Annotated in this window: 50 protein-coding genes, 1 tRNA gene, 3 pseudogenes and 2 riboswitches (2 of these 56 cut by a window edge); of the genes and pseudogenes, 20 read left to right on the top strand and 34 right to left on the bottom strand. The window is 62.3% G+C overall.

What is annotated here, in order from left to right; genetic code table 11:
• Both ACP59X_RS17770 and ACP59X_RS17765 read right to left on the bottom strand, forming a co-directional pair.
• Positions 1-335, bottom strand: partial view of an ABC transporter permease gene (locus tag ACP59X_RS17770; RefSeq protein ID WP_428560943.1) — the beginning only. The gene continues 478 nt to the left of window position 1, outside the view; only the first 335 of its 813 coding nucleotides appear in the window; the start codon lies at positions 333-335; its stop codon lies beyond the left edge, outside the window.
• Positions 332-1,369 carry a radical SAM protein gene (locus ACP59X_RS17765; protein ID WP_428560941.1) on the bottom strand — a complete coding sequence of 346 codons (1,038 nt, stop codon included), beginning with the start codon at positions 1,367-1,369 and terminating at the stop codon, positions 332-334. Before ACP59X_RS17765 ends, ACP59X_RS17770 begins: the two co-directional genes overlap by 4 nt.
• Positions 1,370-1,722: 353 nt before the next feature.
• On the opposite strand from ACP59X_RS17765, the gene ACP59X_RS17760 reads away from it, so the two are divergent.
• Positions 1,723-2,142, top strand: a complete 420-nt coding sequence (locus ACP59X_RS17760) for a PadR family transcriptional regulator (RefSeq protein ID WP_428560939.1) — start codon at positions 1,723-1,725, stop codon at positions 2,140-2,142.
• Positions 2,143-2,233: 91 nt separating this feature from the next.
• Here ACP59X_RS17760 and ACP59X_RS17755 read toward each other — a convergent pair whose 3' ends face one another.
• The 12 genes from ACP59X_RS17755 to ACP59X_RS17700 all read right to left on the bottom strand — a co-directional run bounded on the left by ACP59X_RS17755 (position 2,234) and on the right by ACP59X_RS17700 (position 13,058).
• Positions 2,234-2,542, bottom strand: coding sequence for an energy transducer TonB (locus ACP59X_RS17755; protein WP_428560937.1), 309 nt, complete (start codon positions 2,540-2,542; stop codon positions 2,234-2,236).
• Positions 2,543-2,766: 224 nt separating this feature from the next.
• A complete protein-coding gene (locus ACP59X_RS17750) occupies positions 2,767-3,591 on the bottom strand; it encodes a metal ABC transporter permease (RefSeq protein ID WP_428560934.1) in 825 nt (274 codons plus the stop codon).
• An 8-nt stretch (positions 3,592-3,599) separates the two neighbouring features.
• The gene (locus tag ACP59X_RS17745; protein WP_428560932.1) at positions 3,600-4,397 is read right to left on the bottom strand and encodes a metal ABC transporter ATP-binding protein; all 798 of its coding nucleotides are present in this window, start codon (positions 4,395-4,397) and stop codon (positions 3,600-3,602) included.
• Positions 4,369-5,223, bottom strand: a complete 855-nt coding sequence (locus tag ACP59X_RS17740) for a metal ABC transporter substrate-binding protein (RefSeq protein WP_428560929.1) — start codon at positions 5,221-5,223, stop codon at positions 4,369-4,371. The genes ACP59X_RS17745 and ACP59X_RS17740 overlap by 29 nt, the downstream gene beginning before the upstream one ends.
• A complete protein-coding gene (locus ACP59X_RS17735) occupies positions 5,220-5,858 on the bottom strand; it encodes a class I SAM-dependent methyltransferase (RefSeq protein WP_428560927.1) in 639 nt (212 codons plus the stop codon). Before ACP59X_RS17735 ends, ACP59X_RS17740 begins: the two co-directional genes overlap by 4 nt.
• Before the next feature lie 26 nt (positions 5,859-5,884).
• Entirely contained in the window at positions 5,885-6,580 is a 696-nt protein-coding gene (locus ACP59X_RS17730) for a class I SAM-dependent methyltransferase (RefSeq protein WP_428560925.1), read from the bottom strand.
• A 14-nt stretch (positions 6,581-6,594) separates the two neighbouring features.
• Positions 6,595-7,113, bottom strand: coding sequence for a TonB-dependent receptor domain-containing protein (locus ACP59X_RS17725; protein WP_428560923.1), 519 nt, complete (start codon positions 7,111-7,113; stop codon positions 6,595-6,597).
• A gap of 387 nt (positions 7,114-7,500) precedes the next feature.
• The gene (locus ACP59X_RS17720) at positions 7,501-9,258 is read right to left on the bottom strand and encodes an NADH-dependent [FeFe] hydrogenase, group A6 (RefSeq protein ID WP_428560920.1); all 1,758 of its coding nucleotides are present in this window, start codon (positions 9,256-9,258) and stop codon (positions 7,501-7,503) included.
• A 19-nt stretch (positions 9,259-9,277) separates the two neighbouring features.
• On the bottom strand, positions 9,278-10,750 hold the full coding sequence (locus tag ACP59X_RS17715; protein ID WP_428560918.1) for an NADH-ubiquinone oxidoreductase-F iron-sulfur binding region domain-containing protein: 1,473 nt from the start codon (positions 10,748-10,750) through the stop codon (positions 9,278-9,280).
• A 20-nt stretch (positions 10,751-10,770) separates the two neighbouring features.
• Positions 10,771-11,151: a (2Fe-2S) ferredoxin domain-containing protein gene (locus ACP59X_RS17710; RefSeq protein ID WP_428560916.1), complete on the bottom strand. Its 381-nt coding sequence runs from the start codon at positions 11,149-11,151 to the stop codon at positions 10,771-10,773.
• 18 nt (positions 11,152-11,169) lie between these two features.
• Complete coding sequence (locus ACP59X_RS17705; RefSeq protein WP_428560913.1) at positions 11,170-11,685, bottom strand: NADH-quinone oxidoreductase subunit NuoE family protein; 516 nt, start codon at positions 11,683-11,685, stop codon at positions 11,170-11,172.
• 619 nt (positions 11,686-12,304) lie between these two features.
• Positions 12,305-13,058, bottom strand: a protein-coding gene (locus tag ACP59X_RS17700) for an IS5 family transposase (RefSeq protein ID WP_428560910.1) whose coding sequence is annotated in 2 segments (ribosomal slippage) — positions 12,305-12,731 and positions 12,730-13,058 — 756 coding nt in all. Because the reading frame shifts where the segments join, the coding sequence is not laid out codon by codon here.
• 214 nt (positions 13,059-13,272) lie between these two features.
• Between ACP59X_RS17700 and ACP59X_RS17695 the strand changes: the two genes are divergently transcribed.
• On the top strand, positions 13,273-13,722 hold the full coding sequence (locus ACP59X_RS17695) for a TetR/AcrR family transcriptional regulator (protein ID WP_428560908.1): 450 nt from the start codon (positions 13,273-13,275) through the stop codon (positions 13,720-13,722).
• Complete coding sequence (locus ACP59X_RS17690; protein WP_428560906.1) at positions 13,634-14,665, top strand: IS5 family transposase; 1,032 nt, start codon at positions 13,634-13,636, stop codon at positions 14,663-14,665. Before ACP59X_RS17695 ends, ACP59X_RS17690 begins: the two co-directional genes overlap by 89 nt.
• 233 nt (positions 14,666-14,898) lie before the next feature.
• On the opposite strand, the gene ACP59X_RS17685 is transcribed toward ACP59X_RS17690, so the two are convergent.
• A protein-coding gene (locus ACP59X_RS17685; protein WP_428558424.1) for an IS5 family transposase occupies positions 14,899-15,652 on the bottom strand; the annotation gives its coding sequence in 2 pieces (ribosomal slippage) (positions 14,899-15,325 and positions 15,324-15,652; 756 coding nt in all).
• A 702-nt stretch (positions 15,653-16,354) separates the two neighbouring features.
• On the opposite strand from ACP59X_RS17685, the gene larC reads away from it, so the two are divergent.
• Positions 16,355-17,236 carry a nickel pincer cofactor biosynthesis protein LarC gene (larC, locus tag ACP59X_RS17680; RefSeq protein WP_428560904.1) on the top strand — a complete coding sequence of 294 codons (882 nt, stop codon included), beginning with the start codon at positions 16,355-16,357 and terminating at the stop codon, positions 17,234-17,236.
• A 26-nt stretch (positions 17,237-17,262) separates the two neighbouring features.
• On the opposite strand, the gene ACP59X_RS17675 is transcribed toward larC, so the two are convergent.
• The 5 genes and pseudogenes from ACP59X_RS17675 to ACP59X_RS17655 all read right to left on the bottom strand — a co-directional run bounded on the left by ACP59X_RS17675 (position 17,263) and on the right by ACP59X_RS17655 (position 20,244).
• Positions 17,263-17,604 (bottom strand): hypothetical protein, encoded by a 342-nt coding sequence (locus ACP59X_RS17675; RefSeq protein ID WP_428560901.1) that lies wholly within the window; start codon positions 17,602-17,604, stop codon positions 17,263-17,265.
• A 124-nt stretch (positions 17,605-17,728) separates the two neighbouring features.
• Entirely contained in the window at positions 17,729-18,142 is a 414-nt protein-coding gene (locus tag ACP59X_RS17670) for a DsrE family protein (protein ID WP_428560898.1), read from the bottom strand.
• Positions 18,143-18,307: 165 nt separating this feature from the next.
• Positions 18,308-18,448 (bottom strand): annotated as a pseudogene (locus ACP59X_RS17665) (transposase); the annotation flags it as partial.
• Between the two features lie 145 nt (positions 18,449-18,593).
• A complete protein-coding gene (locus tag ACP59X_RS17660) occupies positions 18,594-18,968 on the bottom strand; it encodes an iron hydrogenase small subunit (RefSeq protein ID WP_428560896.1) in 375 nt (124 codons plus the stop codon).
• A gap of 10 nt (positions 18,969-18,978) precedes the next feature.
• Entirely contained in the window at positions 18,979-20,244 is a 1,266-nt protein-coding gene (locus tag ACP59X_RS17655) for a [FeFe] hydrogenase, group A (protein WP_428560894.1), read from the bottom strand.
• Positions 20,245-20,562: 318 nt separating this feature from the next.
• Positions 20,563-20,769: riboswitch (cobalamin riboswitch) on the top strand.
• A gap of 96 nt (positions 20,770-20,865) precedes the next feature.
• Here ACP59X_RS17655 and ACP59X_RS17650 point away from each other — a divergent pair.
• From ACP59X_RS17650 to ACP59X_RS17640, 3 genes are read left to right on the top strand one after another with little or no spacing between them, the layout of a single operon-like run.
• Positions 20,866-21,183, top strand: coding sequence for a hypothetical protein (locus ACP59X_RS17650; protein ID WP_428560892.1), 318 nt, complete (start codon positions 20,866-20,868; stop codon positions 21,181-21,183).
• Positions 21,180-21,533 (top strand): hypothetical protein, encoded by a 354-nt coding sequence (locus ACP59X_RS17645; RefSeq protein ID WP_428560889.1) that lies wholly within the window; start codon positions 21,180-21,182, stop codon positions 21,531-21,533. Before ACP59X_RS17650 ends, ACP59X_RS17645 begins: the two co-directional genes overlap by 4 nt.
• Positions 21,520-22,434, top strand: coding sequence for a methylenetetrahydrofolate reductase (locus tag ACP59X_RS17640; protein WP_428560887.1), 915 nt, complete (start codon positions 21,520-21,522; stop codon positions 22,432-22,434). The genes ACP59X_RS17645 and ACP59X_RS17640 overlap by 14 nt, the downstream gene beginning before the upstream one ends.
• A gap of 147 nt (positions 22,435-22,581) precedes the next feature.
• Here ACP59X_RS17640 and ACP59X_RS17635 read toward each other — a convergent pair whose 3' ends face one another.
• The 3 genes and pseudogenes from ACP59X_RS17635 to ACP59X_RS17625 form a co-directional block, all read right to left on the bottom strand.
• Positions 22,582-23,349 (bottom strand): FecCD family ABC transporter permease, encoded by a 768-nt coding sequence (locus ACP59X_RS17635; protein ID WP_428560885.1) that lies wholly within the window; start codon positions 23,347-23,349, stop codon positions 22,582-22,584.
• A gap of 43 nt (positions 23,350-23,392) precedes the next feature.
• Positions 23,393-23,728 (bottom strand): annotated as a pseudogene (locus ACP59X_RS17630) (TonB-dependent receptor plug domain-containing protein); the annotation flags it as partial.
• Positions 23,729-23,933: 205 nt separating this feature from the next.
• A riboswitch (cobalamin riboswitch) is annotated at positions 23,934-24,129 on the bottom strand.
• 139 nt (positions 24,130-24,268) lie between these two features.
• Positions 24,269-25,159: a LysR family transcriptional regulator gene (locus tag ACP59X_RS17625; RefSeq protein WP_428560883.1), complete on the bottom strand. Its 891-nt coding sequence runs from the start codon at positions 25,157-25,159 to the stop codon at positions 24,269-24,271.
• Between the two features lie 123 nt (positions 25,160-25,282).
• Here ACP59X_RS17625 and metE point away from each other — a divergent pair, with 123 nt between their 5' ends.
• Both metE and glyA read left to right on the top strand, forming a co-directional pair.
• Positions 25,283-27,577, top strand: coding sequence for a 5-methyltetrahydropteroyltriglutamate--homocysteine S-methyltransferase (gene metE / locus ACP59X_RS17620; RefSeq protein WP_428560881.1), 2,295 nt, complete (start codon positions 25,283-25,285; stop codon positions 27,575-27,577).
• A gap of 104 nt (positions 27,578-27,681) precedes the next feature.
• Positions 27,682-28,969, top strand: a pseudogene (gene glyA / locus ACP59X_RS17615) (serine hydroxymethyltransferase).
• A gap of 135 nt (positions 28,970-29,104) precedes the next feature.
• Here glyA and ACP59X_RS17610 read toward each other — a convergent pair.
• Positions 29,105-29,180, bottom strand: a tRNA-Lys gene (locus ACP59X_RS17610).
• A 194-nt stretch (positions 29,181-29,374) separates the two neighbouring features.
• Here ACP59X_RS17610 and ACP59X_RS17605 point away from each other — a divergent pair.
• From ACP59X_RS17605 to ACP59X_RS17590, 4 genes are all read left to right on the top strand, one after another.
• A complete protein-coding gene (locus tag ACP59X_RS17605) occupies positions 29,375-30,583 on the top strand; it encodes a PSP1 domain-containing protein (protein ID WP_428560879.1) in 1,209 nt (402 codons plus the stop codon).
• Positions 30,580-32,520 carry a methionine--tRNA ligase gene (gene metG, locus ACP59X_RS17600; protein ID WP_428560876.1) on the top strand — a complete coding sequence of 647 codons (1,941 nt, stop codon included), beginning with the start codon at positions 30,580-30,582 and terminating at the stop codon, positions 32,518-32,520. The genes ACP59X_RS17605 and metG overlap by 4 nt, the downstream gene beginning before the upstream one ends.
• Before the next feature lie 170 nt (positions 32,521-32,690).
• Positions 32,691-34,499, top strand: a complete 1,809-nt coding sequence (locus tag ACP59X_RS17595; RefSeq protein ID WP_428560874.1) for a methyl-accepting chemotaxis protein — start codon at positions 32,691-32,693, stop codon at positions 34,497-34,499.
• A 648-nt stretch (positions 34,500-35,147) separates the two neighbouring features.
• Positions 35,148-35,444, top strand: a complete 297-nt coding sequence (locus tag ACP59X_RS17590) for a hypothetical protein (protein WP_428560871.1) — start codon at positions 35,148-35,150, stop codon at positions 35,442-35,444.
• A gap of 92 nt (positions 35,445-35,536) precedes the next feature.
• Here the strand turns inward: ACP59X_RS17590 and ACP59X_RS17585 are convergent, their stop codons facing one another.
• From ACP59X_RS17585 to ACP59X_RS17565, 5 genes are all read right to left on the bottom strand, one after another.
• The gene (locus ACP59X_RS17585) at positions 35,537-35,938 is read right to left on the bottom strand and encodes a bacteriohemerythrin (protein WP_428560869.1); all 402 of its coding nucleotides are present in this window, start codon (positions 35,936-35,938) and stop codon (positions 35,537-35,539) included.
• Positions 35,939-35,953: 15 nt separating this feature from the next.
• Positions 35,954-36,556 carry a hypothetical protein gene (locus ACP59X_RS17580; protein ID WP_428560867.1) on the bottom strand — a complete coding sequence of 201 codons (603 nt, stop codon included), beginning with the start codon at positions 36,554-36,556 and terminating at the stop codon, positions 35,954-35,956.
• 264 nt (positions 36,557-36,820) lie between these two features.
• Entirely contained in the window at positions 36,821-37,015 is a 195-nt protein-coding gene (locus tag ACP59X_RS17575) for a hypothetical protein (RefSeq protein WP_428560865.1), read from the bottom strand.
• A 31-nt stretch (positions 37,016-37,046) separates the two neighbouring features.
• Entirely contained in the window at positions 37,047-38,588 is a 1,542-nt protein-coding gene (locus ACP59X_RS17570) for a methyl-accepting chemotaxis protein (protein WP_428560863.1), read from the bottom strand.
• Positions 38,589-38,795: 207 nt separating this feature from the next.
• The gene (locus ACP59X_RS17565) at positions 38,796-39,212 is read right to left on the bottom strand and encodes a hypothetical protein (RefSeq protein WP_428560861.1); all 417 of its coding nucleotides are present in this window, start codon (positions 39,210-39,212) and stop codon (positions 38,796-38,798) included.
• 151 nt (positions 39,213-39,363) lie between these two features.
• Between ACP59X_RS17565 and ACP59X_RS17560 the strand changes: the two genes are divergently transcribed.
• From ACP59X_RS17560 to ACP59X_RS17545, 4 genes are all read left to right on the top strand, one after another.
• Positions 39,364-41,262 carry an esterase/lipase family protein gene (locus ACP59X_RS17560; RefSeq protein ID WP_428560858.1) on the top strand — a complete coding sequence of 633 codons (1,899 nt, stop codon included), beginning with the start codon at positions 39,364-39,366 and terminating at the stop codon, positions 41,260-41,262.
• Positions 41,263-41,403: 141 nt separating this feature from the next.
• On the top strand, positions 41,404-43,125 hold the full coding sequence (locus tag ACP59X_RS17555) for a PAS domain-containing protein (RefSeq protein WP_428560856.1): 1,722 nt from the start codon (positions 41,404-41,406) through the stop codon (positions 43,123-43,125).
• Positions 43,126-43,266: 141 nt separating this feature from the next.
• Positions 43,267-43,902 carry a DUF47 domain-containing protein gene (locus ACP59X_RS17550; protein WP_428560853.1) on the top strand — a complete coding sequence of 212 codons (636 nt, stop codon included), beginning with the start codon at positions 43,267-43,269 and terminating at the stop codon, positions 43,900-43,902.
• A complete protein-coding gene (locus tag ACP59X_RS17545; RefSeq protein ID WP_428560851.1) occupies positions 43,895-44,905 on the top strand; it encodes an inorganic phosphate transporter in 1,011 nt (336 codons plus the stop codon). The genes ACP59X_RS17550 and ACP59X_RS17545 overlap by 8 nt, the downstream gene beginning before the upstream one ends.
• 116 nt (positions 44,906-45,021) lie before the next feature.
• On the opposite strand, the gene ACP59X_RS17540 is transcribed toward ACP59X_RS17545, so the two are convergent.
• The 4 genes from ACP59X_RS17540 to ACP59X_RS17525 form a co-directional block, all read right to left on the bottom strand.
• Positions 45,022-46,530, bottom strand: coding sequence for a catalase (locus ACP59X_RS17540; RefSeq protein WP_428560848.1), 1,509 nt, complete (start codon positions 46,528-46,530; stop codon positions 45,022-45,024).
• Positions 46,531-46,699: 169 nt separating this feature from the next.
• Complete coding sequence (locus ACP59X_RS17535; RefSeq protein WP_428560846.1) at positions 46,700-47,146, bottom strand: Fur family transcriptional regulator; 447 nt, start codon at positions 47,144-47,146, stop codon at positions 46,700-46,702.
• 69 nt (positions 47,147-47,215) lie between these two features.
• On the bottom strand, positions 47,216-47,890 hold the full coding sequence (locus ACP59X_RS17530) for a DUF47 domain-containing protein (protein ID WP_428560844.1): 675 nt from the start codon (positions 47,888-47,890) through the stop codon (positions 47,216-47,218).
• A 107-nt stretch (positions 47,891-47,997) separates the two neighbouring features.
• On the bottom strand, positions 47,998-48,861 hold the full coding sequence (locus ACP59X_RS17525; protein WP_428560842.1) for a HAMP domain-containing protein: 864 nt from the start codon (positions 48,859-48,861) through the stop codon (positions 47,998-48,000).
• Between the two features lie 255 nt (positions 48,862-49,116).
• On the opposite strand from ACP59X_RS17525, the gene ACP59X_RS17520 reads away from it, so the two are divergent.
• The 3 genes from ACP59X_RS17520 to ACP59X_RS17510 all read left to right on the top strand — a co-directional run bounded on the left by ACP59X_RS17520 (position 49,117) and on the right by ACP59X_RS17510 (position 56,358).
• Positions 49,117-51,441, top strand: coding sequence for a delta-60 repeat domain-containing protein (locus ACP59X_RS17520; protein WP_428560841.1), 2,325 nt, complete (start codon positions 49,117-49,119; stop codon positions 51,439-51,441).
• 474 nt (positions 51,442-51,915) lie between these two features.
• A complete protein-coding gene (locus ACP59X_RS17515; RefSeq protein ID WP_428560838.1) occupies positions 51,916-53,238 on the top strand; it encodes an efflux RND transporter periplasmic adaptor subunit in 1,323 nt (440 codons plus the stop codon).
• 9 nt (positions 53,239-53,247) lie between these two features.
• On the top strand, positions 53,248-56,358 hold the full coding sequence (locus tag ACP59X_RS17510; RefSeq protein WP_428560836.1) for an efflux RND transporter permease subunit: 3,111 nt from the start codon (positions 53,248-53,250) through the stop codon (positions 56,356-56,358).
• Between the two features lie 144 nt (positions 56,359-56,502).
• Here ACP59X_RS17510 and ACP59X_RS17505 read toward each other — a convergent pair whose 3' ends face one another.
• Positions 56,503-56,637: the 3' portion of a hypothetical protein gene (locus ACP59X_RS17505; protein WP_428560834.1), read on the bottom strand. 300 nt of this gene lie beyond the right edge of the window; only the last 135 of its 435 coding nucleotides appear in the window; its start codon lies off the right edge, out of view; its stop codon occupies positions 56,503-56,505.

The raw sequence follows: 56,637 nt of genomic DNA, 5'->3' as shown, positions 1-56,637 counted from the left end.
ACTTCCACGGTCGGCATCGTCAGGTGACGCATGGGTGCGGACCAGCCGGCAAGAAGTGCGTAGGCCAGACCGCTAAAAAGGCCGAGGCCGAACCCTTCCCCCCAGCGCAGGAGACTGACCCCGGCATGGTGGTAAATGGTGTGCTCCAAAAATACCGTGCCCTGGAGCATTTCCCACAAGACGCTCGCGCATTCCCAAGGGGTCGGAAAAGGCACCCCCCGTACGGCGGTGACGATCCAGGCGACCACCTGCCACAGGCCGAGGCCGAAAATCCAAGCGCCAAGGGAATACCCGATCCATGTACGCTTGTTTCTCTCCTTTGCAGCCGGACTCAATGCGCTTCCGTGGTGGGGCGGACGGTGAAACCCGCCGCCTGGAGAGTGGCCCGGGCCGTAGGAAGATCAAAGCCGCGCCAAGGGGTTGCGCTCGATTTCGTGTCTCGGGGATTGGCGGCCTGTTCGACAATGATGGTGTTGCTGCCGCAGCGAAGGACGCTGGGAGTAGGCGGATGCACGCACAAATGCTCGCCGCCGTCCGGGTATTCCAGGCGGGCCACCGCCGCGACGCGACGCAGGTAGGCTTCAGAGACCTGTCCCAGATGTGCCAGCGGTGTGCCCATGACGGAAACCCGGGCCATGACGCCGGTTCCCGACGCGCCGATGGACCTGGCCCGACGCGCTTCGGTCAGGATTTCCGCAGGTGAATGCTCCGGCCCCAGGGGTTCGATGAGATATTGCACTTCCAGACCGCCGGCCAGGGCGGTTTCGATGGTGCGCACGCGCATCTCCACGGTGTGCCCGGTATCGACGCCTTCGCGCAGGCGAACGACGTGATAGACCATGGAAAAACCGGCATCCTTGAGCGCCTTGACCGTCTCGGCGTCCATTTCGCCGGTATTGACGACGAGGTGGATGTCGGTCCCGATGCGGTCCCGGACCCGCCTTCCCAGCATGAGCAATCGGTTCAAATCGTAGAATTGGGTCGTGCGCAAAACGACGAAGTCGGACCCGCCGTCCGCCAATTCTCCGGCCTTGGCGACAATCGCTTCGGCATCAAGCGGGGGCGAGTTCTGATACGCGTCCCACTTGGCGGCATGACTGCAAAAGGAACACCCCATTTCACAGGGGGTGCTGTCGATGCCGATGGCCGTCCAGATGTACCCCCGGCCACCGGAAATTTGGCGCGTCATGGCATCGGCGCGTTCCAGAAGATGGTTAACCCGTTTGTCGCTCACCCGCGTATCGAGGAGCAATTCGGAGGCATCGCAAGACGGGATGACATTGCTGCTTGGGGAATCATTCATGGCCGTTCTCGCTGGTTGCGCTGTTTGTCGCGTTTTAAGGGATAAAATGGCATCCACGATGTCCATGCCGAAACATTGCCAATGCCGCCGCACATACTCCCGCAGTTTACAAGATATTTCTTCGTGTTGCTCCGCGCATCATCTTCTCCTGGAGTGGGTATCCGTCTTCTGTGAATTCCCTGCCCATCTTCCCACGCGGCGAATTTCCCAGGACCGCAAGCGACGACGGGCGGGTGAGATCGAGCCCCGATTCGGGGAGAAAAAATGACTAGATCATCTACTCGACTTGGTCAACTAGATGCGATTTGCGTATCCTGGCGGTCAAGGGCAAAGGCATGGTGAAATGCACCGCTAATAAGTTGAAAATATAGTTAATTGTGTCGCCGCTTGAGCCTGGGCCACGTTACGGGGGATTCATTATGATCGATTTGGCGGGATGTCCTTGCACAGGGAAGAATTTGGCGAGGCTCGTCCATCCGGCGATCCTGGCCGTTTTGGCGCAGGAGTCTTTGCATGGCTATCTGATTCTGGAACGATTGGCGGATGCGGCGATGTTTCGTGATCAACCCCCGGACCCGGCAGGCGTATACCGCATTCTCAAGACGATGGAACAGGAAGGGTTGGTGACATGTGCCTGGGATTTGCAAAGCAGCGGACCAGCTCGTAGACAGTACACGATCACTAGTAAGGGTGTGGCATGTTTGCATACTTGGCTAGAAACGTTGGTTAATTACAGAAAATCAGTGGACATCCTTGTAAAAACCGTTCAGTCGAGCCTGGATATACAAAAAAAACTTTTCAACTCCATTCAGATTAAGTCTATATCCCCAGATAAATAGTGCCAAATCTTGATAAGATATCCGACTATCTCACTCTATGCTTGCATTGAAACAATGTCGCATTTCGAAAAATCTGTCACCTTGCAACACATCAGTCCTTCAAATTCAAACAGATAGGCAGCATAACCCAGGTTGCCACCTCATGCCCTTTGTGCCGGGCAGGATGAAATCTCCATTTTTCAAGAGCCGCAATAACGGCTTGCTCAAATATTTGCGGCGGCTTTGCGGAAACGATACTGATTATATTTACCCCACCGTCAGCGGTGACCACAAGCCGTGCGACAACCCGTCCCTCGATTCCATGCCGTCGGGCATCCGCAGGATAAGCGGGCTCCACTTGTCGCATGATCCTCGGCTTCACATCCACGGCTGCCAGGCTCATCCCACCGTCTTCGCCCATGCCCCGCCCCGCGCCGACAGAGGGTCCCTCTCCGCCCCCGCCGCCGGTCCCACCCCCGCCGCCGCCGGCAGGATGGATCACGAGACATCGGTAGAAAAAGACAAGGACGACGAGGGCGACTGTATGGAGCGCCACGGACAAGAGCCATCCCAGCCATGCGCGGCGAGAGGAACGCGCGGGGTGTTGCCACTCGGGCAGAACAGACGGCATGTCCGCCATAGCCGTTATGCCTCGGCCCTGGAACCGGCCTTTCTTTTGGGAGAGCAGGCCACGGCCGCCAGAAAGAGCAGGCTGGACACGAGGACGATGGATGCGCCGGCCGGTACGTCGAGTTTCCAGGCAATGAGCAGGCCGCCCTCGCAGGAAACGACGCCGAACAGGGCAGCCAGGAAGAAAAGACGCCCGAGGCGGTAGGTCAGTTGATAGGCAGCCGCCGCCGGATTGATGAGCAGGCTGTAGACGAGCAGGCCCCCGACGCTCGGCAGGCAGGCCGTGACGGTGAGCCCCGTAAAAAAGAGGATGCCATAGAAGATGGCCGTGGCCGGCAGGCCGCTGGCCCGGGCGATGCGGCGATGGCAGGCCACCGCCTGGATTTCCTTGAAAAAGGCGACGATGGCCAGGCTCGCCGCCACGGCCACTGTGCCAAGGAGCCACAGGTCGCGCCGGCTGACCGTGAGGATGTTGCCCCAAAAGAGGTTCAGGCCGGCCGTCTTGGGGCCGGGGAGCAAGCCCAGGCAGAAAATGGCCAGCCCTAGCATGGCCGAAAACACGACGCCCACGGCGGTATCCGGGGAGAGTTCGCCCCGGTCGGCCACCGGTCCGATGACCGCCGCCGCCGTCAGGCTGGCCACCAGCGCGCCGGCAAGCGGGTCCCAGCCGAAAAGCAGCCCCACAAGCCCGCCGGCAAAGGCGGCATGGGCCAGGCAGACGCCGATGAAGGTCAGGCGCATGAGCACGGCGAACACGCCGGCAACGGCGCAGGCCACGCCGGCGAACAGCCCGGCCAGCACGGCATGGCGCATGAATCCCGCGTCAAGAAAGGCATCCATGGCGATTCCTAAAAAAGCACCACGCGCCGCCCGCCGTGGGACACCACCGCCACTTCGGCCTGGTAGAGGCCGCCGAGCCGGTCTGCGTCGAGGGCTTCCCGGGCCGGACCGCGCCAGAGGGGACGGCCGGAATCCAGGCACAGCACCTCGTGGCACAGGCTTTCCAGGCTGTTGAGGTCGTGGGTGGCCAGCAGCACGGTCAGTCCCCGTTGTTCCCGCAGCCCTGCGATGCAGCCGAGGATGTCGCGTTGGGCGCGCCAGTCCAGGGCCGATGTGGGCTCGTCGAGCAGCAACACTCGGGGCTGTTGGGTCAAGGCCCTGGCAATGGCCGCACGCTGCTGTTCGCCACCGGAAAGTTGCCCCAGGGGACGGTCGGCCAGAGGGCCGATGCCGACGAGTTCCAGCATTTTTAAGGCCCGCCGGGCGAGTTCCCGCCCCGGAGGTCGCAACCAGCCGCGCCTGGCATAGCCGCCGGACATGACGGATTCCAGGACGCTTATGGGCAGGCGCGGGTCCACATCCTGGGCCTGCATGACCAGGGCGATGTCCCGCCGAGCCTTGTTTGCGCCGGGACCGGCCAAATCATTTCCAAACAATTGCACCACGCCGCAGGAAAGGCGCAACAGCCCGCAAACGGCGGCGAGCAGCGTGCTCTTGCCGGCCCCGTTGGGACCGATGACGCCGAGCACTTGGCCTTGGGGCACGTCCAAGGCGTCGATGCGCAAAACAACGCGGCCGCGCCTTTTGACCGTGACGTCGCGCAGGGAAAGGGCCGGATCATTCCCCATGGCGCTGCAGCGCGGCAAGGCAACGATCCAGGTTGGCGGCCACGGCCTCGGCCCAGGTCGAGGCGTCGGGGAATCCACCCGGGAAGTTGGTGAGTACGACGAAGGCTGCTTGCAACTCCTCGGCGAAGGTTTTGCCGGAGCCACCCGAACTTTGCAGGTTGTCGGCCACGAGCCGGACGTTCGCTTTGCGGGCTTCGGCCACGGCCTGGGCCAGCTTTTGCGGACCGCTTTCCTCGAACCGTCCGTACTGGGCGGCAATATTGCAGCCGAGCCACTGGAGAAAAGGCTGCTGCTGGACGTCGGTCATGACCGGCAGCCCCACGAGTGGCCCGGCCTTTGCGGCGAGCGCAGCGGCGACGCGATCGACCGCGACGATGCGTGCCTTGGCCCGTTCCTCGTATAGGGCGGCATGGGGCGGGTCGATATCGGCCAGCATCCGGGCCACGGCCAGGGTGGCGGCTTTCTGGTGGTCGGGCACCATCCAGTTGCCGGGCGCATCGACCACCCGCACCTTGGCGGCCAGGGCCGGGTCGTTTCGAACCGGTCCCATGACGGCGTCCAAATGAGTCTGCCAATCGTGCAAAAGGATGGCCTTGGCGCGTTCCAGCGTGCGTATGTCCGAGGCGCGCAGGTCGGTGTGTCCGGGGCAAGCGGCGGCGGGCATGATGGGGGTTGCCGTCACGAATCCGTGCCCCAGGTCGTTTACGATGTCCGACACCAGCGTCGTGCCGGCGGCGATTATGATAGGCGTGTCCTGCTGTTTGGCTTCCCCCACGGCGGCGGCCAGGAGCAAACAGAAGCAAACGAAGGCGAGGCGACAAAGGAAGTGTGCAAGGCGCGTCATGGCCTGCTCTCCGACGGGCTTGCCAGTTTGCGGCATTTGGCCAGATACCGGCCGGGCGCGTCGATGATGACGGGATCGGGCAGCCCGGCGAGCAGGAAAAGATCGCGCATGCGGCCTTCCTCGGGCAGGGCGTCCCGGGCCACGGCGCCATGGGTGCCGTGATGGGCGAGCAGTTCGGCGCGGCTGAGCAAATGGGCGATGATGACTTGCGCGCCGGACTTGGCCACCCGGGCCATTTCCGACAGGGCGAGGCCTTTGTCCTCGAAATGGGGAAAGGCGGCGAAACAGACCACGGCGTCGAAGCTCGCGTCGCGAAACGGCAGGCGCATGGCCGTGGCCCGGACCGGGGGCGGAGCCGTCGGCCCGAGCTTCATCCGCGCCTGCCGCAGCATTTCCAAAGAGAGATCGAAAGGGAACACTCGCCCGGACGGGCCGATGGCGTCTTGCAGATAAGGCACCAGGGTTCCCGGGCCGGTGCCCATGTCGAGAACCGTCGCACCGCTCGGCAGATGAAAGGAAGCGACCAAGGGTGGAAGCTTTTCCCGTACAGGCGGCGGGTAGCAGTTGGCTTCCCAGTGCGCGGCCCGGGCGTCGAAGAAGGCGGCCCGGGGATCAGAGCCGTTTTGCCTTTGCATGCTGTTTTCTCCTCCTGCGCGCCCGCTTACGCCGCGAAGCGCAACAACACGTAGAAGCCGGCGGGGTCCAGGTGCTTGCGAACCACCCGGGAAAATTCCGCCTCCCGGGCCAGGCGCTCCACGACGTCGATAGGATCATGGCGGCCGTGGCAGCGAAAATGGCCAATGAGCACACGGCGTTCCTCCGGCGTGAGCTCCGCCCAACGGGTTTCGATCTCCCGATTGTAGCGCTCCAGATAGGCCTCGGCACTTTCCCCGTCGTCCGGCATAGGGTCGTGGCTGAGAAGCACCCCTCCCGGACGCAAGGCGTTTTTGGCCATGGCGAAGAGCTTTGCTTTTTCCCCCTGCGGAAAATGGTGCAGCAAAAGCCCCATCCAGATGACGTCCACGGCCTCGCGCAGGCCGGCCAGGACCTCCCGGCCGTCGGCGGCCACGAGGTTCACGGCGGCCGGGCTCCCGGCGAGATTCTCCCGCGCGGCGGCAAGACAGTCCGTATCCGTGTCCGCGCCCGTGTAGGCGGCCACGTCCCCGGCAGCCAGCACGCGCGCCATGTCCCGGGCATCGTTGCAGCCGAGGTCCAGCAGGCGCAGATCGCCTTGGCCCCGTCCGGCCAGATATCCTTCCAGCCAGGCATAGGCCGTCCCGTGGCACATGCGGTCATGCGCCCGCAGCTTCGTGAAGACCTCGCGCCGGTCGAAGGTCGTGGAAACGGCTTCTTCCATATCTCCCTCCGCGGTTAGAACGTCAGGGCCACGCCGGCCGAGACCCCGGTTCCGGGCATGGGGTAGCCGGGTTTGTACTTGTAGAAGGTATCGGTCAGGTTCTGCACGGCGACGAAGAGTTCGGTTTCGACCTTGGGTTTGGGGATGGTGAAGAAATAGGAAAACTTGGCGTTGGCCAGCCAATAGCCGTCCACCTTCGAGGTGTTGCGCGTATCCACGCGCCGGGTCTCGGAGAGCACGTACATCTCGTCCACGTACTGGGCGTCGGCCGTGATCTTGAAATGCTCCAGGAAGCGGTAGTTCCCGCCGAGGCTGACGTTCAGGTTCGGCACGTAGGGCAGGTACTGGGGCGTGTGTTCCCTTTGATGATGGGCGAGGAAACGACGTTGACTTCGTCGAGCATGGTTTCGTCGGGTTTCTCCGTTTTTGGGGGGTCGGCTGCGAACGACGGCGAGGCGGCGAAAGCGAGGACAAGGGCAAGAAGTGCAGCTCGGGAGAAACGACGGGGAATCATGCTCGCTCCTTTCAGGCAACAGGGTAGAAGGATACGCTGACTATAAAAACTAAACTAATATTATTTGGCGGTGTCAAGAAATTAAAATAATAACACTTCCGGTTATGAAAATAAAAATCGTATGTCAAGAAACGATAAAACATACTAATTTAGGCGACATCCAGTTTGCGAGACGGGATCTCCATTTTCAAGCTCATAGCGTAACAGGCGGGTATCCTTGCGTTAATCTTTTTCTTTGCGGGAGCGCTGCTAGATCGTGTTACCAACGAAGCGTTTTCTCGTGTATAGCGTCAGAGCCGCAACACTACAGGGTGTGCCATAAAGAAAAAACCGAAGAGAGATGGATAATCTCCCTTCGGTTTATTGAGTTATAGGTGGATAGCTTCTAGAGCCTTTACGTAGCCAACTACAGGCGATGGCGCTTGAAGTAGTGGGTATGCAGCAGATGGTGCGATTTCTCAGATAAGGGCTTCCCCAGGAACTTCTCGTAGAGCTCGACAATGTACGGGTTCTGGTGAGACTTGCGAAGCGGCTTGCCCGCGTCTTCCTCGTAGAGGACCTTGGTGCGCAGCTTGAGCAGTTCCACATCACCGTGGTGATAGGGCTGCCCGCCGCCGCCGATGCAGCCGCCCGGACAGGCCATGACTTCGATGGCGTGGAAGGTTTCGCCTTCGCGCACGCGGTTAAGAAGCTTGCGCGCATTGCCCAGCCCATGGGCCACGCCGATGACCAGCTCATGGGGTCCCATCTTGACGGTGGCCTTTTTGACGCCTTCCATGCCGCGCACATCCTCGAACTCGACCTTCTCCAGCGTCGCGCCGGTGGCCAGTTCGAAGGCGGTGCGTAGCGCGGCCTCGATGACGCCGCCGGTGACGCCGAAGATCGGAGCAGCACCGGTGGACGCGCCAAGCGGGGCGTCGAAGTCTTCGTCGGGCAGTCCGGCGAAGTCGATGTTCATGCGTTTGATCAGACGCGCCAGTTCACGGGTGGAGATGACGATATCCACGTCAGGGTTGCCGTCCACGGCGAATTCAGGCCGGGCGCGCTCGTATTTCTTGGCCAGGCAGGGCATGACCGAGACCACCACCAGCTTGTCGCGAGGAATAGCGAGCAGATCGGCGTAATAGGTCTTGGCAATGGCCCCGAACATCTGCTGCGGCGACTTGGCCGTGGACGGCACGTCGAGCATGTCCGGGAACTGGTGCTCGAAGAACTTGACCCAGCCCGGACAGCAGGAGGTAAGGATGGGCAGTTTGACCGTCTGGTCTCCGTCCAGGAACTTGCCCAGACGGTCGAGGAATTCCGAGCCTTCCTCCATAATGGTCAGATCGGCGGCAAAATCGGTGTCGAAGACGTGGTCGAAGCCCAGGCGACGCAGGGCAGCGGCCATTTTGCCGGTGACCGATGTGCCAGGCGCGATGCCAAGGTCCTCGCCAAGGGCGGCTCGTACGGAAGGCGCAGTCTGGACGATGACGACCTTGTCCGGATTGGCGAGCGCCTCGACGACTTCCCAGCTATGGTCGTGCTCGACCAGCGCGCCGGTGGGGCACACGGCCACGCACTGGCCACAGTTGGTGCACACGGTGTCGGCCAGGTTCATCTCGAAGGCTGGCGCGACCACGGCGGTGAATCCCCGGTTGACGCCGGAAAGCACGCCGCAGGTCTGGACCTCGTTGCACATGGTTTCGCAGCGCCGACACATGATGCATTTGTCCATGTCGCGGATGATGGAGGGGGAGATGTCCTTGCGATAATGCGACATCTCGCCGCCGTCATAAGGCGAATCCCGGATGCCGAAGCGTTCGGCCAGGGCTTGCAACTCGCATTCGCCGGACTTGGCGCACACCAGGCAGTCCTTGGGGTGGTCGGAAAGCATGAGTTCGAGCACGGTGCGACGGGCGTTGAGCACCCGCAACGTATTGGTCCTGACCTTCATGTTCTCAGTGACCGGGGTGGCGCAGGCCGGAGCCAAGTTGCGCCGGCCCTCCACTTCGACCACGCAGATGCGGCAGGAAGCGGTTTTGTTGTTGATGGAGAGCGCCTCGAGGTTGAGGTAGCACAAGGTCGGGATGTCGATGTCGAGCGACTTGGCGGCATCCAGGATGGTGCTGCCCGCCGGCACGGACGTCGTTTTGCCGTCTATGGTTATCGTCAGCATGGGCATTGCGGACCTCCTTGGATCCTTATTGCTTGATGATCGCGTCGAATTTGCATTTGTCGTAGCAAGCGCCGCACTTGATGCACTTGCTTGCATCGATGGTGTGAGGCTGCTTCTTCGTACCGGAGATGCATTCCACCGGGCAGACTTTGGAGCACAAGGTGCAGCCGGTGCACTTGGCGGGATCGATGGTATAGGTCAGCATAGCCCTGCAGACATGGGCCGGACACTTCTTGTCCTTGACGTGCGCCTCGTACTCGCCCCTGAACGTGTCCATGGTGGACAGGATCGGGTTGGGCATGGTCTGCCCGAGGCCGCAAAGCGCCGTGTCCTTGATGATCTCGGACAGGTTCTTCAGGCGGTCAAGGTCCGCCGGGGTTCCCTTGCCCTTGGTGATTTTGTCGAGGAGTTCGTAAAGGCGCTTGGAGCCGATGCGGCAGGGGGTGCACTTGCCGCAGGTTTCATCCATGGTGAAATCCAGGAAGAACTTGGCCACGGACACCATGCAGGAGTCCTCGTCCATGACGACCATGCCGCCGGACCCCATGATGGACTTGCAGGCGGCCAGGGACTCATAGTCGATAGCCACGTCGAGGTCTTTGTGGGACAGCGCGCCGCCGGAGGGACCGCCGGTCTGAACGGCCTTGAACTCCTTGCCGTCCGGGCAGCCGCCGCCGATGTCGAAGATGACCTCGCGAAGGGTAATGCCCATGGGAACCTCGATGAGGCCCACATTGGTGATCTTGCCGGCCAAGGCGAAGACCTTGGTGCCTTTGGACGTGGCGGTGCCGATGGAGGAAAACCAATCGGCTCCCTTGAGAATAATGGCCGGAATGTTGGCGAAGGTTTCAACGTTGTTGACGATGGTGGGCTTACGCCAATAGCCTTCTTGGGCCGGAAAAGGAGGCTTGGTGACCGGTTCGCCGCGCTTTCCTTCCATGGATTTGATGAGCGCGGTTTCTTCCCCGCAGACAAACGCGCCGGCCCCGTATTTGAGTTCGATATCGAAGTCAAAGCCCGAACCGAAGATGTTGGTGCCCAGCAGGCCATAGGCTTTGGCATCATCGATAGCCTTTTTCAGGCGCTTGATGGCGAGCGGATACTCGGCCCGGATATAGACCGCGCCTTGTGTTGCCCCGACGGCATAACCGCCGACGGCCATGGCTTCGACAACGGAATGAGGGTCACCCTCGAGGACCGCGCGATCCATGAAGGCGCCTGGATCGCCTTCGTCGGCGTTGCAGACCATGTACTTCTGGTCAGCTTTGTTTGCCAGGGCGATGCCCCATTTCACTCCGGTAGGAAAGCCTGCGCCACCGCGACCGCGAAGGCCGGATGCTTTTATGACTTCCACGAGTTCAGCCGGAGTCATGGTAAGGGCCTGGGCCAGAGCCTCGTACCCGCGCACGCCGATATAGTCGTCAATGCTCTCGGGATCGATGAAACCGCAGTTGCGCGTGGCGATCCGGAGTTGTTTTTTTTCGACCGTCGCTGCCATATCGTCGTCTCCCGATAGGGTTACAGAACAACCCGTTGGTAGTTCACGGGGATGATTCCCTCGACCGGCTCGCCCTTCATGACATATTCAGTGATAAGCGCCCTGGCCTTGGCCTCATCGACATTGCCAAACAAAACCGGCACTTTTCCAGGCAACGTTATTTCCACGGTCGGTTCGGCGTAGCAGTAGGTCATGCAGCCGGATTGCATGAATTTCACGTCAACCAGTCCGTTTTTAGTCACTTCGTCCTGCATGGCCTCCATGGCGAACTTGCCGCCGGCGGCAATGGAGCAGGTGGCCAGCGACACGTTGACAAGGGTAGCGGTTGTATTGGCAGCAGCGTTGTCGAGAAGTTCCTGCCGCTTGGCTTTGAGGGCTTCCAGGGAAGTTATGATGCTCATGCTCTGCTCCGTGTTTGGCTAGTATTCGGCCAGGATCTTTTTGACTTGGCCCGGGGTGACATTGGCATAGACTTTCTTGCCGACCATAACGATGGGAGCCAGGGCGCACCCGCCCACACACCGTAACGTATCGATGGAGAACTTGCCGTCCGGGGTGACGTCGCCGACGCCGATTTTCAGCTGCTCCTTGAACGCCTGCACCACCTTGTCCGCACCCTTGACGAAGCAGGCCGTCCCCATGCAGATGGATATGGGATACTTCCCTTTGGGAACCATGGAAAAAAATGTATAGAAGCTCACTACGCCGTATACCTGGGCTAACGAAACATCCATATAATCAGCAACGAACTGCTGTACCTCTATGGGCAGGTAGCCGAACACGCTCTGCGCCTTGTGCAGAACGGTCACCAAGTGTCCTTCTCTCTTGGGTAGTCCATCGATAAACTGGAGAACTTCCCGATAAAGCGTTTGCGGCAGGACCGCGTGGTCGGGGACACGGCATTCACCGGTCATTTGACAGGTTGAGTTTTGCATAAAGGCACCTCTTCTTGGGTTTTTCTGGCTCAATACCTGAGGCAGAATCGCCAACCCCTGGATGATAGCCGCTCTACCGGGAGTGGCGGTTTTCGTGTTCTCTTGTACGCAGGAATCGACGATTATTTTTGCACTACGGTGGCTTGCAAAGTCTGACCATGTCACAGGCCCACCCCGCAAGACTGTGCTTTTTGCGCGAGAGGGAATTATGAAAGAGAATTCCCGCCCTATCGAAATAGGCCGGAGGGCGAGAGGAACAGGGGGGGGAGACACCCGGCATATTACGCAAGAAACAAGCAAGTACAGTGGGTTAAGTCAGGGCAGGGCAAGGCGTTCGTCATAACTGCCAAACGGGTCAAAATATTACCCCTTTTGCGACTGCTTTGAGCGAGGCTCAGGCTTGGCCCACTGTTAGGGTCAGCGCTAACCGTAGCACGTTTTAAAAAATAGTACACCCCCTAATTGGGGTTCGGGGTATGGGAAAGGAATCCGCAGGTCAGTTGTGCTCTTGGTAGCGTTGGAACTTCGCGAGGAGAATGCCTGTCCACGGTCAAGTTGGTGCTCCAGGTAGGGAAGTGCGCCTTGATCCTTGACGGGACCGGCTAGGTTGTGTAGACATTTACCGTAGCCAGACAGCTATCGCCGCCACATGGAGAAACGACAAGTATGCGATGGCCAGCTTGTCATATCGTGTGGCAATTCTCCTAAACTGTTTGATCTTATTGAACATGCGTTCGATCGCATTTCTTTCCTTGTAGATATGGCGGTCATAATCGCGAGGCATCTTCCGAAGAGAACGGGGCGGGATAACAGGCTCGGCCCCTTTCGATCTGATGGCATCAACGATAGCCTGCGAGTCATATCCCTTGTCTGCAAGCACAAAATCAGCTTGTTGATCTTCTATTAAAGGCAAAGCTTGATTATAATCCGATTCATTGCCACCTGTAAGGATAAATTTTGTTGGACAACCTAATGAATCAGTTGTAGCATGGACTTTCGTGGAGAACCCACCTTTTGATCTACCGAATTCCTGAAACTGCTGCCCCCTTTGCGCCAGCGGCATGTTGATGTGCCCGAACAATGGTGCTGTCAATCATAAGCCATTCCGTATCCGCATCAGCTGCTAAGGTGTTGAAGATCATTTGCCAGACGCCATTTTTTGACCATCGAATAAATCGTTTGTGTACTGTTGACCACTTGCCATAACAAGTAGGCAAGTCGCGCCATGGTACTCCGGTCTTGGCCATCCACATCACCGCGTTAAGGAAAAGCCGATTGTCTTCCGCCGTTCTTCCTCTATCACCGGCTTTTCCGGGAAGAGCGTCCTTTATCTTGTCCCATTGCTCATCAGTAATGGTGTGTCGTAGCTCCATTGTATCCCTCCTGTAGAGAGGAATAGCATGGGACAGATCAAATGTCTACACGGCCTAGGAAGACCGACCGGCTCCGGGTAAATACCAGCCCCTGTGACTCCTTAGGCCCAATCCCATCCTCATGCCACTGCCGCGTCAAGTCGCAGCGAATAGCCAGAACCAAGGGACGAAATAGATGTTGACTCTTTAGAACGACCGGTCTAATTAGTCAGCCATGAAACGCATTCACAGTAAAGACACGCTCCTCCAGGTTGGGCTCGATCTCGTATGGAGCAGAGGGTTCAACGGCACCGGTGTTGAGGCGATTCTGAAGGAAGCAAAAATTCCAAAGGGTTCATTTTACAACTTTTTCTCAAGCAAGGAAGAATTTTCCCTTGCGGTTATCGACAAGTTTGTTGCAGGCAGGGCTGAAGTGCTCTCCCCTATTCTTAACGATGCGTCTTTACCACCGATTGAGCGTGTCAAAAACAGTTTTGAAACCATCATTGAGACCGATGCACGGCAATTTACGATAAAATCTTGTAAATATATGCAGTTGGTGTATATTTTCTCCATCGAAATTGATGGAGGCGAGCATGAGCGAACGCACTTCTTCCAAGCCCGGCATTGCCGACTACGTTGTTGCCCGTCGCAAACGCAAAGAGTGCTTTCTCGACGAGATTGATCGCCTCATCGACTGGAACCCGCTGGAAAAGCTTTTGCGTAAAACGCTCAAGCGGGTAGTCAACGCCGTGGGCAATCCGGCTTATCCGCCGCTTCCCATGTTCAAGATCCTTCTGCTGCAGCGGTGGTACAACCTCAGCGACACGGCGGTGGAAGAGGCTCTGTACGATCGTTTCTCCTTCGTCCGGTTCGTGGGCCTTTCCCTGGATCACGACGAGGTGCCCGACGCCACCACGATCTGTCGCTTCCGCCAGAGCCTCGTTGAGCGCAATGTGCAAAAACGTTTGCTGGACAAACTCAACCACCAGTTGCAGCGACGCGGCCTCCTGGTACGTGAAGGAGCCATCGTCGACGCCAGTGTCGTGTCATCCGCGCGCCGGCCGCTCAAGGTGCTCGATGTCCTCCCGCAGGATCGCCAAGAAGACAACGATGACGGAACGGATGTGACGATCAGCTATTCCGATGATGCCGAGGCGGCCTGGCTTCGCAAAGGCAACCGAGCGTTTTACGGATACAAAATCCACGCCGCCACGGACAACCGGGACGGCTTTGTCCTCGGCGGCCATGCCACGCCGGCAAACCGGTCCGACACGGAGGAATTTGTCGCCGTCCTGGATGAGGTCGACGCGAAAGCCGGCGAGAGCATTTTTGCGGACAAGGGATACAGCAGCCAACTCAACCGCTATGTGCTCCAGGTTCGAGGCCTTGCCGACGGCATCATGTACAAGGCTGCTCGCAATAGGGCGCTGACCCCTGCGGAAAAATTTGCCAATCGTCAAATCAGCAGCGTCCGGGCGAAAGTCGAGCGCGCCTTCGGCACACTCAAGCGCGGCTATGGATTTCACCGCGCAAGGTACCTCGGACGGGCCAAGGTCGAGCTGGAGTTTCTCCTCAACGCCATGGCTTTCAACCTGAAAAAAGCCGTTCTAAAGGCAGCCTGCTGAGGATAGATGTCTCCTTTGGCGGCGGAAGCGGCCAAAGGAGGCGGGAAACAGCTTTGTCGCTGCGGAAAAGCACGGGAAACCGCCGGTTTTACGCTCAAAAAAGTCCCGAAAGGCGGATAGCAGAGACCTCAAAGAATTTGTGCAGCGGTCTCTTGTAAGCCATATCAAATAATTCATTTATTTCTACGCTAAAATATTCATTCCCCGGACTATTCTCTAGGTTGTGTAGACATTTACCGTAGCCAGACAGCTATCGCCGCCACATGGAGAAACGACAAGTATGCGATGGCCAGCTTGTCATATCGTGTGGCAATTCTCCTAAACTGTTTGATCTTATTGAACATGCGTTCGATCGCATTTCTTTCCTTGTAGATATGGCGGTCATAATCGCGAGGCATCTTCCGAAGAGAACGGGGCGGGATAACAGGCTCGGCCCCTTTCGATCTGATGGCATCAACGATAGCCTGCGAGTCATATCCCTTGTCTGCAAGCACAAAATCAGCTTGTTGATCTTCTATTAAAGGCAAAGCTTGATTATAATCCGATTCATTGCCACCTGTAAGGATAAATTTTGTTGGACAACCTAATGAATCAGTTGTAGCATGGACTTTCGTGGAGAACCCACCTTTTGATCTACCGAATTCCTGAAACTGCTGCCCCCTTTGCGCCAGCGGCATGTTGATGTGCCCGAACAATGGTGCTGTCAATCATAAGCCATTCCGTATCCGCATCAGCTGCTAAGGTGTTGAAGATCATTTGCCAGACGCCATTTTTTGACCATCGAATAAATCGTTTGTGTACTGTTGACCACTTGCCATAACAAGTAGGCAAGTCGCGCCATGGTGCTCCGGTCTTGGCCATCCACATCACCGCGTTAAGGAAAAGCCGATTGTCTTCCGCCGTTCTTCCTCTATCACCGGCTTTTCCGGGAAGAGCGTCCTTTATCTTGTCCCATTGCTCATCAGTAATGGTGTGTCGTAGCTCCATTGTATCCCTCCTGTAGAGAGGAATAGCATGGGACAGATCAAATGTCTACACGGCCTAGCGTTCGAAAATTTTTAAGTTTGAGCTGCTAACATAATAAAGTTAAACATTTTTTGCATATACGGTGGTCGCGCAAGAGTTTGGCCTGGAAATTTTTGGGGAAAACGACTTGGGCATTTCCTGTTGGCGCCCATGGAAGAGGTCAACCGCCCGGATCGGCTTCCTTCGCCGGCTGCGTTTCGTCTGAGCTGCCTCTGGGTTGTGGAAGGACTTTTTTCTTGCGGTTCGGGATCGAGGCGTGATAAATGTCGTGTTACGAATTATTTTTTTTTATTCGTATAATAATATTAAAATTTAAAGCTTACTCGGAAGCTAAAAATTTGGGGATAATATGTGCCACGATTGTGACGCCGGATATCGACACGAACAACGCCATGCGCATAAACATTTACAGGGTAACAAAAAATATAGCTACCTGTATACAGCAAGGGGTGCTCAGAAGAGCTGCTCTTGCAATGCCAATGTGAGCTTGGAACTTGGGAATCATAAAAACACTATCGATGAAGAAAATCAGTATTTAGCTGCTGCCATATAATTCATGTAGGCGACTTTTGGATACGTCGTCAACAAAACATCATTTGAACTGGCATGGGTGCTGAATTTATTTTTTGCCTCGTCTAAAGATTATTTTACGTGGAGATGTCTATGTGTGATGCCTGCGATGCTGAGTATCAGTACAAAGATAAGGTCAACGGCTGTAATAATGCAAGTCAGCCAAACAGATATGCAGCGCATATTGCCAGCGACAATCAATTTGAAAATTTCACAGATAAAGCTGTAGAATATGAGAAATATATAAATGGTGTATTGGTAATACGTCCTTGTAGCGGATTGTCCGGTGATATGTTTGTATCTGGTTTGGCTACGCTGCTTGGTTGCAGCTCAGAAATTTTAGAAGACCTGGCAAAAGTAATTAAGCTTCCAGAGCTAGAAGGGAGCCTTCTGTTGACGAGAAAAAGTATCCAAGGAATCGGCGGCTGGTGTTTGTCCCTTTCGCTACCGCACATGCATAGTCATAACAAGTTGAAGGATATTATTGAAATAATCAATAAAAGTAATATGACTGATAATGCCAAGCAGTTGGCTATAAAAGCGTTTGCTATAATTGCCGAAGCAGAGGGGAAGGTTCATGGTGTTGCCGCAGATCAAATAACTTTTCATGAAGTCGGCGCTCTCGATAGTATTTTGGACATTTGCCTTGCGTGTATCCTGTATGATAAAATAAAACCTGCTCGTTTCGTGTGCGGGCCTCTGCCGGTATGTGATGGTACCGTTGTATGCTGTCACGGAGTTTTGTCTACACCAGTGCCTGCTGTCTTAGAGATGTTGGGAAATATGCCAGTGGTTGGGGTTCCGACTTGTGGAGAAACGATCACGCCGACAGCAGTCGCTTTACTCAAAGCTTTTGATGCACAGTTTGGAGCTTGGCCTGGGATGATCGTACAGAGAGCGGCGTTGGTATATGGTACCAACGTGTTGCCAAATATACCAAACGGGGTCATATTTTCATATGGAGTATTAAACTAGGAGGTTTGATTACGTATTTTGTTTTTTTATGCGATTGAAGGGCCAAAGGTTTGGTCCTCGACCATCCCGTGTGATTGAAGAAATAAATGTGCCGTCTTGGCAAAGTGAAGGAGAATGCCCATAAAGTAAAAAAGGAGGACACTATGAAAGGCGACCACGAACACCACCATGACCATGCCCACGCGCATACCCATGAACACGAACATGAACACGAGCACCCCGGCATAGGCAAGCATAGCCACAAGCATAGCCACGTCCATACCCATGAACACGAACATGAGCACAAGCACCCCCATGAGCATGAGGCGGGCGAAGGTGTTCACGATCACGACCATGGCGAAGAACACGGCCCCCATGATCATGTACACGAGGGGCATGCTGCCGAATCTCACGACCATAAGCACTAATTTTCGGCTCTTCCGGAATTTCCGTGGGTAAGGCCCCTGGATTCAGGCGGACCCGGCTGGGCCCGCCCACGGATTCCCGCATTCGCTACCAGGACAAGGTTTTTGTGTTGTCCTGAAAAAGGGCTTCTCCCGTAGTTTCGGGATTGCCCATTCGAGTGCCTTGTATAAGATCGGCTTCGTTCACTCCAAATGTCTTGCTGCAAAACGGACAGACAAGTACTTGTGCTCCTTTAGCGATTATTTCTGCAATCAACTCCTGTTGTTCGCGAAACTGGGCTTTGTTCTTCGCGCTCGCCATCATTACGGCTTTGTCATTCATCCAAACAGTTAACGAATGCCCCCGTTCCATTTGAGCCTTTCCAAAACCAAGCGCCATCAAGGAGCGATGGCCATCCTCGCTCGTCAGATTGATGAAAAGAGGGTCTGATTTTCCGGCTAACGCACTGCTGCAGACCATGAGCAAAATGAAGCAGGTGAACAGCAATCCTTTTTTGAGCATAACACCTCCTACTCTTTGAATTGTTGCCGCGAGAGATGCAAAGGCCACTTGGTTTCTTCATGGGGCTATCGCCCACCATCCGGGGGACAGAAGAATGCCTTTTGAATAATACCAATGAAAAATCATAACAACCGAAAAAGAAGAATTTTACGAGAAAAGCTCTCGTCACGTGCTGGCTGGATAAAGGTCCAAACCGACGCAAAGGAAGTAGATGGCTGTTTTAAAATGCTCCCTGCTCTTGTAGCCGCAAGCTTTCCTCTTGATGGCCATGATCTTGCTGTTAAGCCCTTCGGCCACGCCGTTGGTATAGACCAACTGCGTGCTCGCATGGGCTTTTTCTATTTATATCCCCCCCCCCCGGCGTAAGAGCGCTGACTGGATAGCCGCAACAATCGAACCTTAGGGTCAGGTGTGCCCTTGCCGCAGGTCCAAGTGTCACAGCGGCAGGGGGTTATTCGTAGGGGTAGGTTGTTCCGGCGAATTCCTTGGCCCGGGGATTGGGGTACTGCCCGGCTGCAATCAATTTCTTGATGTTTTTCGAGCGATCTTCCCAATGCGTGTGGAGGAGTTGTTCGGCCTTGTGGCTCATGGGCTCTTCCAAATAGTTTTTGTAGAGTGTCTGGACCTGCACGTTCTGCTGCGATGCACGCTCCTTGAATGCGGCATCCGCACCGTAAACGCCGTCGATCCGGTCCATCATGAAATCCTTGAGCTGTTTGGCGGCCGCCACGGCCCGTCCGGTCAAGCGCAAGCCGATCAAGGCTCCGGCTGACAACGTGCAGGCTGTTTTTAGAAATCCCCGTCGGGTAAAGCTTATAATCGACATGGCGCGCTCCTTAGGCTTTCTGTTCGTTGTAAAGGTCCAGGCGCTTTTTCATGGACGCATAGAATTTCGTCACGCGCTGGTCCATGGACTGCAGTACCGTAGGCATAATAGGTTGCCCGCCACCCATGACACAGCCACCCGGGCAGGCCATGAATTCGATGAACTGCCACGGCGATTTGCCGGACTTGACCACTTCACAAACCTCGGCAAAGCGTTTTGCGCCATGAACCACGGCAACTTTGACCGGGGTGCCTCCGACATCGACGGTGGCTTCCTTGAGACCCTTGAGTCCGCGTACCGCCTTGAAATCCCAGCTTTGCGGAGCCTTGCCCGTAACGGCCTGATAGGCGAACCGTAAGGCCGCTTCCATGACACCGCCAGTGACGCCAAAGATGGTGCCGCCGCCGGTGGATTCGCCCATGAGGGGATCGCGCTTGCCATCAGGAACGGTTTTCAGGTCGATGCCGGCTTTCTTCAGCATATAGGCTAATTCGCGGGTATCAATCGTGGCATCGATGTCCTGGTAGCCGCTGGACCAGTTGACCGGCCGCATGCCTTCGTACTTCTTGGCCGTGCACGGCATGATGGAAACGGTATAGACGTCGGCCCGGGGGTATTTCATGGTGTCCGCGCCGTAGGTCTTGGCCAGGGACCCCAGCATGCCGATAGGCGATTTGCACGAGGACATGTGGGGGAACAACTCAGGATAGAACGTTTCCACGTATTTGTGCCAGCCTGGGCAGCAAGAAGTGAATTGCGGCAACGGCTTGTCAATCTTTTTTGTAAGCCGCTTGACGAACTCCGTGCCCTCTTCCCAGATGGTGACGTCGGCGGTCCATTCATTATCCCAGACATGGTTGAAACCAAGTTTTTGCAACCCGCCAAGCATCTTGTCCGTAGTCACGGTCCCCACCGGCATGCCGAAGCAGTCACCCAGGCCGTAGCGCACGGCTGGAGCGGGCATGGCGATGACTTTCACGTTTTTATCCTTGAGTTTTTCCTCAATAACGGGGACCCAAGACTGCTCTTCGTAGATAGCCGACACAGGGCAATGCGTCAGGCATTGGCCACAGTTGATACATGCTTCATTATGAGGAATTTTGTGGGGCTCGCCTGTCTCGCCAACCACAGCACCCGTTGGACAATAGTTCATGCAGGTGTCACATCCAATGCATTTGCTTTCATCGATCTTGATAAAATACAGCTTGTCTGGGTCCGCTTTCGGATCAGGAGACTGCATTTCATAGAAGATCTTTTCCATTTCTATCCGACTCATAAATAACCTCCGCTACCTTAAATAGTTACATTGCAATTTAGTGAATACCGCCCTAAAAAGACTCGCGAATCACACCGAAGCCAACGGCGCATTTTTTTGGGGGGGGTGGCACGCCTCCTTTTGGATGTCGGGTGTTACGAATTTTTATTTAGTAATACCGGTAGGATAAATATACTCATGTAGTATGATATAATATTGCCACACGTGGCGCAAGGGGTATTGAATTTCCGGAGAGTTAGTTTCGCCGACGAAGTGACATTCGATTATTTCTCGGCCGAGCTGGCCAGGGCTTGGTGCGTACTTGACGTCAATCCGAGCCGAAGCTATGGAAAATAAGGTTTTGTGTGCAGAGACAGACCATTCGGGAAACGGAAGACGGTGTAAATCCGTCGCAGACGCGCTGCTGTAATCGGGGTTTGCCGGCGGCGGGCCACTGAGCCCTGCTCGGGAAGGATGCCGCCAAGTTTTCCTGGTCGAAAGGACCAGCCCCCGTAAGCCAGAAGACGCCTCGAAGTGGTCGGCAATCCAGGCCTCGCGACATGGGCCGGGGTGACCAGGACAGGATGCGTCTAGCCTGCCCCGTTCATTCTTGGCCCGTTCTCCTCCGAGGGAACGGGCTTTTTGCGTTTCGCTCGCGTCGCCGGCCATGCCGACCTTCTTCTGAATCCCTTTGGGCACGGCAAGGAGGCATGTGGCATGGTGACGTGTTCATCTAACTTTCCTCATAGCGACATCAAGCGTGAGCCAAAGACCTTCCTTGAGGATTGGTGCGGGAAAAAGAACTCGACAGGTCTGATCCACGCTGCCGATACGTTGCGACCCCGCCTCTCAAAGTTCGACCAATATGAAGCGGAAAGCGACATCATGGCTGCTTTGAGAAACTCAGTCAAAGCAGCGGCTGTCGTGCGCCAATATCCGGCCGGGGCCAGGTCGCAATGAAACGCGAACACAAAAAGGACCAAGCCGAGATGTTCGCCATTCCCTTGCCAGCGGGCGCAGCAGGCTTGCTTGCGGCCTTAAGGGACATGGGCGAAGGGGATCGGCGCAAGTATGCCGGGCTTTTTTGCCAGGCAATCGCTGCGGGAATGAAAATACCGACCGCATCCTGCTCCCCTCCGGACGCTCCCTTTTCCGCACAGAAGGCCGACTCATATTGCCCGCTCAGTTGCCTCGGAGAAATATGGCCGGAGGAAACTCTGGCCGCCAACCTGCGCGCAGCCTCCGCTGCGACAACAACCGCGCCCAACGGCGCTATCGTCTTGATGATGGTGAAACATGAAAATAGCTGATTTGATGCCCTCAAGAAGTCGGTTTGTCTCTTTAGAATTTTTTCCCCCAAAGGAGCACAACGCCTGGCAAGGATTCGAGTCACAGATAGAACGGATGGCTGAGCTTGCCCCTCTGTTCGTTTCTGTGACGTACGGAGCCGGCGGCGGCACGCGGGCCACCACCCTTGCGACGGCCTCATGCCTGCAGGAACGGTTTGGATTATTCCCCATGGTCCATCTGACCTGTGCTGGGGCGACCCACGAGTCCATCGTGAGTTTCATGGAAGAACTTCAGGACATTGGAATAACCAACATCCTCGCATTGCGGGGCGACTTGCCGCCGGGCGTCCTTCCGACGGCGAATTCCGGCTTCTCTCATGCTTCCGATCTCGTTGCCTTCATCAGGTTGCGGTATCCGGAAACGGGGATCGCCGTAGCCTGCTACCCTGAAGCGCATCCGGAAGCCGCCAGCATCGCCGACGACCTTGAATGGACCAAGCACAAACTGGATGTCGGCGCGGATTTCGCCATCACCCAGCTATTTTTCGACGTCCGCTGCTATAATGATTTCGTCGCCCGATTACGCCGCAGGGGTGTCGTCAAGCCTATCATTCCCGGCGTGCTCCCGCTTCTCAGCATGCAATCCCTGCACAGGATTCTCTCACTTTGCGGCGCGAGTATTCCGGTAAAACTGTACCTTGAGTTGGTGCAGGCGGACAAAGATGGCGGAAATGAAGCCGTACGGCGCAAAGGCATAGAAATCGCACAACGCCAAATTCGTGACCTTATTGAACAGGGAGCGTCAGGAATACATCTTTATACACTGAATAATGCGGATGCTTGTATCGATATATTGTCTGGTGTTGACTATTTCGATACTCAAAAGAAAATATCTAGCCCCTCACACGAGGTTGTGACCTGATGATTCCGCCATGGCTTGTAACAGACTGCTATGAAAAGCCCATCGCAGCCGTTCACCGGGATAATCACTCGTGATCCCGGTGAATGGGACGACTTCCCGGCAGAGCCGTGATGCGAGGCGTATCCGTGAACGGATTGCAGTCTACGGCTAGATTCCAGTCATGGTCGCGGTGGTGGTGACGAGCACGCCCTGCACAAGACGCACCCGCACCCCGAGGTTTGCGGCCGCCTCGTCGCCGAGAAGGAGCAGGTTCATCGTCTGAGACAAGGCGAAGACCAACATGGCCCCGGCGACGACGCACAGGGCGGGGATCGGCAAAGAACCCAACGTGGCCGAAGACGTGTCGCCCATGAGCCAGACCAGTGTGGCGTGCAAGGTATGATCCCTGGTCATGGAGAGGAAAAACATGATGGCGGCCGAACAGAAGGCATTGACCATGACGCCGGACAGGACAAGGGAGGGCGTTGCCACGTGCCCATCCCGTAGCGACAGGGTCACGGCCACGCCAAAGGCTGCCATTGCCCCGAAAAAGGCGAGCGGTCCGGCTCCCAGGAACGTGGGCAAACCGAGCAACATGCCGCCCACCACGCCGAGGGCCGCTCCACCGGACACGCCGAGGATATAGGGATCGGCCAGTGGATTGCGCACCAGCGTTTGGAAGACCAAGCCACTAAGAGACAGCGCGCCGCCGGCCAAGGCCGCCAGCAAGCTCCGGGGCAGCCGCAACTTCCAGACGATGGCCAGGACGGTCGGGTCGCAGGCGTCGCTTTGGGCAAGCGCCCGCAGCACATCGTGCAGGGGAAGGGAACTCGATCCAACGACAAGGCCGGTGATCAGGGCCGCCGCGAGCAGCCCGGCAAGGGGCAGGCAGACCAGGGTCAGCCGGACGGACAAGCCGGCGTCGGCATATTTCACGGCTGTTTCCCGGCCGCAGGCGCGGGCGGTTGGCCGAGGCCCCATACAGGACCGATCCGGGACCGCGCATGATCTCCACGCGTTCCACGTTGTCCAGGGGAATCAGCGCAAGATTGCCCGAGCCGGAGGGGTTGCCGTCCACCAGCACCAGGGTCTTGGCATCCATGTTCGCCCCTGGCGAGACATAAGTGTCGAACCCTCGCAGGCGAAAACTCGTGTAAGCGCCTGGGTACTGAATGGTCGTGCCCGGCGATTTCCGGGCGATCAGTTCGCCCAAGGTGTCCACGCCCAGTTGGTTGATTGTCTCCCGGCCGAGGACCTCGACATGGACGGGAACCTCGCTGGCCGGAGCCGGGGTGGCCGTGGCCGTGACGAGCATTTCAGGAAGGTTGAACGTGTCTTCCCGGTCCTCGGCCGCCAGGCCCAGACAGGGCAAGACCATGACGACAGCCAGCGCAGCCAGCACGCAACGCATAAAAAGACCTCCTGCTTCGTTGAAGAAGAGGAGGGCCCGAGGAAACACAGACACGACACCCCACCAATCAGACGGGGTGTTGTCCATGGGTCGGCTCTGCCTCGAAGCCCGCCATGACTTCTCGCAGGCTGGTCTCCCGGCTCAAGGATCGTCCTACTTGCCGCGCCTTCCCATCCGCGCCTTTGCGCGGACAGTGGCTGTGTGCGGTTTTCGTCCCCTTTCACGGTTGCGGGCCAGCGCCGGTTTCGCACCGGACTTCCCACTTAGCCGCATCGCGGATGCGGACCTGCGAGTTCAATAATGCAGAGTAGTTGCCCGGCTCATACAGATATTGTCAAGCCGGATTCCCTCTTGCGCCCTCTCCCGAGGGGGCGGGCACCAGCGCTGCCAAGAGTATAGGAGCGTGTAACCTTCGCAGCCAATCAGGGACACACTACCGAGGGGCTATCGATCACGATACGCACGCGCCAACTCCACAAAGGCCCTCAGGTAATCGATGTCGGCGTCTGCCTCGCGGATACCGAGAAATATTTTCTTGTCTATGCCTTGCGCTCCCAAGCGCACCGGGAACACGGCGAATTTGCCGGCGTTCTCTTCGACCAGCCAACGCGGCAAGGCGGCCACGCCCCGGCCGCTGGCCACCATTTGAAGCATGATCTCGGTGGTTTCAATCCGCTTGTGCTGTTTGGGGATGATGCCGGCAGGCGTGAGGAATCGGGAATAAATATCGAGCCGATCAATGTGGACCGGGTAGGTGATCAGGATTTCCGCTGCAAGCTGTTCCGGCTCAATATGGCTCGCTGCGCGCAAGGGGTGGTTCGGCCCGACGACCAGCACCTGCTCATAGTCGAACACCGGCTCGAAATATAAGCCTGTCTTGTATAATGGATCGGGAGTCACGAGCAAATCGATTTCATAGCCGACCAAGGCCCCAATTCCGCCAAACTGGAATTTCTGCTTCACGTCCATATCCACAGCCGGCCAGGCATCCAAGTACGAAGCTGCAATCTTCAGCAACCACTGGTAACATGGGTGACATTCCATGCCAACGCGCAACGTGCCGCGCTCACCCTGTGCGAACTGATGGAGCCGCTCTTCAATGTGAGCGAACTGCGGCACCAAACGATTCGCTACCGCTAATAAATAGGTTCCTGCCTGTGTTGGACGCAGGCAGCGACCTTCGCGACGCCATATTGCTACGCCGAGCGTGTCTTCCAGCTTGCGAATGCTGTGACTCAGCGCGGATTGCGTGAGGTGTAAATGCGCTGCGGCGGCAGTCAGCGAACCGTGCTGCGAGACGGCGCGGAGGGTCTCCAGGTGGATGCGCTCTAACATGGCCGGCTTCCTCATCTATGAGCAGACGTCATGAGAATGTGAGAAAATACCATTTTTGTTCATGGTTTCAAAGCGCTATTTGGCCATCCTGGCATCGCAATAAAATCAACCGGAGAGAGGGGTATGGCATACACGCACAATCTTGGCTTCCCGCGCATCGGGGCCGCACGCGAGCTCAAATTCGGCCTCGAATCCTATTGGAAAGGCACGTCTTCCCTCGATGCCCTCAAATCGTTGGGGGGCACCCTCCGCCAGCGCCACTGGCAGGAACAATTGGGCCTTGATCTCGTGCCCGTCGGCGACTTCGCCTTTTATGATCACGTGTTGGACATGAGTTTCACCTTGGGCAATCTGCCCCATCGCGTGCGCGCCTTCCACGGCGATGCGCTGGACAATTCCTTTCGCCTCGCCCGCGGTCGCTCGGCCCAGGCGGCGGACATTCAGGCACAATGCCGCGACGGTGTCGCTGCCGGAGAAATGACCAAATGGTTTGACACCAACTACCACTATATAGTCCCCGAGTTCAGCGCCGACACCGCGTTCAAGCTTGATGCCTCGCGCTTGCTAGAGCAATTGGCCGAGGCGAAGGCCCTGGGCGTCAACGCCAAGCCGGTGATCATCGGGCCTGTCACTTACTTGGCGCTTGGCAAGGCCAAGGACGGCTCCGACAAGCTCGCGCTGCTGCCTCGGTTGCTCCCTGTTTATGCCGCATTGCTGGACATGCTGGCCGCGCAGGGCGTGAAATGGGTACAGGTCGACGAGCCGCTTCTTGTCACCGAACTCGACAACGAGTGGAAGCAGGCAATGGTCACGGCCTATGAGGCCCTCAGGCGCAACGCCCCGAAGCTCCTGCTGGCTACCTACTTCGGCTCCCTGCAAGAGAACCTGCCGCTGGTCGCCGGCTTGCCGATCCAGGGCGTCCACCTCGACGCCGTCAACGCGCGCCACGAAGTCGATGATCTTCTTGCCCGATTGCCGGCTGATCGCGTGTTGTCCCTGGGGGTCATCAACGGCCGCAACATCTGGAAGGCCGACCTGAACGCCGTGCTCGACTGGTTGGAGCCTCTGGCTGGAAAACTGGGCGAGCGTCTGTGGATCGCCCCTTCCTGCTCTTTGCTACACGTTCCCGTAGATCTGGAGAGCGAACAGAAACTTGACGCCGAGGTTGCATCCTGGCTGGCTTTCGCCAAGCAGAAGCTTGGCGAGTTGCGGGTGTTGGCCGTCGCCCTGAACCAGGGGCGCGACGCGGTCCGGGCCGAACTGGATGCCAATCGCACCGCCATTGAGGCCCGACGCAGTTCGCCGCGCGTGAACAACCCGGGTGTCAAGTCCGCCCTTGCGGAAATCAGGCCGGAACTGGGACAGCGCAAGAGTCCCTATGCGCAGCGCGCAGCCAGCCAGGCCCCGCTACTCAATCTGCCGAAGTTTCCCACCACCACCATTGGCTCCTTTCCGCAAACGGCGGAAATCCGCCAGGTGCGCAGCCAGTTCAAGGCCGGCAAGGTCAACGAGGCCACGTACCGGGAAGCCATGCACGGGGAAATCGCCCGGTGCGTGCGCGAGCAGGAAGCACTCGGCCTGGATGTCTTCGTGCATGGCGAGGCGGAACGCAACGACATGGTCGAATACTTCGGCGAACAACTCGACGGCTACGCCTTCAGCCAATTCGGGTGGGTGCAGTCCTACGGCTCGCGCTGTGTGAAACCGCCCATTCTTTTTGGCGACATCGATCGCCCGAAAGCCATGACCGTGGCGTGGATCACCTACGCCCAGTCCCTGACCAACAAACCCATGAAAGGCATGCTGACCGGGCCGGTGACCATCCTGAACTGGTCTTTCGTGCGTGACGACCAGCCGCGCTCGGTATCCTGCAAGCAGCTCGCCCTGGCCATTCGCAAGGAAGTATTGGACCTGGAAAAGGCCGGGGTGCGCGTGATCCAGATCGACGAGGCCGCGTTGCGCGAAGGCCTGCCGCTGCGCAAATCGCAATGGAAGGAGTATCTGGATTGGGCTGTGGAGTCCTTCCGCATCACCGCCAACGGCGTGGCCGACGAAACGCAGATCCATACCCACATGTGCTACTCGGAGTTCAACGACATCATCGCGTCCATCGCCGACATGGACGCCGATGTCATCACCATCGAAACCTCGCGTTCCGACATGGAGTTGCTCGACGCCTTTGACGACTTCAACTACCCCAATGAAATCGGACCAGGCGTGTATGACATCCACTCGCCCAATATCCCAAGCCAGCAGCACATCGTCGACCTTATGCAGAAAGCCGCCGAGCGCATCCCTGCGGAACGCCTTTGGGTCAACCCCGATTGCGGCTTGAAAACCCGCCAGTGGAACGAGGTGATCCCGGCATTGACCAACATGGTCACCGCAGCGAAGGCGCTGCGCGCCACGTTTGCTTGATGCAATCTGGAATGAGCCGCGCGACATTGAACGCCGCGTGGCCCCGATACACTCCATCCCACCAGCCCGGCTCCGTGTCGGGCTGCGAATTTTGAGGTGCCCACATGTTTGAACGGATCCGCCATACTCTCGACCAGATCGATCCCGAGGTGTTCGCCGCCATCCAACAGGAAAATCGGCGACAGGAAGATCACATTGAGCTTATCGCTTCCGAGAACTACGCCTCGCCAGCCGTGCTGGCCGCCCAGGGATCGCAACTCACGAACAAGTACGCCGAAGGCTATCCCGGCAAGCGCTACTATGGTGGATGTGAACACTGTCGATGTCGTCGAGCAGTTGGCCATCGACCGCGTGAAACAACTCTTCGGGGCCGAAGCCGCCAACGTGCAGCCCAATTCCGGTTCACAGGCGAACCAGGGTGTGTTTTTCGCCGTGCTCAAGCCGGGCGATACAATCATGGGCATGAACCTTGCCGAGGGCGGCCATCTTACCCACGGCATGGCGCTGAACATGAGCGGAAAATGGTTCAATGTGGTCAGTTATGGTCTGGACGACCAAGAGGATATCGATTACGCCGCGCTGGAGCAGCGAGCCCGTGAAAGCAGGCCCAAGCTCATCATCGCCGGTGCATCGGCCTTCGCGTTGCGCATCGATTTCGAACGCATTGCCCATGTGGCCAAGGAGGCCGGGGCATTTTTCATGGTGGACATGGCACATTACGCCGGCCTCATCGCTGCAGGCGTCTACCCTAATCCCGTTGCGCATGCCGACTTCGTGACCACCACAACGCACAAGAGCTTGCGTGGTCCGCGCGGTGGGGTGATTCTCATGCGCGCCGAGCATGAGAAGGTTGTCAATTCGGCGATATTCCCTGGCATTCAGGGTGGGCCACTCATGCATGTCATTGCCGCCAAAGCCGTTGCCTTCAAGGAGGCGATGGCCCCGGAATTCAAAATATATCAGCAGCAGGAGTTGAAGAATGCAGCCGAATTGGCTGCAACCCTGGGCAGTCGCGGCCTGCGTATCGTTTCCGGGCGCACGGAGAGCCATCTGATGCTGGTGGGCCTGCGCGGCAAGCGGATCACAGGCAAGGAAGCCGAGCGCGTGCTGGGTTTGGCCCGTATCACCGTGAACAAGAACGCCATCCCCAACGACCCCGAAAAACCCTTCGTCACCTCCGGCATCCGTCTTGGAACACCGGCCATGACAACACGCGGCTTCGGAGAGGAAGAGTCGCGCATTGCCGGCGAGTTCATCGCTGATGTGCTCGATGCACCACAAGACGGCAGACGGCGTCAGTTTCGGCCGCTTAGGGTCGTGTCCGCACCGGTTGCCGCTCCTCTCGTGGACTGCCACGGAAAGAGTGGAGTGGGGAGCAACATTGCCTCCTGACAATGTCGCCCCCTAGGCGTGTTCCGAGGGATATTTTGTGTCCGGGACTATTCCGGGATTAGAAGTGCCTTTGGGCAAAAACAAAGGGTCACATGGCCCGGGTGCTTCCGGCATGTAACCCTTTGTAATTTTTACTGGTGGGCCATCAAGGACTCGAACCTTGAACCAACGGATTAAGAGTCCGCTGCTCTACCAATTGAGCTAATGGCCCGCGCGGCGCTTGCGTGCAGCACTCATGCGCGGCGAAGAAGCGGTCTACGCGGATGGCCCGGGCTTGTCAACTCGATTTGGCGAAAATTTTTTGCCAGCCCCATCGCGCCATTTGCCGTCCAAGGCCAAATGGCATATGTCCTTGCCCTTGTCGATCATTACCGCCGCCGCGCGCGGCGTATCCATAGGGCGCCCATGAGCCATATCCTCGGTATCAAGTTCCGTGACCACGGACAGCTGTATTACTTTGATTCCGGCCCCTTCGTGGTGGCCGTGGGCGACGACGTCCTCGTCCAGACCGAACAGGGCCTGGGCCTGGGCAAGGTGGCCATCGTGCGCGACACCCCGCCCGAAGACAACGAAGGCCAGGAAATCAAGCCCATCTTTCGCCTGCCTACCCCCGAAGACCTGGACATCAAGCGCGAAAACGACACCCTGGCCCGCGAAGCCCACGCCTATTGCCGCAAGTGCATCGAAGCCAGGGCCTTGGAAATGAAGCTCGTCGACGTCGAAGTCCTCCACGACCGGGGCAAGATCGTCTTCTACTTCACCGCCCCGGGGCGCATCGATTTCCGCGAACTGGTCAAGGACCTGGTCAAGGCCTACCACACCCGCATCGAACTGCGCCAGATCGGCGTGCGCCACGAGACGCAAATGCTCGGCGCCATCGGTAACTGCGGCCAGATGTGCTGCTGCCGCCGCTTCATGCGCAAGTTCGCCCCGGTGACCATCAAGATGGCCAAGGAACAGAACCTGTTCCTCAACCCCACCAAGATTTCCGGCATCTGCGGCCGGCTGCTGTGCTGCCTGTCCTTCGAGCAGGAAAACTACGAGCAGTTCCAGAAGAAATGCCCCCGGGTCGGCAAGAAGTTTTCCACCTCCCTGGGGTTGGTCAAGGTCCTGCGCACCAACCTGTTCCGGGAAACGGTCACCGTTCTCGACGAACTCGGCGAGGAACGCGAGCTGACCGTGGACGAATGGAGCGCCGTGCTCGAGGCCAGGCCGCCCCAGGCCGATGCCGCCGCCGCGGCCAAGCCCGAGGAGCGCCCGCGCGCCGAGGCCCCCCGCGCCGAACCCGGGCGAGCCGGACCCGCCCCGCGGCCGCCGTCGCGGCCGGGCGGCCGGGAGCGGCCCCGCCACCCGTCCCAGTCGGCCGGCCGGGCCACGGCCGAGCCGCCCGCACCCGGTGCGGCCGAAAGCCAAGGCCCGCCCGCGGACGACCGGGAAGGCGGCGGCCGTTCCTCCCGGCGGTCCCGCCGGCCCGGCCGCAAACCTTCCCGCCCCCCCCGCGAGCCGGCCGGGGAACGGGCGCCCAAACAGCCCGGCCCAAGGCCCCCCCACCGCCCCGAGAACCGCCCCGGCGGCGGCAAACCCTCTTCCCGTGACCCGGAGACCGGATCGTGAAGCGCTTTTTCATCACCACGCCCATCTATTACGTCAACGCCAAGCCCCACCTGGGCCATGCCTATACCACCATCGTGGCCGATGCCCTGGCCCGGTTCCATGCGCTCCTCGGCGAACAGGCCTATTTCCTGACCGGCACCGACGAACACGGCGACAAGATCGCCGAGGCGGCCAAGGCCGCCGGACAGACGCCGAAGGAATACGCCGATGCCATCAGCGGCCTGTTCCGCTCCCTGTGGCCCAAGCTTGGCATCACGCCCGACCGCTTCATCCGCACCACCGACGCCGACCATCGCCGGGCCGTGCAGCACGCCCTGCAGGTCGTCTACGACAAGGGCGACATCTATTTCGGCGAGTACGGCGGCCATTACTGCAAGGGCTGCGAGCGCTTCCTGACGGAAAAGGAGCTCGTGGACGGCCTGTGCCCGGACCACAAGGTCAAGCCGGAATACATCGCCGAGCAAAACTATTTCTTCCGCATGTCCAAATACCAGGGCGCGCTCCTGGACCACATCAAGGCCAACCCGGACTTCATCCGGCCCCGGCAGTACCGAAACGAGGTGGTCAGCCTGCTCGAATCCGGCGCCCTGGAGGACCTGTGCATCTCGCGGCCCAAGTCGCGCCTGACCTGGGGCATCGAGCTGCCCTTTGACGCCAACTTCGTCACCTATGTCTGGTTCGACGCGCTCATAAACTACCTCACGGCCATCGGTTGGCCCGACGACCCCGGCTACGCCGCCTGGTGGGAGGCGGCCGAGCACCTGGTGGCCAAGGACATCTTGAAGCCCCACGCCATCTTCTGGCCGACCATGCTCATGGCCATGGGCCTGCCGCTGTACAAGCGCTTGAACGTCCACGGCTATTGGCTGGTGCGCGACACCAAGATGTCGAAATCCCTCGGCAACGTGGTCGAGCCCCTGGACATGGCGGCCCGGGCCGGGCTTTCGGGCATGCGCTATTTCCTTTTGCGCGAGATGGTCTTCGGTTCGGATGCCAGCTTTTCCGAGGAGGCCTTTGCCGGCCGCTTCAACGCCGACCTGGCCAACGACCTGGGCAACCTAGCCAACCGCAGCCTGGCCATGACGGCCAAGTATTTCGGCAGCGTGGTGCCCGGGGACCGGGAGGCGGACCCGGCCGACGACGCCCTGGCCGGCCTGGCCGCCGAGGCCGTGGACAATTTTGTCCAGCTCTTCGGCGCGGCCCAGTTCTCCCGGGCCCTGGAAGCCCTGTGGGAGCTCGTGCGCGGCTGCAACAAGTACATCGACGCCCAGGCCCCCTGGACCCTGGCCAAGGAAGGGCGCACGGCACGCCTCGGCGCGGTCATGGCCAACGTCCTGGGCGGCCTGCGCCTTGCGGCCGTGTGCCTGCTGCCGGTGGTGCCCGAGGCGGCCGCCACGCTGCTTGGCCAGTTGGGCGCCGACCCCGAGGCGGTGCGCCTGGCCGGGCCGGACAAGGCGTTTGCCCCCCTTCCCGCCGGCACGGCCGTGGCCGCCACCTCCAACCTCTTCCCGCGACTGGAGCCCCCGGCCAAGGAGGCCGCCCCGGCCAAGCCGGAAAAACCGGCCAAGGCCAAGGCGAAAAAGGACGCCCCGGCCAAGCCCGGCCCGGCCGCCGAAGTGGAATTTACGGATTTCGCCAAGCTCGATTTGCGCGTGGGCGTGGTGCGCGCGGCCGCGCCCGTGCCCGGGGCCGACCGGCTCTATGCCGTGACCGTGGACATCGGCGAGGAAGCGCCCCGGCCGGTGGTGGCGGGGCTGGCCGAATACTTCAAGCCCGAGGAGCTCGTCGGCCGCCAGGTGGTGCTGCTGGCCAACCTCCAGCCCCGCACGCTGCGGGGCGCGGTCTCCCACGGCATGATCCTGGCCGTGCGCCATGCCGGCGGCATGGCCCTGCTCGGGCCTTCGGCCACGGTTGCCCCGGGGGACAGGGTCTCCTGACGCCAGTCACGCCCTTACCCAAATAAGGTTTTCATTCTGGGGGGTTGACTTGCCCCCTTCTTGTGCTACGTGCACGTGGAACTGTTGTGCCGCTTGTGCGACGTCGACCGATAATCCGGTGGCGGGTCTGTTTTTCGCCGCGCGACGGTGTCCGGGGGGAAAGTATGCGCATGTCCCTGCAGCTGCGTCTGACGCTCACGACCATCGTCGGTTTTTTCCTGGTGGTGCTGGTTGCCAACGGCGTGGCCACCTGGCGGCTGGTGCCGCTGGTGGAGACGGCCCGGGACGCCCTGGCCCGGGTGGAGCGGGACCTGGGCACGGCCGACACCAGCCGGGCCAAGGCCGATGTGACGCGCCTCACGGCCCTCGTCGCGGCCCTGCCCGGGCAGGCCGCCACGGCCTCGCTCCTGGCCGGGGTCGCGGCCGCCGTGGTGCTGGCCGGGATCTTTCTGGCCATCCTCAACCGCTACCTGATGCGCCCGCTGGAAATGCTTGCCGGCTACGCCAACCGGGTGGGGCAGGGCGATACGGGCCAATTGCCGCTGGACAGCCGCTTCCACGGCCGCCTGGGCCTGTTCAAGGAAAGCCTCGAAGCCATGGTGCTGGTCCTCGAAAACCAGCTCGCCCTGGCCAAGGAGCGGGCCCAGGCCGTGGAGGCCCACGCCGCCGCCGCCGAGGAGGCCGGCCGCGAGGCCAGGCGGGCCGGCAAAAAGGACGAAGCCCGGCGCATCGGCATGCTGGCCGCCGGCGAAACCTTGGAAGGCGTGGCCGATTCCATCAAGAAGGCCACGGCCGACCTGCGCGGCGAGGCCCGGGAGGTCAGCCTCGGGGCCGAGGAGCAAAAGGCCTGCATCGACGACACGGCCGCGTCGGTGGCGGTGATGGTCCAGTCCACGGTGGCCGTGGCCAAAAGCGCCGAAATGGCGGCGGCCGCCGCCGAGGAAGCGCGCAAGCGGGCCGACGACGGGGCCGGGGTGGTGGACGCCTCCGTGGCCGCCATCGGCCGGGTGAGCGCCCTGGCCGGGGAGCTCAAGGCCAACATGGCCGAGCTCGGCCAGAAGGCCCAGTCCATCGGCCAGGTCATGACTGTCATTTCCGACATCGCCGACCAGACGAACCTGCTGGCCCTGAACGCGGCCATCGAGGCGGCCCGGGCCGGCGAGGCCGGGCGCGGCTTCGCCGTCGTGGCCGACGAGGTCCGCAAGCTGGCCGAAAAGACCATGGCCGCCACGTCCGAGGTGGCCCGGGTCATCGAGGCCATCCAGAAGGGCACCTTCGACAACGTCCGCCACATGGACCAGGCGGCCGCGGCCGTGGCCAGCGCCACGGACCTGGCCGGCCAGTCCCGGGACGCCCTGAGCCGCATCGTGCGCCTTTCCGGCGACGCGGCCGCCCAGGTCGGTTCCATCGCCGCCGCCTCCGACGAGCAGGTGGCGGCCAGCGAGCGCATCCAGGCGGCCATCGGCCGGGTGCACGACCTTTCGGCCCGCACCACCGAAGGCATGGTCCGGTCCGCCGAGACCATCGAAAACCTCGGCGGCGAAATCGAGGAGCTCATCAAGCTCAACGGCGTCTTCAAGCTCATCGGCCAGGGCACGGCCCAGGACGTGGTGGAAACCATGGCCCAGGCACCGGAGATGACGGGCCTGGACGCGGCCCGGATGGAGGCGCTGATGCGCCGGGCTCTGGCGGAAAACGCCTTCCTGGAGCTGCTCTACGCCACGGACGCCGCCGGGGTCCAGGTGACCGAGAACATCGCGCCGCAGGGGTTCCGGGCCAAGGGGGCGGCCTCGGTGCGCGGAAAGAACTGGTCGGCCCGCCCCTGGTTCACCTCGGTCATGGAGCGCCAGGACACCTCCATTTCGCCCATCTACTTGTCCGAAGCCTCGGGCGAATACTGCCTGACCATCTCGGCCCCGATTTTTTCCGGCGACCGCATCGCCGGGGTGCTGGGCGCGGATATCAAGGTCTTCGGGTAGCCCTGGCGGCATGGTGACAATTATGTCGCATTTTGGTGCCCGGCTGTAGCGCCCGTGTCCGCACCGGTAGCTGGGGGAGCCGGCGGGATGCACCGCGCAGGTAGTTTTGCCCTTTTGGGCCGCGACCCGGGACGGTCTTGTTTGGGCCGTCCGCCTTCTTGGGCTGACGAGCCAAAGAATTTTCACTACAACATGCAGTACTGCTTCAGTAGTTGGGGCACCGGACATGCTGGCGCGTTATTTTGCCTTCCAAAGCGCAGTGGGCATATTGAGGCGGTCTGTTGAGAACGAGTTTCCGTTACTGTGGGAATCGTAATGTCCGATTGGCCGCACCTGGTGGAATCGATTGGGATGATCCCGGTTCACAAATGGTTGGCATTGGGGTGCCGTAGCCTTGACGCAAGTCGGTATCATGTTCTTTTTGACGTAGCCATGGGGAATACATGGCGGGCATTTCCGGGCGACAATCATTTTTTCGTGAGCGACAGGAACGGATGGATTGACATCCGCAGGTGGGACCGGTATTCAAACTTAACCTTGAGGGGCTTGCGGTGAATGAGGGGCCAAGACCTTGGTCCTCTGTATGCGGCAAGTCTAGGGGGAAGTGGCAATATGCCTATTTTCCTGAATATTTAACGGGAGGGCAACATGGCGACATTATCCGGCAGCGGCGGACTCTTTGATTTCACGTCGCTTTTCCAAAACCTTGGTGGCGGACTCTTCGGGTTCACCACAGGTTTCGATCTGACGGGCGGCCTTGGCGGGACCGGCTTCGGCCTGGACCTGACGAGCCTGTTCGGTGGCAGCGGTTTCTCGTTGGACCTCACCAGCCTGTTCGGTGGGACGACCAACAACCTGTTCGCCAGCTTCGGCACCACCGGCGGCACCCTGGACTTCTCGTCCCTGTTCGGTACCGACGGCACCACCTTCAACTTCTTCGGCTAGCCTCTTCGATTCAAATCGAGATCAACGGCCCGGGAGAACAGCGGTTTCTCTCGGGCCGTTGAAATTTTGACGGGTTGGCGGGACCCCGCCGCCTATCGTTTGCCGGCCTGGGCGGCGAAGCGCTGGTCTTCGTTGCGGATGTGCCCGATGAACCATGCTCCGAGGAATTCCAGTGTTTCCAAGGACAAAAGGCCTGGCCCCTCGCCCTTGCGCTCCTCGAGCTGGCGGACCATGTCCGTGAACGTGCCGTGCAGGCGCCGGTGGGCGTCGAGGGCCGGATAGCCGAGCCGAGCCATGAGCGCCTCCTCGTCGGCGAAATGGCCTTCGGCATAGACGCGCATGCCCTGCAAGGCATCGAGGACGCCTTGGCGATGCTGGCCGTCCTCGATACGTTGCGCGAGTTCGCCAAGCATATCGAGGAAATACCGGTGCTGCTCGTCGATGTCGTCAAAACCCGTGCGCAGGCTGTCGTCGAATTGCGGTGTGTTGGCCATGGGCGAGCTCGTGGGTCAGCGGGGCAGGTAGCCGTTGTCGGTGCCGGGCTTGGCCGGGGCCTTGCGGGCCGAGGCCGGGGCGCGGCGTTCCTGCCAGCAGGTGCGTTCGGCCTCGAGTAATCCCCAATTTGTCAATTTGACCGTGTTGCCGCTGCCGCTTTCCGGGTCCTCGCCTTCCACGCGCTGGAGGATCAGGCTGACGGGCCGCAGCCAGGGATCGGAAAAACCCCATTTGTTGCCCATGACCCGGCCGTCGATCTCGCCCTTGTATTCGGTGGGGTCGCCGTAGCGCGCGAGCATCTCCCCGCTGATCTTGCGGAAAAAATCCAGGCTGGCGTCACGGTAGCGCATCTTGATGCGGGCCACCCGCCCCGGCGCGGCACAGGTGCCCACCAGCACGTAGCCCGCGGCGAAATGGGCGTCCCCCCGCACCGGGATGCGCCGCAGCCAGGGGGCGTCGGCCAGGGGTTTGGCCTTGGACAGTGTCAGGCGATTTTTGTAATGGTCGGCCGCGTCGCCAAGGGAAACGCCGGCCAGGCTCGACGGAACCTCGGCCAGGGCCGATGTGGCCGCCAGGCACAGGGCAAGGGCGAAACAACAAAAACGGAAAATGGGCATAGGTACTCCTGGCCGGGCTGTGCCACGCCGGCTGCCGTGCTTGGGGTTGCCGACCCGGTCCGGGCGGCCGCCCAAAGCGCCGTGGCGAGCCGTGCGGACGAGTTCGCGGACAACATGCCTGACGCCGTGGCGGGCCGCAGGGACGGTCAGGGGCGCACCACTCGCGTCGCGTCCTCGAAATCCGCGCCTGTGGATTTCAAGGATAACATGCTTCCGTTATTACTTTTTTCAACAAAAGAGGAACATGTTTTTAAGCGTGCCACGCTAGCGTTTCTTGCCGTAGCGCGTCGTGTCGTGCACGCCACGACGGGCGATTTCGCGGGATTTGAACGCGTCGAAATCGAATTTGCCCGGTGCGATGGCGTCATGGCGCCGGCGTGCCGTCTTGCCGATGAAAAACCACAGGCAGCCGCTCAAGGCCACGAACACCCCGGCGATGACGAGGATCGTTTCCCACATGGTCGGATACTAGCCGCAAAGGGGCCAGCTGTCATCCGCCTCGGCCGGGGGCGGTGAAAAGCGCTTCCAGGTCGCCGGCCACCCGGGCCAGTTCGGCCACGGCCGCCGCCGACACCTCCATGGCCTGGCTCGTGTCCGCGGCCGCGCCGGCCACGTCGCCACCGGCCCGGCGGGCCTCGTCGCCAGCGGCCCGTTGGGCCGTGGCCGCCTCGGCGATGGCCCGGATGTGGACGCAGGTGCGCTGGGCCAGGTCCTGGATGGCGGCCAGGGCCTGGCCGGCCTCGCGGGTGACCGTGGCCGTCTCGCCGACCAGGCCCACGGCCTCGGCCGTGGCCTGGCTGTTGGTCTGGGCGCTGTCGCGGATGGCCGTGACGTTTTGTTCCACTTCCTTGGTCGCGGCCATGGTTTTTTCGGCCAGCTTTCTCACCTCGTCGGCCACCACGGCGAAGCCGCGCCCGGATTCGCCGGCCCGGGCCGCCTCGATGGCGGCGTTTAAGGCCAGCAGGTTCGTCTGGTCGGCGATGTCGGAGATCACGCCCAGGATGCCGCCCACCTCCCGGGCCTGGTCCGAGAGGGTCTGCATGTGGCTGCCGAGGTCGGCGGCCTTGCGCGACAACTGGTCCATGCCGGAAAGCACGCGCTGCATGGTCTTGGTGGCGGTGTCGGCCTGCTGGCGGGCACCGCTGGCGGCCGTGTCGGTTTCCCGGGCCTGGTCGGCGATATGCGTGGCCGAGCGGCCCAGGCGTTCCACGGCGTCGCCCACCTGTTCCAGGCGTTGGCGCTGCTCCCGGGCCGCCCGGCTGGCCTGGCCGACCCGGTCCGACAGGGTCTTGGCCGTGGCGGCCAGATCCCCGGCGATGGCCGCGGCCTTGGCCGCCCGGTCGGCGGTCTCCTCGTTTTGGCGGCAGATGGCCGCTTCCTTGGCCCGCAGTTCCGTAACGTCGAGATACAGGCACAGGCCGCCGATGATGGCGCCCGAGGCGTCCTTTAAAGGGAATACGTTGTAGAAGACGTCGCAACGCCCGCCCTTGTGCCCGGTGATGGTCACCTCCTTGTTGGAGAAGACCATGTCCTGGCGCATGGCCTTGCCGACCACGGTTTCCCGCTTGGAATCGTTGTAGAAGACCTCGGCCAGGGTGCGCCCGAGCTGGGACGACGGCGGCCCGTCGATCTCGAGCATCCGCATGGTCGCTTCGTTGGTGAAAAGGGTGCGTTCGGCCGGGTCGACCAGGAGGAAGGGGATGGGCAGCCCGTCGAGGATGCCGGTGAGGAATCCCCGCCGGGTGCGGGTTTCCTCGGCGCATTGGCGCAAGGCCGCGTCCAGTTCCGGCGGGATGCCGGGCACGGCCTCGGCCCGGCCGTCGGCCATGGCCGCAACCACGCGCCGCACGGCCTCGATTTCGTCGCGACGCCGGCCGGCCTCGGTCAGCACGGCGGCCGCGCCGGCCAGGGCCGGCAGGCAGGCGCCAAGCAGGGCCACGCCCGGTGCGTCGGCGACAAGCCCGCCCAGGCCGGCCGCCGCGAGAACGCACATCCCCACCGCGCCAAGCAGGACCCATACACGCGCCGTCATGGGCATTCCCCCTCATCCCGGCGCAGGGAGCGCACGGCAGCGGGCCGCCGGGAATGCCCGCCATGCCAGTCCCCCACGGTCGTCACCGCCCGGAAGCGGCCGGAAGTGCGTGTCGCGTCCCCGAAAGGAAGGGCATTGTTTCGAAGATGACACCTCGGCATGATGGTGTCCCTTGAAAATACGCCGTATTCTTCAAGGGACTCGACACTAGTTCGTGCGCAGCATGCGGAACGGTCCGCCCGAGGTGGTCATCTGCCAGACTTGGCCGTCTTTGACGAAGTAGCGTGAGCCGTCGTAATTGGCCGTGACCGAGTCGCCGTTGATGACGGCACCGGTCCAGTCCTTGAACGTGGCCAGGGACTTGCCGTCCATCGTGTAGTAGAACATGGCGTACTTGTCGCCTTCCTGGACGAGGCAGAACTCGTATTTGTTGGGCCGGTTGAATTCGCTGGGCCGGCTGCGCATGTAACAGCCGAGCAAGGCGGAGTCAGGGGCCTTGTTGACCACGGCGTAGACGGTCGGCTTGCCGGTGGTGTTCTGGGGGCCGATGGCGTTGAGGCCGTTGCAGGAGAAAAGGGCCAGGGACAGGCAGACGAGGCAAACCGAAAGGGTCAGACGGCGCATGGCTGGAACTCCTGTTACGATATTTTTCTATGATAGCGACTATTCCTTTTCCCCGCGACTGTAAAGCGGCTCCGGGCGGCACGCTTTGCCTTCGGGCGCGATTTCGGGTATGAGCTTGGTCTTGGGCGCAAAGCCCCGGAGAACCCGACTGATGCAATCCCGCCGAGCGCCCCTTGTTCTTCTGTGCTGCCTGATTGTTGCCACCCTGGCCGGCTGCGCCCGCATAGGCGTCTCCCCGGTGCCCGTGGAGACCCGTGCCCGGGAATTTGACCGCACGGCCCTGACCTCCAGCAGCCCCTCGGAGCGGACCCTGGTCTTCCTGCGCCAGCGCGACCTGGAGGCGGCCTGGAAGGCCGACCCCGAATCCATGCTGCTGGCCCTGGACCGGGAGGCCCGGCGGGAAAACGACCGCGAGGCCTTTTTCGTCCTCTCCGAGCTGTGCTGGTACGAAGCCTCCCGGCAGGGCAGGGACAAGGAGCGGGCCGCCTCCTACCACCTTTCCAGCGCGGTCTACGCCACCTCCTACCTCTTCGACGACGCCTTGCTGCCCGGCCTGGACATCTACCATCCCTATTCCCGCCAGGCCATGGAGTTCTACAACCGCTCCCTGGCCGAATATGTCCTCTACGCCCGGGAGACGGGGTTGGCCGCCGTGCCGGGCAAGGAACTGCCCTGGCTTCGCGGCAAGGTGCGCCTGACGGCCCGGGCCTCGGAGCTGGCCTTTTCCACCGAGGAACTGGAAAGCTACCACCTGGCCTACGAATTCGCGGTCACGGGCCTGACCCCCCAGCAGGTGCGCCTGGGCCTGGGCGTGCCCATGGCCGTGACCCGCCGGCCGCCGCCGCCCGATGCCCGCCACGCCGCCGACCGCTTCACCCCCAAGGTGCGCCAGACCTACGCCGCCACGCTCTTTTTGCGCCTGGCCCCGGCGCCCGACCGCAAATCCACGGGCGCCCTGGTCTACGACGCCAGCCTGGAACTCCACGACCCCATGAAGGGCACGAACCTCGAAGTGGCCGGCCGGACCGTGGCCATGGAATACGACCTGACCACGCCGCTGGCGCTGATGATGCAGCAGTCCCCGGAGCCCAACGGCCTGGAGGGCATGATCAACCCGGCCGCCTGGGAAAAGCTCTCGGGCCTGTACATGCTCCAGCCCTACGACCCGGGCAAGATCCCCGTGGTCTTCGTGCATGGGCTGATGTCCAACCCGTCCACCTTCGCCAATGTCTTCAACGGGCTCATGGGCGATCCCGAGCTGCGCCAGCGCTACCAGTTCTGGTTTTTCCGCTACCCCACCGGCAACCCGGTACTCTATTCCGCCGCGTCCCTGCGCCGGGCCCTGGACGAGGTCCGCCGCACCGTGGACCCCAAAGGTGACAACCCCAATTTTTCCCGCATGGTGGTCATCGGCCACAGCATGGGCGGGCTGCTGTCCAAGACCCTGGCCGAGGAGGGCGGCGATGCGCTCTGGGCCCGGGTGTCCAAGGTGCCGCTGGACTCCCTGGCCGTTCCGCCCGACGACAAGGAGGTCGTTCGCCAGGCCTTCTACTTCACCCCGCGGCCGTACGTCGCCCGGATCATTTTCGTGGCCGTGCCCCACCGGGGCTCGGACCTGGCCCTGGGGACCATCGGCCGCATCGGCCGGGCGCTCATCACCCTGCCGGCCACGGTGCTCAAGCCCCTGACGACCGTGGGTGCGGCGTTGTTGCACGCCATGGGGCCGGCGGGGGCCGGAGCGACCATGTCCGCCGCCGGTGCCACGGGCATCGACAGCCTCTCGCCCCAAAACCCCGTCCTGATCGGCCTGGCCGAGGCGCCCCTCGCCGTGCCCTACCATTCCATCATCGGCGACGAAAAGGTGGCCGGCCGCACGGGCGGCGGCGACGGCGTCGTGCCCTACGCCAGCTCCCACCTCGACGGCGCCCGGTCGGAGCTGATCGTCCATTCCGGCCACGGCGCCCACGAACACCCCCTGGCCATCCGCGAGATGCGCCGCATCCTGCTGCTGCACCTCAAGGAGGCCCCGGCGGCCGCCCCCGGCACCTGACCCGGGCGCCGGCCGCCCCCGGCACCTGACCCGGGCGCCGGCCGCCGTCTTGCCCCTTGCCCCCGGAGCCCTTGCCGCCTATATCTCTGCGTCACGAAATCGCCATCCGTTCGCAACGGTTTCGTCACACGGGGAGAGGCCATGGGCAACCGTTCCATTCGTCTGCATTTTCTGCTTTGGACCTGGGGCTTTTTCCTGCTGGTCCTAAGCGCCGCCTTCGTTTTCGCCACGGGCCGGGCCGAGCGGGCCGTGCTGGCCGAGGCCGAGGAACGGGCCAAGACCTCCCTGGACTTGGTCGGCTTCCTGCTGTCCCGGGAGCCGGGCCTGGGCACGGAAACGGGCCTGGCCGCCTTCGCCGACGCCCTGGGGCCGCATCTGGGCTTCCGGCTGACCTACATCGTGGACGGAAAGGTCGTGGCCGATTCGGCCGTGCACGCCGCCGGCGTGGGGGAGATGGAAAACCACGGCGACCGGCCCGAGGTGCGCCAGGCCTGGCGCGACGGCTTCGGCCAGGACGTGCGCAAAAGCCACACCCTCGGCCGCGACATGCTCTACGTGGCCCGGGCCTACCCCGGGGGCCAGGGCGTGCCGGCGGGCATTTTGCGCCTGGCCCTGCCGGTTTCGGCCCTTTCCGGGGAGCTGGCCCGGTTTCGCGACGCCTTGCTGGCCGTTTTGGCCCTGGTCTTCGTGGCCGGGGGCGTGGCCGCCTTTTTTCTGGCCCGGGGCATGTCCCGCTCCATCGAGGCCATCGCCGGCGTGGTGGCGGCCGTGGGCCAGGGCCACTACGACCGGCGCATCCATATCGTGCCGGCCAAGGATTTCATGCCCCTGGCCGGGGCCGTCAACCGGCTGGCCGAGCGCATCGGCGACCATGTCCGGGAGATCGAGGACCGCCGCCAGCGCCAGGAGGCCATCCTGGAAAGCATGGCCGAGGGCGTGGCCATGCTGGACGCGGCCGGGCGCATCGTGGCCGGCAACCGGGCGTTGCGCGAGATGTTTCCGTTGCTTGGCGACAGGCTGGGCCGCTCGCCCATCGAGGCCGGCATGCCCCTGTGCGTGGAGCGCGCCCTGGCCGCCTTCGACCCCCAGGCCGGGCCGGCCCAGCGCATCGGCCGCTTCGAATTGCCCAACAGCCGGGTGGTGGAAGTGACCGTGGCCGTGCTGGCCGGCGAAAAGGACAGGGCCGAACGGGTCGTCACCGTCCACGACGTCACCGAGGCGGCCACTATGGACCGCATTTTCCGCGATTTCGTCATCGATGCCTCCCACAACCTGCGCACGCCCCTCACCAAAGTGCGCGGCTTCGCCGAAACCGCCCTGGACATGCTGCCCGGGCCGGGGGCGGACGCTTCGCAACAGGCGGCCGGCCACGGCCAACCCGGCCAACCCGGCGAATCCGGCGGCCCGAGCCCGGCCCGGGCCATCGGCGCGGTCATCCGGGCCGCCGACGACATGAAGGGCATCATCGACGGCCTGCTGGCCGCCGCCCGCGAGCGTTTCGCCGCGGCCAGGGCCGGCTCCGACGTCATCGGGGCGCTCAAGCAGGCCCTGGCCGCCAGCGCGCCCCTGCTGCGGGCCAAGGACGTCACGGCCCGCCTGGTGGACGCCCCGGCCGGCCCCGTGCTGGTCAAGGCCGGCCACGAAGCCCTGGTCAAGGCCTTTGGCGCGCTGCTGCCCCAGACCCCGGACGCCGTGTCCGTGGCCGTGACCGTCAGGGTGGAAGCGGGGCAGGTGGAAGTGCGTTTCGAGGGGCCGGCCAACCTGGGCATCGTGCTGCCGGTCAAGGAGCTGGCCGAAAGCGGTGGCGAGGCCTTTCTCGACGGCGCGGCCAGGGTTGTTCGCCTGCCCCTGGCCGGTGGCTAGTGTGGCGTTCGCTAAAAGATAACTATTTTAGTGTGTTATTCTCGAAATCCGGATGTGCGGATTTCGAGGGCGCGACACCAGGGTTGCGTGCGCCCGCGTGAAACAACAACCAAGCAGTCAACACAGAGCAGCGGAGACGCCATGGGCTTCAGCCTGTTTCCCAGGTCGGTGAAATTCTACGACCTTTTTTCGGAACAACATCGCAAGCTCGTCAAGGCGGCCATCATCCTCGACGAGCTGTTCGCCACCTTCGACGACGTGGAGGAGCGCTGCAAGCGCATCACCATCATCGAATCCGAAGGCAACGCCATCAGCCGGCGCATCGCCAAGGAATTGTCCCTGACCTTCATCACGCCCATCGACCGTGAGGATATCCACGAGATCAACCTCACCCAGGAAGACATCCTCAACCTGATCAAGGCCATCGCCTCGCGGGTCGGGCTTTTCGGCTTCAGCCGCATCCGCTACCCGGCCCGGCGCATCATCGCCAACCTGCGGGCCATGATCGAGGAGGTCGGGGCGGTGCTTGGCCGCATGCGCCAAAACAAGCAGGCCGAGGAACAGTTCCTGAAAATCGAAGCCCTCAAGCACGAGTGCGAGACCCTGCTCATGGTCGGCATCGGCGAGCTCTACGACGGCGGCGAGGAGACCGGCGACTACGCCGCCATCCTCGACATCGTCAAATGGAAGCACCTCTTCGACCGCATCGAGGCGGCCGTGGAGCGCACCGAGGCCCTCTCCGACGTCCTGGAAGGCGTGGTGCTCAAAAATGCCTGACATCCCCTTTTTGCTCGTGGCGGTGGTGGGCATCGCCCTTGTTTTCGACTTCACCAACGGCGCCCACGACAGCGCCAACGCCATCGCCACCATCGTCTCCACCAAGGTGCTCTCGCCCCTGGCGGCGGTGTGCATGGCCGGTGCCCTCAACCTCCTGGGCGCCTTTCTGGGCACGGCCGTGGCCCACACCATCGGCAGCGGCATCGTGCGGCCCGAGGTGGTGGCCGGCAGCCAGGGCGTGGTCCTGGCCGCGCTGTTGGGGGCCATCTTCTGGAACCTGCTCACCTGGTACTGGGGCCTGCCCTCGTCGTCCTCCCACGCCCTGGTCGGCGGGCTCATCGGCGCGGCCATCGCCTACGGCGGCTTCGGCGCGCCAAGCTACGGCTCCATCGCCGCCAAGGTCCTGCTGCCCCTGGTGCTTTCCCCGCTGGCCGGTTTTTTTTCCGGCTACGCCCTGATGGTCATCCTGTCGTGGATGGTGCGGCGGGCAACGCCCAGGCGGGTCAATTTCCTGTTCAAAAAGCTGCAAATCCTGTCTTCGGCCTTCATGGCCACGAGCCATGGCTTAAACGACGCCCAGAAGACCATGGGCATCATCACCCTGGCCCTGGTCATCTTCGGCGAGATTCCGGAAATGACCGTGCCCTTTTGGGTCAAGCTTTCCTGCGCCCTGTCCATGGGCCTGGGCACGGCCTGCGGCGGCTGGAAGATCGTCAAGACCATGGGCCACAAGATTTTCAAGCTCGAGCCCATCCACGGCTTCGCCGCCGAAACGGCGGCGGCGGCGGTCATCTGCGGCGCCTCGGCCCTGGGCGCGCCCATTTCCACCACCCACACCATCTCCACCACGGTCATCGGCGTGGGCGCCTCCAAGCGGCTGTCCGCCGTGCGCTGGGGGGTGGCCGGCCGGCTGGTGGTGGCCTGGGTGATGACCATCCCGGCCGCGGCCGTGGTGGCGGCCATCTGCTACGAAGCGCTTTCCTTGACCGGCATCGCCCGGTAATACGCCGGCGCCCCACGCTTCCCCCCGCGTCCCGATGCCCTTGCGGGGAGGCCCAGGAGGGGCGGAGAGCCCCTCCTGGCCGCCGGAGGCTTTTACCTTACTTTGCCGCGTGTTCCTTACTGCGCCGTGGCTGCGGCGCGTTCTTCCTTGGTCATGCCCGCGAGCTTCTTGACTTCCGCCAGATCGAGCCCGAGGCCGGCGGCCACGCGCTCGCCCCAGGTGGCGTCGGCCTTGTAGAACAGGGCGCACTGGCGCTTCTGGATGCGCGGCAGGGCGCCGCCGAGGTGGGACACGATGTTGCCGACCAGGTGTTCGCGGTCCATGTCATTCATGGCCTTGCGGTACAGCTCCCCGGGCTGGGAGAAGTCGTCGTTGGGATGGGTGTATTCATGGCGCCCGCCCTCGCCCTCCAGGGGAATGCGGGGTTCCAGGGCATCGGGGTCCGGGGACGGGCCGCCGAAGCTGTTGGGCCAGTAGTTGGGGCCGTCGCCGCCGCCGTCATCGGTGCGCATGAAGCCGTCACGCTGGTAGTTGGCGACCTGGGCCGCCTTGGGCGCGTTGACCGGGATGAGCTGGTAGTTGGGGCCCAGGCGGTGCAGGTGGGTGTCGTGGTAGGAGAAAAGCCGCCCTTGCAGCATCTTGTCCGGGGAGACGGTGATGCCGGGCACGAGGTTGCTGGGGTTAAACGCCGCCTGCTCGACCTCGGCGAAGTAGTTCACCGGGTTGCGGTCGAGGACCATCTTGCCGATGACCAGGGGCGGCACGTCGGCGTGGGGCCAGACCTTGGTCACGTCGAAGATGTCGAAGCGGTAGTCCTTGGCCTGCTGCTGGGTCATGATCTGCATTTCCAGGGTCCAGGAGGGCGGGGTGCCGGCTTCGATGGCCTTGTAGAGGTCTTCGGTGGCGTAGTCGGGATTGGCGCCGGCCAGTTCGTCGGCCTGTTGCCGGGTGAGGTTTTTGATCCCCTGGTCGGTCTTGAAGTGGTATTTGACCCAGAAGTATTCGCCGGCCGCGTTGTACCATTTGTAGGTGTGGCTGCTGTAGCCGTTCATGTGGCGGTAGCCGTCGGGGGTGCCGCGATCGGAGAAGAGTACGGTCACCTGGTGCAGGGATTCCGGGGTCAGGGACAGGAAATCCCAGAACATGTTGGCGTCTTTGAGGTTGCTTTTGGGGTTGCGCTTCTGGGTGTGGATGAAATCCGGGAATTTGAGGGGGTCGCGGATGAAGAAGACCGGCGTGTTGTTGCCGACCATGTCGTAGTTGCCGTCTTCGGTGTAGAACTTGAGCGCGAAGCCGCGCGGGTCGCGGGCGGTGTCGGCCGAGCCGCGCTCGCCGCCGACCGTGGAGAAGCGGGCGAAGACCTCGGTGCGCTTGCCCACGGCCGAAAGGAACTTGGCCTTCGTGTAGGCGGTCACGTCGGCCGTGACCTCGAAGAAGCCGTAGGCGCCGGCGCCCTTGGCGTGGACCACCCGCTCGGGGATGCGCTCCCGGTCGAAGTGGGCCATTTTTTCCAGAAGGTGCACGTCCTGCAGGAGCGCCGGGCCGCGCGGGCCGGCCGTGGCCGTATTGAGGTCGTTGCCGATGGGCGCGCCGAATCCGGTGGTCATGGTCTTTTTATCGGGCATGTGACGTCTCCCTGGCCTGTGGGCCTGTTGTCGCCGTGAAGCGGCGGGAACTTGTGGATAGTGATTCTCTACAAGAAGCGGGGTGGGCTGGCAATGGAAAAACGAAAAAAAAGCCCCCTGCGGGTAAAAAACGTCCGGAAGGGGCGAGTGGATCGGGGGAGGTTGCGGGTTATTGGCCGCGTTTTGCCCGACAGGCCGGGCACAGGCCGTAGAAATCCAGGCGATGGGAGGTGATGGCATAGCCGCTGGCCGCGGCCAAGGCTTCGGTTACGGCCGCAAGGCCCGGGGCCGGGGGGTCGGCGATGGCGCCGCAGGCCAGGCAGACGCAATGGGGATGGGGAGCCGGAAAGCGGGCGTCGTAGCGGTTGTCGCGGTCGCTGAACTGGAGCTCCAGGATCTCGCCGTGTTTTTTGAGCACGGCGATGGCCTTGTAGACCGTGGCCAGGCTCATGTCCGGGAATTCGGGCAAAAGCCGCTGGTGGATGTCCTCGGCCGTGGGATGGTCGGGGGTTTCGGCCAAAAGGCGCAGGATGGCCAGCCGCTGGGGGGAGATGCGGTGGCCGTGGCCGCGCAGGCGGTCGATGATGGCGTCGAGTCTGTCTTGTCCTTGGGACATGGCTCCCCCGGTGGCGGGTGCGCTTCTGGGCGTGGGGCGGCCGGTGCGGGCGGCCGTCGCTGCCTGGGCTCAGCGGGCCAGCATGGCCCGCAGGATGTCGGCGCAGCCTTCGGCGTTGTGGCTGGCCCGGTAGACGTATTCCACGAAGCGGATGACCTGGTAGACGCGGCCGAACTCCATGCCCGAGGCGTAGGCGGCGGCGATGAGCCCGCGTTTGGCCTTGACGACCTTGAGGTGCTGGCCGCGCACGTCCTGGATGTGTTTTTTGGTCGCGCCGCGATCGCCCTTGGCGTGCAGGATGAGCTCGATGCCTTCGGCGAGGGCCTTGTGCAGCCGGGTCACGGTCTCGGCCGCCTCGGCGACGCTTGTGGTCATGGCCTCGGCCAAGGCCGGCGGGACCTCGAAGGGGGCCAAGGCCAGCCAGGTGACGGCTTCCTGCACGGCATCGAGGATGTTGTCCTGGCGGCCGGTGTAGTTGAGGAAGAGTGTCTTGTCCACGACCATGAGGAAGCCGGCCGGCAGGTGGTTGCGGATGCGGCGTTTGACCTTGTCGGCCTCGGCCTCGAGGATGTCGATTTCACCGATCAGAACGCGGAAGCCCTTTTCCGGGCGCTTGTTGACGGCGTGTTTGAGGGCCTCGTGCAACAGGGCCATCCCACGGGCGACAGGCCGGTAGTGGTCGAGCAGGCCCGGCAGGTAATCCTGGCGGCGGGGGCCGGCAAAGCGAAGGAAGGGCGGCAGCATGGGGGCTCCTTGGCATGGGGCGCCACGAAGGGCGTCGGAAAACCGGACCCCAGGCATGCTGCAAATCCGGCGTCCCTGTCAACCGGTAGGCGCCGGGCCGACCCGATTCACGACGCGGACGCCAGGGCGCGGGGGCCGGCCATGTCCGTGCCGCATTCGGCTTCCTGCTCGCCGCGCAGGCATTCGATCAGGGATTTGAGCTCGCCCGTGCGCTGGCTGAGCCGGGAAACGGCATCGGCCGCCTGGCGCATGCCCGTGGTCGTTTCGTCGGAAACGGCCCGGATGCTGCCCAGGTTGCTGGTGATGCCCTGGCCGCGTTCGGCCAGGGTGTCGGACATGGCGGCCATGGCGCCGACGCGCGTGGCGGTGCGGGCCACGATGTCCACGATGGCGGCCAGGGCCTGGCCGACCAGGTCGAGCAGGAGCCGGTTGACGTGGCTGATGCGGCCCGTGGCGTCGAGGATCATGAACGGCGCCGTATCGGCCACGGCCGCGATCACGCCCTCGATGAAGCAGACCTTGGTCGTTATGCTGGCCAGCATCCGTTCCAGGGAGGCCTTGAGCCGGCCCAGTTCCCCGTCGATGCCGCCCGTCACGCGGGCGCGGAAATCGCCCCGGGCCACCGCCTCGGCGAAGTCGATCAGCCGTTCCAGCGGGCCGAGGACCATCTGGCGCAGGGCCAGGTAGGTGGCCACGCCAAGCAGCACGGCCAGGGCCAGAAACGCCCCCTGGATCCACAACAACTCGCTCACGCGTTCCTCGGATTCGGTCTGGAGCATGACCACGGCCTTGTCCATGGCCGCGGTGGTCCGTTCGCTGGCCTCGAGGACCCGGCCGGCGTCGGCCTGGCCATCGTGCCGGGCGGCCGCCTGGATCAGGGGGGCGTAGTCCCGCCAGAGCTGCGACACGGCGTCGATCTGGCCGGCCACCGCCTTGGAGGGCGCGGGCAGGGTGGCGCGGGCGCCGGCCATGTCGAGGCCGGTGGGGGCCTGGCCGCCGAAAGGAAAGTCGCTTTAGGAAGAAGGTGTGCTTGCGTTACAGCCCATGGTGTGGGAAAAGAGTATGCATGAAGTTCGATTTAACTTGTGGAAAATAGGCGGAGAAATTATTCAATAATGAAAGTAATGGTGCGGAGGTAAGAACAGATGCGAAGCGAAAACGGAGAGAGACGCGGCATACGTTTTTGCATAAAGCAATCCTTACTCTTATTTTCTGCATTGCTCTGGATGATTGCGGGCAGCGCCCGTGCGGCGACCCAGGCTGGCGCGCTCGACACCACCTTCGACCCAGGCCTGGGAGCTGAAAAAAAGCCGGTCATCCGCGGGCTGTTGCAGGATGCATCGACGACCTTCATCGTTTTCGGATCGTTCGCCACGGTTGGCGGAGCGGCCTACGCCAACGTGGTCCGGTTGCAGGCCGACGGGACGGTGGACACCACGTTCACGCCGCCCAACTTCAACGGCGAAGTCCGGGCCATGGCCCAGCGCAGTGACGGCAGCCTGTTGGCCGGCGGGAACTTCACCATCAGCGGTTCCCCATACTATTATGACCTCGCCCTGCTGTCCGCCGACGGCGTCCTGAACACGACCTTCTGGTCGGCCTTTGCCGGGCAGGGCACCATCAACGCCCTGGCCGTGCAGTCCGACGACAAGGTGCTGTGCGGCGGCTACGCCTTGCAGCTCTCCCAGGTGTCCGTCGACCCGACCCGGCACCTCGTGCGTATCCAGAAAAACGGCTTCGCCGATGGCACGTATCCCGTTTTCAACGGGCCACGGGCCTACGTCACCGGCCTGGCCGTGGACTCGAAACTGCCGGCCTATTCCGACCGGCTCACCGTCAACGGGGCCTCCAACCCCGGGACCACCACCCAGATCGACTGGCTGGCCACCCGGGACAATGCCGGGGCCGCCCTGACGGAACTACCCGACGGCAGCGACACGGACGGCCCCGTCCTGGCCGTGGTCACGGCCGCAAACGACAAGCGGTATGTGGCCGGCAACTTCACCAAGGCCCACGGCCACGCCGCCAACCGCCTGCTGCGCCTCAACGCCGACAACAGCCTGGATACGGGCTTCCAGATCGGCTCCGGCCCCAACGGCGACATCACCGCCGTCCACCGCCTCGCGGACGATTCCCTCGTTGTCGTCGGCGCCTTCACGGCCTTTGCCGGCGTGGCCTGCAACCGCATCGTGCGCCTGACGGCGAACGGGGCGGTGGACCCGGGCTTTACCGTGGGCAGCGGGGCCGATGCGCCCATTCTGTCGGTCGGCGGGCTGCTCGACGGCAGCCTGTACCTCACCGGGGCGTTCACGACGCTGCAAGGCCAGGCGCGAAACGGCCTGGCCGCCATTGCCCAGGACGGGACGCTGTTGACTGCGTTTGCCGCCTTTAGCCCGGCCGTGAGCGCCTCGGCCAAGGTCGTCGTCTACGACCTTCTCGCCCAGCGGGACGGCAAGATCGTGGTCGGCGGCGATTTCAACTGGTTCGGCGGCGTCTTTGCGCCAAACCTGGCCCGGCTGCTGTCCACCGGTGCCGTGGACACCACCTTCTCCGCCGGGCTCGGCCCCGACGGCCCGGTCAATGACGTGGCCCTGGCTTCCGACGGCTCCCTCTACGCCGGCGGCGACATCGGCGGCGTGGCCACCCGGCCCCTGGGCGGCCTGGCTCGGTTTGCCGCAAACGGCGCCGTGGACAAGACGTTTACGCCCATCGTCACCCGCTCCGACAATTCGCCGGCCCCGGTCTACGCCCTGCTGCCCCAGAACGACGGCAAGGTCCTGGCCGGCGGCCACGTGCGCAAGGTCGCCGGTGCCGACCGCTATCCCCTGGCCCGCCTCAACGCCGACGGCAGCCTGGACACGGCCTTCGATCCGCAGATAAGCATCACCAACGGGACGAGCCTGTCGACCTATGCCCTGGCCGCCTGGCAGGGGAAATACTATGTGGGCGGCTACGTCACCTACGACGGCTTGGCCCGGGGCTTTTTCACCCGGCTGACCGATACCGGCGCCCTGGATACGGCCTTCGCCCCGACCACGCCCTCGGCCAATGTCGTCTTGGTCACCGGTACCGTGCTGGAAATGGCCCTGCAAGGTGACGACAAGCCGGTGATCTGCGGCGAATTCGGCGAGATCATCGACGGGAGTTGGAGCCGCCCCACGCGCTACGGCCTGGCCCGCTTCACCACGACCGGCGGCCTGGAGTCCTTCAATACCGGCATGGGCGCCCAGTCCCTGACCTATGTCGACTCCCTGTCCATCGAACCCAATGGCGGCATCCTTTTTGCCGGCGGCTTCACCAAGTACAACGACGTGAACCGGGCCAGGCTGGCCCGGGCCCTGCAAAGCGGCGCCCTGGACACGGCCTTCGATCCGGGCGCGGGCGTGCCGGCCCGGGCCCGGGTCATCCGGCGCGTCACGCCGACCCGGGGGCTGATCGGCGGCGAGTTCGCCACCTACGGCGGCGTGGCCCGCTCCCGGCTGGCCGGCTTCGTCCTCGACCGCCAGCCGCCGCCTGGCACGGCGGCGCTCATCCTGTTGCTGGAGGACTGAGGGCGCACGGCCGGGACGGGCCGCACACCCGAAAAGCGGCGCGGCGGCGCCTGACGGATGCCGCGCCGCCGCGCCTCGCGCCCACGGGCCTGGTGCGAGTAGTCCGTTGGCCAGTCTACTGTGGAAAAAAATAGCCGCGCCTCGCGCCCAGGGGCCTGGTGCGGGCCGCCTGGCGGCAGGAAAAGCCCGCCGCACTGCACGGGGCGGGGCCGGGCCGGCCATGAGGCAACGGTTTGTCGCGGCCGGCCGGGAAACGTTTTGCAGTCGCCGGCAATGCGCCGGGCTTGGCCCGGCTTGTCCCCGCCTGCTTCGGCCTGGCGCGACACCGTATTCCCGGCCTTCGACCCGGGCGCGGGCCTTTTTCCGTTTCCATGGCAACCGTTTCACGGAGCGGGTGACTTTTCCGGTTGCGCCGGATAAGTATCGTGGCGTATTTCGGCAACAATACCGTGAAGACCCGCCAAGGAGCCCCGCATGCCCAGCCTGTCGCCCCGTTCCGCTTCCCGTATCGGTTTAACCCTGGCCCTGGCCTGTTGCGCCTCCTTGCTCCTTTGGGGTTGCGGGCAGGGCGAAGCCGACAAGAAACAGGCCGCCACGCCAAGCGCGCCGGCGCCGTCCGTGCTGGTGACGGCCCAGAAGCCGGTGGTGGCCAACGTGCCCATCGTCAACGAATACGTCGGGCGCCTGGCGGCCAAGGAGAACATCGAGGTGCGGGCCCGGGTCGAGGGCTACCTCAAGGAACGGCTTTTCACCGAGGGGGCCATGGTCAAGCAGGGCGACGTGCTGTTCGTCATCGAATCGCGCCAGTACCTGGAGAACCTGAAAAAGGCCCAGGCCGAGCTCACCCGCCAGCAGGCCCTTTTGGCCAAGGCGCAGGTGGATTTCACGCGCTTCGAGCAGCTCTACAAGCAGCGGGCCGTCAGCCGCGACGAATACGACACCAAGCTTACCAACCAGCGGGAGATCGAGGCCAACCTCGACAGCGCCAAGGCCGCCGTGGAAACGGCCCAGCGCGACCTCGGCTACACCAAGATCACCGCCCCCATTGCCGGGCGTATCGGCAAGGCCCTGGTCAATGTCGGCAACCTGGTCGGCAAGGGCGACAACACCCTTCTGGCCGAAATCTCCTCCACCGACCCCATCTATGTCGACTTCTCCATCAGCGAGCGGGATTACCTGGAATTCGTCAAGGCCATGCACGTGCGCGGCGACAAGGAAGGGGAAGCGCACCTCTCCCTGACGCTCATCCTGGCCGACGACTCGGTCTACCCGGAAAAGGGCGTGCCGGACATGGCCGAGCGGGCCGTGGACGCCAAGACGGGCACCCTCGGCGTGCGGGGGGTGTTCGCCAACCCCAAGGGCATCCTCAAGCCCGGCCAGTTCGCCAAGGTCCGGGCGCTCATCGACGAGCGCCAGGGCGCGCTGCTCGTGCCCCAGCGGGCCATCGTCGACGTCCAGGGCAGCAAGTCGGTCTACGTGGTCGGCCCGGGCGACGTCATCGAGGCCAAGGCCGTGACGCTTGGCGGCGGCAAGGACGGCTCCTTCGTCATCGACACCGGCCTGACCCCCGACGACCGGGTGGTGGTGGAGGGCGTGTCCAAGGTGCGGCCGGGCATGACGGTCAAGGTCGCCCAGGACGCCGCTCCGGCCGCCGTGGGCACAGCCGCCGCTCCGGCCGCCGTGGGCACAGCCGCCGCACCGGCGGCTCCGGGCACGGCCGCCGCCCCGGCGTCCGCGGGGACAACCGCCGCCGCCCCGGCGCCGGCCGCCGGCCAGCCCGCCCCGGCCAAGCCCTAGGGTGCCGCCATGGTCAATTTCTTCATCGAACGGCCGGTCTTTTCCACCGTCATCTCCATCGTCATCACCCTGGTCGGGGCCATCTGCATCGCAACGCTCCCCATCGCCCAGTATCCGCAGATCGTGCCGCCCACCGTCCAGGTCGCGGCCACCTACGACGGCGCCAGCGCGCAAGTCGTGGAAGAGTCCGTGGCCACGCCCATCGAGCAGGAAGTCAACGGCGCCCAGGACATGCTCTACATGAATTCCGTGAGCTCCAACGACGGGCGCATGGTCTTAAACGTCACCTTCGACATCGCCCGCGACCTCGACCTGGCCACGGTGGATGTCCAAAACCGCGTCGCCCTGGCCAACTCCCGCCTGCCGCCCGAAGTCACCCGGCGCGGCATCTCGGTGAAAAAGCAGTCCCCGGACATGCTGCTCGTGATCAACCTGAACTCCCCCGACGGCAGCCGCGATACGCTTTTCCTCAACAACTACGCGAAAATCAACATCACCGACGCCCTGGCCCGCGTGCCCGGGGTGGGCAACGTGGCCGTTTTCGGCGAACGCGACTACGGCATGCGCGTCTGGCTCGACCCGGACAAGCTGGCCCGCCTGGGCCTGACCGCCTCGGATGTCTCCAACGCCATCAAGCAGCAAAACGTCCAGGCCCCGGCCGGCCAGATCGGCATGCCGCCGGCCCCGCCCGGCCAGGAGTTCCAGCTCACGGTCCAGGTCAAGGGCCGGCTGGCCGACCCCGAGGAATTCGCCAACATCATCGTGCGCACGGGCAAGGGCGCCGAGATCGTGCGCGTGCGCGACGTGGGCCGGGTGGAACTGGGCAGCCAGAGCTACAGCGCCTTCACCCGGCTCAATGCCAAGCCCACCTGCACCATCCAGATCTACCAGCTCCCCGGGGCCAACGCCCTGGACGTGGTGGCCCGGGTGCGGGCCATCATGGCCGAGCAGGCCGGGTATTTCCCCGCGGGCGTGGACTACACCATCCCCTACGACACCACGAAATTCGTCACCGCCTCCATCCACGAAGTGATCAAGACCCTGTTCGAGGCCGTCATCCTGGTCCTCATCGTGGTCTACGTCTTCCTGCAAAACGGCCGGGCCACGCTCATTCCCATGCTCACGGTGCCCGTGTCCCTGGTCGGCACCTTCGCCTTCATGCAGGTCTTCGGCTTTTCCATCAACACGCTGACCCTGTTCGGCCTGGTGCTGGCCATCGGCATCGTCGTCGACGACGCCATCGTCGTGGTGGAGGCCGTACAGCACAAGATCGACCATGGCGGCCTGGCGCCCAAGGAGGCGACCAGGGCGGCCATGGCCGAGGTGGCCGGGCCGGTCATCGCCATTTCGCTGGTGCTCATTTCCGTGTTCGTGCCCGTGGCGTTTATGGGCGGCATCACCGGGCGGCTCTACCAGCAGTTCGCCCTGACCCTGGCCGTGTCCGTGGCCCTGTCGGCCATCTGCGCCCTGACGCTCTCCCCGGCCCTGTGCGCCCTGATCCTCAAGCCGGCCGGCCTGCCCAAGGGGCCGCTGGGGGCGTTTTTCCGGGGCTTCAATACGGTCTTCGAGAAGACCACCAGCGGCTATGCCGCCGGCGTGCGCGCCGCCATCCGCTTCTTTCTCGTCACCCTGGTCACCCTGGGCGTGGTCGTGGGCGGCACCTATTGGCTGCTGACAACCCTGCCCACGGGTTTTGTCCCGGACGAGGACCAGGGCTATTTCATCGTCAACGCGCTGCTGCCCGAGGGCGCCTCGGTCGAGCGCAACGACGCCGTGGTCACCCGCCTGGAGCAGTACCTGTCGGCCGACCCGGCCGTGGCCGACGTGCTGGCCCTGGGCGGCTACAATCTGCTGACCGGCACCTACAGCTCGTATTCGAGCGCCCTGTTCGTCATCCTGAAGCCCTGGGAGGCGCGCAAGGCGCCCGAACTGTCCCTGGACGCGGTCATGGGCCGGGCCAGGGCCTTTTTCGGCGGCGTGCAGGGGGCGGTGGTCATGGCCTTCAATCCGTCGCCCATCCCGGGCCTGGGCTCCACGGGCGGCTTCCAGTTCGAGCTCCAGGACCGCTCGGGCGGCAAGGTCGAGGCGCTGGCCCGCACGGCCTACGGCTTCATGGCCGACGCCCGCAAGCTGCCGTCCGTGACCGGCATCTTCTCGGATTTCAGCGTCGAGGTGCCCCAGCTCTTCTACGACCTCGACCGCGACAAGGTGCAGACCCTGGGCATCCCGCCAAGCGAGGTGTTCGAGGCCCTGCAGACCTATCTCGGCGGCCTCTACGTCAACGACTTCAACAAATTCGGCCGCACCTACCGGGTCATGCTCCAGGCCGAGCCGCGGTTTCGCCGCTCGCCGGCCGACATCGAGCGCTTTTTCGTGCGCAGCGCCACGGGCGAGATGGTCCCCCTGAGCACCCTGGGCCGGACCACGGACATCCGGGGGCCGGAATACATCCGCCGCTTCAACCTGTTCCGGGCCGTGGAGATCTCCGGCGCCACCCCGCCGGGCTTCTCCTCGGGCCAGTCCCTGTCGGCCATGGCCGACCTGGCCAAGACGACCCTGCCCCAGGGCTTTGGCTACGACTGGACCGGCATCGCCTACCAGGAGGTCAAATCCGGCAGCCAGTCGGTCTTCATCTTCGGCCTGGCCCTGGTCATGGTCTTTCTGGTGCTGGCCGCCCAGTACGAATCCTGGGCCGTGCCCTTCGCCGTCATCCTGGCCGTGCCCCTGGCCGTGTTCGGGGCCATGGCCGCCCAGATGCTGCGGGGCCTGGACAACAACGTCTACGCGCAGATCGGCTTGGTCATGCTCATCGGCCTGGCGGCCAAGAACGCCATCCTCATCGTCGAATTCGCCAAAATGCGCCGCGAGGCCGGGGACGCGCCGGACGTGGCCGCGGTTTCGGCCTCCATCCTGCGTTTCCGGCCCATCCTCATGACCTCGTTCGCCTTCATCCTGGGCGTGGTGCCCATGATGGTCGCCACCGGGGCCGGCGCGGCCAGCCGCCATGCCCTGGGCACGGCCGTTTTCGGCGGCATGCTCGCGGCCACGGTCCTTGGCGTCTACTTCGTGCCGGCCCTGTACTGCTTCATCCAGCGCACGGTGGAGCGCCTGCGGCGCTGAGGCGGGACCGCCGGGGCGACGGCGGTGGCGCTTACGGGAATTCGGGCCGGGGGGCGGGCGTCCCCCGGCTTTTTGTTTGGGCCTGGGGCCGACGGGAGCGGGAAGGGGCCGGATGCCTATTCCACGATTGGTGGAGTGAATGCCCTATCCCGGCCCAGGCAATCCACGGCCCCGCCGCAGGCAGGCCGTGTCGGCATGGCGGGCGCGGTCGGCCGCCCCGAGGGGGGAAAAGGGCCGGGCGGCCAGGCGCCAGGTCTCCGTCGGGCCATGGCCGGCCAG

This window comes from Solidesulfovibrio sp. DCME (genome assembly GCF_049995385.1).
Classification (GTDB): domain Bacteria; phylum Desulfobacterota; class Desulfovibrionia; order Desulfovibrionales; family Desulfovibrionaceae; genus Solidesulfovibrio.
The sequence above is the reverse complement of the archived record's forward strand: the minus strand, read 5'-3'. Positions and strand labels throughout refer to the sequence as shown.

Excerpts from the sequence above, each read along its gene's own strand:
- ACP59X_RS17765 (WP_428560941.1), bottom strand. The coding sequence starts at position 1,369 with ATGGACATCGTGGATGCCATTTTATCCCTTAAAACGCGACAAACAGCG.
- ACP59X_RS17760 (WP_428560939.1), top strand. The coding sequence starts at position 1,723 with ATGATCGATTTGGCGGGATGTCCTTGCACAGGGAAGAATTTGGCGAGG.
- ACP59X_RS17755 (WP_428560937.1), bottom strand. The coding sequence starts at position 2,542 with ATGGGCGAAGACGGTGGGATGAGCCTGGCAGCCGTGGATGTGAAGCCG.
- ACP59X_RS17750 (WP_428560934.1), bottom strand. The coding sequence starts at position 3,591 with ATGGATGCCTTTCTTGACGCGGGATTCATGCGCCATGCCGTGCTGGCC.
- ACP59X_RS17740 (WP_428560929.1), bottom strand. The coding sequence starts at position 5,223 with ATGACGCGCCTTGCACACTTCCTTTGTCGCCTCGCCTTCGTTTGCTTC.
- ACP59X_RS17735 (WP_428560927.1), bottom strand. The coding sequence starts at position 5,858 with ATGCAAAGGCAAAACGGCTCTGATCCCCGGGCCGCCTTCTTCGACGCC.
- ACP59X_RS17730 (WP_428560925.1), bottom strand. The coding sequence starts at position 6,580 with ATGGAAGAAGCCGTTTCCACGACCTTCGACCGGCGCGAGGTCTTCACG.
- ACP59X_RS17720 (WP_428560920.1), bottom strand. The coding sequence starts at position 9,258 with ATGCCCATGCTGACGATAACCATAGACGGCAAAACGACGTCCGTGCCG.
- ACP59X_RS17715 (WP_428560918.1), bottom strand. The coding sequence starts at position 10,750 with ATGGCAGCGACGGTCGAAAAAAAACAACTCCGGATCGCCACGCGCAAC.
- ACP59X_RS17710 (WP_428560916.1), bottom strand. The coding sequence starts at position 11,151 with ATGAGCATCATAACTTCCCTGGAAGCCCTCAAAGCCAAGCGGCAGGAA.
- ACP59X_RS17705 (WP_428560913.1), bottom strand. The coding sequence starts at position 11,685 with ATGCAAAACTCAACCTGTCAAATGACCGGTGAATGCCGTGTCCCCGAC.
- ACP59X_RS17695 (WP_428560908.1), top strand. The coding sequence starts at position 13,273 with ATGAAACGCATTCACAGTAAAGACACGCTCCTCCAGGTTGGGCTCGAT.
- ACP59X_RS17690 (WP_428560906.1), top strand. The coding sequence starts at position 13,634 with ATGAGCGAACGCACTTCTTCCAAGCCCGGCATTGCCGACTACGTTGTT.
- larC (WP_428560904.1), top strand. The coding sequence starts at position 16,355 with ATGTGTGATGCCTGCGATGCTGAGTATCAGTACAAAGATAAGGTCAAC.
- ACP59X_RS17670 (WP_428560898.1), bottom strand. The coding sequence starts at position 18,142 with ATGCTCAAAAAAGGATTGCTGTTCACCTGCTTCATTTTGCTCATGGTC.
- ACP59X_RS17660 (WP_428560896.1), bottom strand. The coding sequence starts at position 18,968 with ATGTCGATTATAAGCTTTACCCGACGGGGATTTCTAAAAACAGCCTGC.
- ACP59X_RS17655 (WP_428560894.1), bottom strand. The coding sequence starts at position 20,244 with ATGAGTCGGATAGAAATGGAAAAGATCTTCTATGAAATGCAGTCTCCT.
- ACP59X_RS17645 (WP_428560889.1), top strand. The coding sequence starts at position 21,180 with ATGAAACGCGAACACAAAAAGGACCAAGCCGAGATGTTCGCCATTCCC.
- ACP59X_RS17640 (WP_428560887.1), top strand. The coding sequence starts at position 21,520 with ATGAAAATAGCTGATTTGATGCCCTCAAGAAGTCGGTTTGTCTCTTTA.
- ACP59X_RS17625 (WP_428560883.1), bottom strand. The coding sequence starts at position 25,159 with ATGTTAGAGCGCATCCACCTGGAGACCCTCCGCGCCGTCTCGCAGCAC.
- metE (WP_428560881.1), top strand. The coding sequence starts at position 25,283 with ATGGCATACACGCACAATCTTGGCTTCCCGCGCATCGGGGCCGCACGC.
- ACP59X_RS17605 (WP_428560879.1), top strand. The coding sequence starts at position 29,375 with ATGAGCCATATCCTCGGTATCAAGTTCCGTGACCACGGACAGCTGTAT.
- ACP59X_RS17595 (WP_428560874.1), top strand. The coding sequence starts at position 32,691 with ATGTCCCTGCAGCTGCGTCTGACGCTCACGACCATCGTCGGTTTTTTC.
- ACP59X_RS17590 (WP_428560871.1), top strand. The coding sequence starts at position 35,148 with ATGGCGACATTATCCGGCAGCGGCGGACTCTTTGATTTCACGTCGCTT.
- ACP59X_RS17585 (WP_428560869.1), bottom strand. The coding sequence starts at position 35,938 with ATGGCCAACACACCGCAATTCGACGACAGCCTGCGCACGGGTTTTGAC.
- ACP59X_RS17580 (WP_428560867.1), bottom strand. The coding sequence starts at position 36,556 with ATGCCCATTTTCCGTTTTTGTTGTTTCGCCCTTGCCCTGTGCCTGGCG.
- ACP59X_RS17575 (WP_428560865.1), bottom strand. The coding sequence starts at position 37,015 with ATGTGGGAAACGATCCTCGTCATCGCCGGGGTGTTCGTGGCCTTGAGC.
- ACP59X_RS17570 (WP_428560863.1), bottom strand. The coding sequence starts at position 38,588 with ATGACGGCGCGTGTATGGGTCCTGCTTGGCGCGGTGGGGATGTGCGTT.
- ACP59X_RS17565 (WP_428560861.1), bottom strand. The coding sequence starts at position 39,212 with ATGCGCCGTCTGACCCTTTCGGTTTGCCTCGTCTGCCTGTCCCTGGCC.
- ACP59X_RS17560 (WP_428560858.1), top strand. The coding sequence starts at position 39,364 with ATGCAATCCCGCCGAGCGCCCCTTGTTCTTCTGTGCTGCCTGATTGTT.
- ACP59X_RS17555 (WP_428560856.1), top strand. The coding sequence starts at position 41,404 with ATGGGCAACCGTTCCATTCGTCTGCATTTTCTGCTTTGGACCTGGGGC.
- ACP59X_RS17550 (WP_428560853.1), top strand. The coding sequence starts at position 43,267 with ATGGGCTTCAGCCTGTTTCCCAGGTCGGTGAAATTCTACGACCTTTTT.
- ACP59X_RS17545 (WP_428560851.1), top strand. The coding sequence starts at position 43,895 with ATGCCTGACATCCCCTTTTTGCTCGTGGCGGTGGTGGGCATCGCCCTT.
- ACP59X_RS17540 (WP_428560848.1), bottom strand. The coding sequence starts at position 46,530 with ATGCCCGATAAAAAGACCATGACCACCGGATTCGGCGCGCCCATCGGC.
- ACP59X_RS17535 (WP_428560846.1), bottom strand. The coding sequence starts at position 47,146 with ATGTCCCAAGGACAAGACAGACTCGACGCCATCATCGACCGCCTGCGC.
- ACP59X_RS17530 (WP_428560844.1), bottom strand. The coding sequence starts at position 47,890 with ATGCTGCCGCCCTTCCTTCGCTTTGCCGGCCCCCGCCGCCAGGATTAC.
- ACP59X_RS17525 (WP_428560842.1), bottom strand. The coding sequence starts at position 48,861 with ATGGCCGGCGCCCGCGCCACCCTGCCCGCGCCCTCCAAGGCGGTGGCC.
- ACP59X_RS17520 (WP_428560841.1), top strand. The coding sequence starts at position 49,117 with ATGATTGCGGGCAGCGCCCGTGCGGCGACCCAGGCTGGCGCGCTCGAC.
- ACP59X_RS17515 (WP_428560838.1), top strand. The coding sequence starts at position 51,916 with ATGCCCAGCCTGTCGCCCCGTTCCGCTTCCCGTATCGGTTTAACCCTG.
- ACP59X_RS17510 (WP_428560836.1), top strand. The coding sequence starts at position 53,248 with ATGGTCAATTTCTTCATCGAACGGCCGGTCTTTTCCACCGTCATCTCC.